54 protein-coding genes, 1 pseudogene and 1 other annotated feature (2 of these 56 running past the window's edge) are annotated in these 57,671 nt (G+C 31.0%); of the genes and pseudogenes, 50 read left to right on the plus strand and 5 right to left on the minus strand.

Annotated features, from left to right (window positions below):
• The 16 genes and pseudogenes from dxs to scpB form a co-directional block, all read left to right on the plus strand.
• Positions 1–1,088, plus strand: partial view of a 1-deoxy-D-xylulose-5-phosphate synthase gene (gene dxs, locus EQM05_RS07240; protein ID WP_164917233.1) — the 3' portion only. It extends 775 nt beyond the left edge of the window; the window shows 1,088 of its 1,863 coding nt (coding positions 776–1,863); its start codon lies beyond the left edge, outside the window; its stop codon occupies positions 1,086–1,088.
• Positions 1,089–1,106: 18 nt separating this feature from the next.
• Positions 1,107–1,925, plus strand: a complete 819-nt coding sequence (locus tag EQM05_RS07245) for a TlyA family RNA methyltransferase (protein WP_128749410.1) — start codon at positions 1,107–1,109, stop codon at positions 1,923–1,925.
• A gap of 2 nt (positions 1,926–1,927) precedes the next feature.
• Positions 1,928–2,791, plus strand: coding sequence for an NAD(+)/NADH kinase (locus EQM05_RS07250; protein WP_128749411.1), 864 nt, complete (start codon positions 1,928–1,930; stop codon positions 2,789–2,791).
• Positions 2,781–3,233: an arginine repressor gene (locus EQM05_RS07255; RefSeq protein ID WP_128749412.1), complete on the plus strand. Its 453-nt coding sequence runs from the start codon at positions 2,781–2,783 to the stop codon at positions 3,231–3,233. Before EQM05_RS07250 ends, EQM05_RS07255 begins: the two co-directional genes overlap by 11 nt.
• 13 nt (positions 3,234–3,246) lie before the next feature.
• Positions 3,247–4,953 carry a DNA repair protein RecN gene (gene recN, locus EQM05_RS07260; RefSeq protein WP_128749413.1) on the plus strand — a complete coding sequence of 569 codons (1,707 nt, stop codon included), beginning with the start codon at positions 3,247–3,249 and terminating at the stop codon, positions 4,951–4,953.
• 228 nt (positions 4,954–5,181) lie between these two features.
• Positions 5,182–6,384 (plus strand): SpoIVB peptidase, encoded by a 1,203-nt coding sequence (gene spoIVB, locus EQM05_RS07265; RefSeq protein ID WP_128749414.1) that lies wholly within the window; start codon positions 5,182–5,184, stop codon positions 6,382–6,384.
• A gap of 162 nt (positions 6,385–6,546) precedes the next feature.
• The gene (gene spo0A / locus EQM05_RS07270) at positions 6,547–7,359 is read left to right on the plus strand and encodes a sporulation transcription factor Spo0A (protein WP_128749415.1); all 813 of its coding nucleotides are present in this window, start codon (positions 6,547–6,549) and stop codon (positions 7,357–7,359) included.
• Positions 7,360–7,518: 159 nt separating this feature from the next.
• Entirely contained in the window at positions 7,519–8,040 is a 522-nt protein-coding gene (locus EQM05_RS07275; protein ID WP_128749416.1) for an NUDIX hydrolase, read from the plus strand.
• A 66-nt stretch (positions 8,041–8,106) separates the two neighbouring features.
• Positions 8,107–8,733: a stage II sporulation protein M gene (gene spoIIM, locus EQM05_RS07280; protein ID WP_128749417.1), complete on the plus strand. Its 627-nt coding sequence runs from the start codon at positions 8,107–8,109 to the stop codon at positions 8,731–8,733.
• Between the two features lie 283 nt (positions 8,734–9,016).
• Positions 9,017–9,894: pseudogene (gene xerD, locus EQM05_RS07285) on the plus strand (site-specific tyrosine recombinase XerD).
• 91 nt (positions 9,895–9,985) lie between these two features.
• Positions 9,986–10,804 carry a purine-nucleoside phosphorylase gene (locus tag EQM05_RS07290; RefSeq protein ID WP_128749418.1) on the plus strand — a complete coding sequence of 273 codons (819 nt, stop codon included), beginning with the start codon at positions 9,986–9,988 and terminating at the stop codon, positions 10,802–10,804.
• A gap of 22 nt (positions 10,805–10,826) precedes the next feature.
• On the plus strand, positions 10,827–11,645 hold the full coding sequence (locus EQM05_RS07295) for a purine-nucleoside phosphorylase (protein ID WP_128749419.1): 819 nt from the start codon (positions 10,827–10,829) through the stop codon (positions 11,643–11,645).
• Between the two features lie 16 nt (positions 11,646–11,661).
• Complete coding sequence (locus tag EQM05_RS07300) at positions 11,662–12,966, plus strand: pyrimidine-nucleoside phosphorylase (RefSeq protein ID WP_128749420.1); 1,305 nt, start codon at positions 11,662–11,664, stop codon at positions 12,964–12,966.
• Between the two features lie 128 nt (positions 12,967–13,094).
• The gene (locus EQM05_RS07305) at positions 13,095–14,279 is read left to right on the plus strand and encodes a D-alanyl-D-alanine carboxypeptidase family protein (protein WP_128749421.1); all 1,185 of its coding nucleotides are present in this window, start codon (positions 13,095–13,097) and stop codon (positions 14,277–14,279) included.
• An 84-nt stretch (positions 14,280–14,363) separates the two neighbouring features.
• Entirely contained in the window at positions 14,364–15,125 is a 762-nt protein-coding gene (locus EQM05_RS07310) for a segregation/condensation protein A (protein WP_128749422.1), read from the plus strand.
• The gene (gene scpB / locus EQM05_RS07315; RefSeq protein ID WP_128749423.1) at positions 15,112–15,696 is read left to right on the plus strand and encodes an SMC-Scp complex subunit ScpB; all 585 of its coding nucleotides are present in this window, start codon (positions 15,112–15,114) and stop codon (positions 15,694–15,696) included. Before EQM05_RS07310 ends, scpB begins: the two co-directional genes overlap by 14 nt.
• Here the strand turns inward: scpB and ytfJ are convergent.
• Positions 15,693–16,160, minus strand: a complete 468-nt coding sequence (gene ytfJ / locus EQM05_RS07320; protein WP_128749424.1) for a GerW family sporulation protein — start codon at positions 16,158–16,160, stop codon at positions 15,693–15,695. The genes scpB and ytfJ overlap by 4 nt on opposite strands.
• A 32-nt stretch (positions 16,161–16,192) precedes the next feature.
• Positions 16,193–16,705: a DUF2953 domain-containing protein gene (locus EQM05_RS07325; protein WP_164917234.1), complete on the minus strand. Its 513-nt coding sequence runs from the start codon at positions 16,703–16,705 to the stop codon at positions 16,193–16,195.
• 167 nt (positions 16,706–16,872) lie between these two features.
• Between EQM05_RS07325 and EQM05_RS07330 the strand changes: the two genes are divergently transcribed.
• The 3 genes from EQM05_RS07330 (at position 16,873) to EQM05_RS07340 (ending at position 20,386) form a co-directional block, all read left to right on the plus strand.
• A complete protein-coding gene (locus tag EQM05_RS07330) occupies positions 16,873–17,991 on the plus strand; it encodes a D-alanyl-D-alanine carboxypeptidase family protein (protein ID WP_128749426.1) in 1,119 nt (372 codons plus the stop codon).
• Between the two features lie 112 nt (positions 17,992–18,103).
• Entirely contained in the window at positions 18,104–19,090 is a 987-nt protein-coding gene (locus EQM05_RS07335; RefSeq protein WP_128749427.1) for a sulfide/dihydroorotate dehydrogenase-like FAD/NAD-binding protein, read from the plus strand.
• A gap of 18 nt (positions 19,091–19,108) precedes the next feature.
• On the plus strand, positions 19,109–20,386 hold the full coding sequence (locus EQM05_RS07340) for an FAD-dependent oxidoreductase (RefSeq protein ID WP_128749428.1): 1,278 nt from the start codon (positions 19,109–19,111) through the stop codon (positions 20,384–20,386).
• An 81-nt stretch (positions 20,387–20,467) separates the two neighbouring features.
• Here the strand turns inward: EQM05_RS07340 and EQM05_RS07345 are convergent, their stop codons facing one another.
• A complete protein-coding gene (locus EQM05_RS07345; RefSeq protein ID WP_128749429.1) occupies positions 20,468–20,689 on the minus strand; it encodes a hypothetical protein in 222 nt (73 codons plus the stop codon).
• 313 nt (positions 20,690–21,002) lie between these two features.
• Between EQM05_RS07345 and EQM05_RS07350 the strand changes: the two genes are divergently transcribed.
• On the plus strand, positions 21,003–21,236 hold the full coding sequence (locus EQM05_RS07350) for a hypothetical protein (RefSeq protein ID WP_128749430.1): 234 nt from the start codon (positions 21,003–21,005) through the stop codon (positions 21,234–21,236).
• A gap of 62 nt (positions 21,237–21,298) precedes the next feature.
• Here EQM05_RS07350 and EQM05_RS07355 read toward each other — a convergent pair whose 3' ends face one another.
• On the minus strand, positions 21,299–22,480 hold the full coding sequence (locus tag EQM05_RS07355) for a CapA family protein (protein WP_128749431.1): 1,182 nt from the start codon (positions 22,478–22,480) through the stop codon (positions 21,299–21,301).
• Positions 22,481–22,810: 330 nt separating this feature from the next.
• Here EQM05_RS07355 and EQM05_RS07360 point away from each other — a divergent pair, with 330 nt between their 5' ends.
• From EQM05_RS07360 to EQM05_RS07385, 6 genes are all read left to right on the plus strand, one after another.
• Positions 22,811–25,213 (plus strand): VIT and VWA domain-containing protein, encoded by a 2,403-nt coding sequence (locus EQM05_RS07360; protein ID WP_128749432.1) that lies wholly within the window; start codon positions 22,811–22,813, stop codon positions 25,211–25,213.
• Between the two features lie 184 nt (positions 25,214–25,397).
• Positions 25,398–27,320, plus strand: a complete 1,923-nt coding sequence (locus EQM05_RS07365; protein ID WP_128749433.1) for a PrkA family serine protein kinase — start codon at positions 25,398–25,400, stop codon at positions 27,318–27,320.
• Positions 27,321–27,324: 4 nt separating this feature from the next.
• Positions 27,325–28,533 (plus strand): sporulation protein YhbH, encoded by a 1,209-nt coding sequence (yhbH, locus tag EQM05_RS07370; protein ID WP_128749434.1) that lies wholly within the window; start codon positions 27,325–27,327, stop codon positions 28,531–28,533.
• A gap of 53 nt (positions 28,534–28,586) precedes the next feature.
• Positions 28,587–29,963, plus strand: coding sequence for a SpoVR family protein (locus EQM05_RS07375; RefSeq protein WP_128749435.1), 1,377 nt, complete (start codon positions 28,587–28,589; stop codon positions 29,961–29,963).
• A gap of 188 nt (positions 29,964–30,151) precedes the next feature.
• Complete coding sequence (locus tag EQM05_RS07380; RefSeq protein WP_128749436.1) at positions 30,152–31,024, plus strand: DegV family protein; 873 nt, start codon at positions 30,152–30,154, stop codon at positions 31,022–31,024.
• A gap of 66 nt (positions 31,025–31,090) precedes the next feature.
• Positions 31,091–32,473, plus strand: a complete 1,383-nt coding sequence (locus EQM05_RS07385; protein ID WP_128749437.1) for a sigma 54-interacting transcriptional regulator — start codon at positions 31,091–31,093, stop codon at positions 32,471–32,473.
• A 24-nt stretch (positions 32,474–32,497) separates the two neighbouring features.
• Here the strand turns inward: EQM05_RS07385 and EQM05_RS15735 are convergent, their stop codons facing one another.
• Positions 32,498–33,880 (minus strand): transposase, encoded by a 1,383-nt coding sequence (locus EQM05_RS15735; RefSeq protein WP_164917153.1) that lies wholly within the window; start codon positions 33,878–33,880, stop codon positions 32,498–32,500.
• A gap of 132 nt (positions 33,881–34,012) precedes the next feature.
• Between EQM05_RS15735 and EQM05_RS07395 the strand changes: the two genes are divergently transcribed.
• The 24 genes from EQM05_RS07395 to aroE all read left to right on the plus strand — a co-directional run.
• The gene (locus EQM05_RS07395) at positions 34,013–34,576 is read left to right on the plus strand and encodes a sigma 54-interacting transcriptional regulator (protein ID WP_128749438.1); all 564 of its coding nucleotides are present in this window, start codon (positions 34,013–34,015) and stop codon (positions 34,574–34,576) included.
• A 162-nt stretch (positions 34,577–34,738) separates the two neighbouring features.
• Positions 34,739–35,905: an iron-containing alcohol dehydrogenase gene (locus EQM05_RS07400; protein ID WP_128749439.1), complete on the plus strand. Its 1,167-nt coding sequence runs from the start codon at positions 34,739–34,741 to the stop codon at positions 35,903–35,905.
• 180 nt (positions 35,906–36,085) lie between these two features.
• Complete coding sequence (locus tag EQM05_RS07405; RefSeq protein ID WP_128749440.1) at positions 36,086–36,979, plus strand: sulfide/dihydroorotate dehydrogenase-like FAD/NAD-binding protein; 894 nt, start codon at positions 36,086–36,088, stop codon at positions 36,977–36,979.
• On the plus strand, positions 36,979–38,364 hold the full coding sequence (gene gltA / locus EQM05_RS07410) for an NADPH-dependent glutamate synthase (RefSeq protein WP_128749441.1): 1,386 nt from the start codon (positions 36,979–36,981) through the stop codon (positions 38,362–38,364). The genes EQM05_RS07405 and gltA overlap by 1 nt, the downstream gene beginning before the upstream one ends.
• 184 nt (positions 38,365–38,548) lie before the next feature.
• Positions 38,549–38,983 (plus strand): Rrf2 family transcriptional regulator, encoded by a 435-nt coding sequence (locus EQM05_RS07415; RefSeq protein ID WP_128749442.1) that lies wholly within the window; start codon positions 38,549–38,551, stop codon positions 38,981–38,983.
• Between the two features lie 3 nt (positions 38,984–38,986).
• Positions 38,987–40,195 carry a cysteine desulfurase NifS gene (gene nifS, locus EQM05_RS07420; RefSeq protein WP_164917235.1) on the plus strand — a complete coding sequence of 403 codons (1,209 nt, stop codon included), beginning with the start codon at positions 38,987–38,989 and terminating at the stop codon, positions 40,193–40,195.
• Between the two features lie 41 nt (positions 40,196–40,236).
• Positions 40,237–40,671 (plus strand): Fe-S cluster assembly scaffold protein NifU, encoded by a 435-nt coding sequence (nifU, locus tag EQM05_RS07425; protein WP_164917236.1) that lies wholly within the window; start codon positions 40,237–40,239, stop codon positions 40,669–40,671.
• A gap of 147 nt (positions 40,672–40,818) precedes the next feature.
• Positions 40,819–41,343, plus strand: a complete 525-nt coding sequence (locus EQM05_RS07430; protein WP_128749444.1) for a PRC-barrel domain-containing protein — start codon at positions 40,819–40,821, stop codon at positions 41,341–41,343.
• Positions 41,318–42,340, plus strand: coding sequence for an AI-2E family transporter (locus EQM05_RS07435; protein WP_128749445.1), 1,023 nt, complete (start codon positions 41,318–41,320; stop codon positions 42,338–42,340). Before EQM05_RS07430 ends, EQM05_RS07435 begins: the two co-directional genes overlap by 26 nt.
• A 71-nt stretch (positions 42,341–42,411) precedes the next feature.
• Positions 42,412–42,585 (plus strand) — a binding site (T-box leader).
• Positions 42,586–42,630: 45 nt separating this feature from the next.
• Positions 42,631–45,270, plus strand: a complete 2,640-nt coding sequence (alaS, locus tag EQM05_RS07440; protein ID WP_128749446.1) for an alanine--tRNA ligase — start codon at positions 42,631–42,633, stop codon at positions 45,268–45,270.
• Between the two features lie 109 nt (positions 45,271–45,379).
• Positions 45,380–45,631, plus strand: coding sequence for an IreB family regulatory phosphoprotein (locus tag EQM05_RS07445; RefSeq protein ID WP_128749447.1), 252 nt, complete (start codon positions 45,380–45,382; stop codon positions 45,629–45,631).
• Positions 45,632–45,696: 65 nt separating this feature from the next.
• Positions 45,697–46,110, plus strand: coding sequence for a Holliday junction resolvase RuvX (gene ruvX, locus EQM05_RS07450; protein ID WP_128749448.1), 414 nt, complete (start codon positions 45,697–45,699; stop codon positions 46,108–46,110).
• Positions 46,111–46,131: 21 nt separating this feature from the next.
• Positions 46,132–46,395, plus strand: coding sequence for a DUF1292 domain-containing protein (locus EQM05_RS07455; RefSeq protein WP_128749449.1), 264 nt, complete (start codon positions 46,132–46,134; stop codon positions 46,393–46,395).
• A 35-nt stretch (positions 46,396–46,430) separates the two neighbouring features.
• On the plus strand, positions 46,431–46,892 hold the full coding sequence (locus EQM05_RS07460) for a Fur family transcriptional regulator (RefSeq protein WP_128749450.1): 462 nt from the start codon (positions 46,431–46,433) through the stop codon (positions 46,890–46,892).
• A gap of 45 nt (positions 46,893–46,937) precedes the next feature.
• Positions 46,938–48,605, plus strand: coding sequence for a ribonuclease J (locus tag EQM05_RS07465; protein WP_128749451.1), 1,668 nt, complete (start codon positions 46,938–46,940; stop codon positions 48,603–48,605).
• Between the two features lie 65 nt (positions 48,606–48,670).
• Complete coding sequence (locus EQM05_RS07470; protein WP_128749452.1) at positions 48,671–49,021, plus strand: YlbF family regulator; 351 nt, start codon at positions 48,671–48,673, stop codon at positions 49,019–49,021.
• Between the two features lie 127 nt (positions 49,022–49,148).
• On the plus strand, positions 49,149–50,975 hold the full coding sequence (gene typA, locus EQM05_RS07475) for a translational GTPase TypA (RefSeq protein ID WP_128749453.1): 1,827 nt from the start codon (positions 49,149–49,151) through the stop codon (positions 50,973–50,975).
• A 10-nt stretch (positions 50,976–50,985) separates the two neighbouring features.
• The gene (gene mltG, locus EQM05_RS07480) at positions 50,986–52,020 is read left to right on the plus strand and encodes an endolytic transglycosylase MltG (protein WP_128749454.1); all 1,035 of its coding nucleotides are present in this window, start codon (positions 50,986–50,988) and stop codon (positions 52,018–52,020) included.
• A 27-nt stretch (positions 52,021–52,047) separates the two neighbouring features.
• A complete protein-coding gene (locus tag EQM05_RS07485) occupies positions 52,048–52,704 on the plus strand; it encodes an O-methyltransferase (RefSeq protein ID WP_128749455.1) in 657 nt (218 codons plus the stop codon).
• On the plus strand, positions 52,697–53,908 hold the full coding sequence (locus EQM05_RS07490) for a U32 family peptidase (protein ID WP_128749456.1): 1,212 nt from the start codon (positions 52,697–52,699) through the stop codon (positions 53,906–53,908). Before EQM05_RS07485 ends, EQM05_RS07490 begins: the two co-directional genes overlap by 8 nt.
• A gap of 41 nt (positions 53,909–53,949) precedes the next feature.
• Positions 53,950–54,576 carry a uridine kinase gene (udk, locus tag EQM05_RS07495; protein WP_128749457.1) on the plus strand — a complete coding sequence of 209 codons (627 nt, stop codon included), beginning with the start codon at positions 53,950–53,952 and terminating at the stop codon, positions 54,574–54,576.
• A 69-nt stretch (positions 54,577–54,645) separates the two neighbouring features.
• The gene (locus tag EQM05_RS07500) at positions 54,646–56,298 is read left to right on the plus strand and encodes a penicillin-binding transpeptidase domain-containing protein (RefSeq protein ID WP_243108146.1); all 1,653 of its coding nucleotides are present in this window, start codon (positions 54,646–54,648) and stop codon (positions 56,296–56,298) included.
• 80 nt (positions 56,299–56,378) lie between these two features.
• Positions 56,379–57,080: an RNA polymerase sporulation sigma factor SigK gene (gene sigK / locus EQM05_RS07505; RefSeq protein WP_128749459.1), complete on the plus strand. Its 702-nt coding sequence runs from the start codon at positions 56,379–56,381 to the stop codon at positions 57,078–57,080.
• Between the two features lie 127 nt (positions 57,081–57,207).
• Positions 57,208–57,671 carry the 5' portion of a shikimate dehydrogenase gene (gene aroE, locus EQM05_RS07510; RefSeq protein ID WP_128749460.1) on the plus strand. It continues 322 nt past the right edge of the window, so 464 of the gene's 786 nt are visible here — the first part of the coding sequence; the start codon lies at positions 57,208–57,210; the stop codon falls past the right edge of the window.

Genomic DNA, 57,671 nt, shown 5'->3' on the forward strand with positions numbered 1-57,671 from the left:
ATGTAAGCAAAGTTCTTCAGCTGGCAAAGGATATTAAGGGACCAGTTATCATACATGTGATAACTAAGAAGGGAAAAGGATATGAGTTTGCTGAAAAGAATCCAGGAAAATTTCACGGTATTGGACCATTTAACTGTGACAGCGGCGAAATATCCGGAAAATCTGGCAAAAGCTATTCATCTGCATTTGGGGATACTATTATTAAATTAGCTGAAGAGGATAATAGAATTGTTGCAATTACAGCTGCTATGAAGGACGGCACTGGTTTAACAAAGTTTGCTGAAAGATTTCCAAAAAGATTTTTTGATGTGGGGATAGCTGAACAGCATGCAGTTACCATGGCTGCTGGTATGTCCTGCGCAGGTTTAAAGCCAATATTTGCAGTGTATTCTACATTTTTACAAAGAGCATATGACCAGGTAATTCATGATATATGCATTCAGAATCTTCCTGTTATTTTTGCTATAGACAGGGCTGGTATTGTTGGAAATGATGGAGAAACCCATCAGGGAATATTTGATTTGTCATATTTATCACAAATGCCTAATATGACAATAATGTGCCCAAAGTGTACTGAGGAATTACAATATATGTTTAAATGGGCTGTTAATTTTAATGGACCTGTTGCCATAAGATATCCAAGAGGCGGTGACAATGATAAAGTATTACTTTCACCTATTAAAAATTATAAATTAGGTAAATGGGAAGTACTTTTAAAGTCGGGAAACATTGCACTTATTGCTACTGGGAAAATGGTTCAGACTGCAGTCTTAGTCAGGGAAAAGTTAAAGGATTCAGGTATTAATATTTCTGTAATAAATGCAGTATTTGTAAAACCAATTGATGCAGATTTACTAAAGACACTTGTGGATAAAGATTATACTATTATCACTGTGGAGGATAACGTTACTCATGGAGGCTTTGGTTCAATGGTACTGGAGTTTGTAAATTCCCTGCATAAGAACACCAAAGTTTATAATTTAGGATTCAAAGATGAATTTGTTACTCATGGCAATGTAAATATATTATATAAGCTATACGGATTAGATGTAGATGGAATTATTAAAAGTATTCTAAACACATTATAAAATATTAAGGAGCAGAAAATGTCAGATAAAAAAGAAAGAATTGATGTACTACTTGTTAATAAGGGGATTTTTCAATCAAGGGAAAGAGCAAGGGCCAGTATTATGGCAGGTGAAATTTTTGTAGATGATATAAGAGTTGATAAATGCGGTGAAAAGATAAAAGAAAATTCAAAAATTGAATTTAGGGGAACTGAACTGCCATATGTGAGCAGGGGCGGTTTAAAACTTGAAAAAGCTGTAAATAATTTTAATATTAATTTAAAAAATAAAATATGTATTGATATTGGTGCGTCAACTGGAGGATTTACAGACTGTATGCTGCAAAATAATGCAAAAAAAGTATTTTCCATTGATGTTGGATATGGACAATTTGCATGGAAACTTAGAATAGATCCAAGGGTTGTTTGTATGGAGAGAACAAATATAAGATATGTTACACCTGACAAGCTGGGTGAACTAGCTCAGTTTGCCAGCATAGACGTTTCGTTTATTTCTTTAGAAAAGGTAATCCCTGCAGCAGTAAACCTGCTTGACCAAACTGGAGAAATTATGGCATTAATAAAACCTCAATTCGAAGCTGGAAGAGAAAAGGTGGGTAAAAAGGGTGTTGTTAGGGAAAAATCTACCCATATTGAAGTCATAGAAAAAATAGCAGTATTTATTGAAAAATCCAGTTTAAAAATTAAAGCCATTGATTATTCTCCAATTAAGGGACCTGAAGGTAATATTGAATACTTAATTTATTTTACCAAGGATAAAAACTTTAAAGAAAAATTTACTATGGAACAAATAGAAGAATTAGTAGAAAAATCACATAAAAATTTAAATGGAGAGTAGTTATGAAAAATATTGGAATCAATGTAAATACTTCTAAAGAAGATTATGAAGATAAACTAAACTACATTATGAGTAATATTTACAATATAGACAATGAAGTAAAAATAGTTGTATTTAAAGATACTTTAGGATTAGATAACATTAAAGATAAAAAACTTGATGCTATGATCGTACTTGGCGGGGATGGAACAATTCTAAGTACTGCCAGGGCTATCTCTAAATTTCAGGTTCCTATATTAGGAATAAATATTGGACATTTAGGCTTTCTTGCACAGGTTGAAATAAGCCATTGTCTTCCTGCACTGCAGGCACTGCTTAGAAATGAATATGAGATTGAAGAAAGATCTCTCCTTCAATGTACATATGAAGAAGATGGTATTAAAAAATTACTTCCTGCACTAAATGATATTGTTTTATCTAAGGGAACTTTGGCAAGAATAGTAAAATATAACATATATATTGACAATAAATTTTATACCACATTTGTAGCAGATGGTGTAATTATATCAACACCAACAGGATCTACAGCATACTCATTATCTGCAGGTGGACCAATAATGTATCCAACTCTTTCCTTATTTTCTATTACACCTATTTGTCCACATTCAGTAGGCATGAGAACACTTATTATTGACAGCAAAAGTACAGTTAAAGTACAAGTGGTCAGAAGTTATGAAAGCGTTTTTTTAACATTAGATGGACAGGAATTTATGGAAATGGGCCATAACAACTTTATTACAGTAAGTTCATATCCCTATAAATGTAAATTAATCAGGTTTAATGATTATGATTATTTTGATGTTCTTAGGAAAAAGATTACAACGAGAACTAAAGAATGCGGGGGTGACCTAGAAAATGAAAGTTAACAGACATGCAAAAATTCTGGAAATAATAAATTCAAAGGCCATAGAAACCCAGGAAGAATTAGCGGAAGAATTGAAAAACAGCGGAATAGATGTGACCCAGGCCACGGTGTCTAGGGATATTAAAGAATTAAAATTAACTAAAGTATTAAATGATGATGGAAAATATAAATATGCAGCTATAACTCAAAAGGATAATTTTATGTCAAATAAATTCATAGCATTATTTGCTCAAACAGTAACTCATGTAGAAAATGTAGATAATTTTATTGTTATCAAGACATTATCAGGTTCTGCTCCAGCAGCCGCTGAGGCAATTGACTCATTTAACCTTGATGGCATAGTTGGAACTCTTGCAGGCGATAATACTATATTTGTTCTTACAAGGAACAGAGAAAAAGTTATAGAAATAACTCAAAGAATGAAAAAGCTGTTAAAGGAATAGGAGGTAGTTTTTTATGCTGCTTCAGTTAAATATAAAGAACTTTGCATTAATAGAAAATTTAAGTATTTCCTTTGAAAAGGGGTTAAATATCCTCACTGGAGAAACTGGAGCTGGTAAGTCAATTCTTATTGATGCAATTAGCTTTGTACTGGGAAGCAAGTTTAATAAGGATTTAATCAGAACTGGTGAGTCAAAGACTTTTGTAGAAGCAATATTTTCTATAGAAAATCCCAAAACATATGAAATGCTGAAACAAAATGATATTGAATATGATGATGTGATTATTATAAGCAGAGAAACATTTCAAAGCGGAAAGAGTATAGCAAAGATTAATGGAAAAGCATTGCTTTTATCTAATTTAAAGGAAATCAGCACAACATTACTTGATATACATGGACAGCATGAAAATCAAAATCTGCTGGATCCGTCAAATCATATAATTTACTTAGATAATTATGGTGGTAAGGATATTGAACAGCTAATTGAACAATTTAAAAAGGGATACGATGAACTAAAGGAAATTGATTCTAAAATTGAAAGTTTATCCGGCAATCAGGGAGAAAGAGAAAAACTTACAGATTTTTTAAATTATCAAATTAAAGAAATAGAAGATGCAAAGCTGAAAGAAGGAGAGGACGATGAACTTGATGAGAAATATAAGCTGTTATATAATTCTGAAAAAATAAGTCAGGTTCTTTCTTCTGCATATGAAACTTTATACAATGGAAATGAAAATATGACATCTATATTTGACAGACTGGGAATTGTTATAAGAGATTTAAAAAATATTAGTGAAAATTTAAGCAGTATAAATGATATAGTAAAATCCCTTGAAGAGGCTTATTATATCATTGAAGAGAAAACCGAAGAAATTAGAAACATAAGGGATAATGTACATTATGATGAAAATGAAATGGAATATATAAATAGCAGAATATTTGCTATCAGTACTTTAAAAAGGAAGTATGGAAGTACAATTACGGAAATACTAAAATATAAAAATAAACTTTTAGAACAATACACACAGCTTAATAATTCAGGTGAAATTATTAAGGAGTTAGAAAATAAAAGAAAAGTAATTCTAAATGAACTCAATGATATTGGAACACATATTCATCAAATAAGAGAAAACACATCTAAAAAACTGGAAAAAAATATAAAAGAAGAATTAAATCAAATAGGGCTTGAGAAAAGCATTATTAAAATTAATGTGGAACTGGAAGAACAAATTAATTCTAATGGATTGGACAAAGTACAGTTTTTAATTTCCACAAATCCGGGAGAACCATTAAAGCCTCTTGAAAAAGTAGTTTCAGGCGGTGAATTATCAAGAATAATGCTAGCTATTAAGACTGTTTTTGCAGATCGCGATAAAATTCCATCTATTATATTTGATGAAGTGGATACTGGAGTAAGTGGAAGAATAGCACAAAGCGTTGCTGAAAAAATGTTTGTAATTTCAACTTCACATCAGGTTTTTTGTGTAACACATCTGCCGCAGATTGCATGCATGTCTGATGCTCACTATGTAGTTCAAAAGAATGTTCTTAAGGACAAAACATTTACCGAAGTTAAAAAAATAGATAGGAATGAAAAAAAGTTAGAAATTGCCAAAATGATTGGAGGCAGTGAGGTTACAAAGATAACCATGGAACATGCAGATGAGCTGATAAAAATGGCAGATGAAAAAAAGAAAATTCTTAACAAAAAAACTGTTTAAAAAAAATATTTTTGCAAAAAATAAAGTAGTAATAGGTTAAATAGAAATTTACTTTCTATTTATGCTTATGACTGCTTTTTTTATGGTTATTTTAATAATAATTTTACTTTTATGATAATAAAGTTTATGACCTCAAACTTTAACTCAAATTCAAACTATATAATAGGATAACTATAACTAATTGCGGGCAACTTAAAACTACAACAATAAATAAATAGGAGGGTTAATATGAACAATAAGCATAAAAAAATTTTACTTTCAATAATAAGTCCTATCCTATTGTTTTCTATGGTTGCCCTATATAATATTGAAAATATACCAGCAACTATTTTTATAAGAGAAGGAAATGAAATTAAAAGCAATTGTTTTATTAATTTAAAACAAAGCACCATAAGTGGTATTTCAGGAAAAAAATTTGATATAAGCTTTTTAGGAATAATTCCAGTAAAATCTGTATCCGTAAAGGCTGTTGACAATAGAATATCTGTTTATCCCGGCGGAGTACCTGTAGGAGTAAAGCTTAATACAAAAGGAGCTTTAGTTGTTGGATTATGCGATATAGAATCAAACAATGGAAAAGTAAGCAGTCCCGGAGCTGTCAGCGGCATACAAATTGGAGACAGCATAATAAAGGTAAACGGGCAGGAAATTAACTCGGCAGAGGATGTATCCAGGGAAATAAATGCAAATAGTACAAAAGGTGCAAAAGTAGAAATATTAAGAAAAGGAACAATAATAACAAAGGAAATAACACCTGTAAAAAGTTTGAAGGATAATAGCTACAAAATAGGATTATGGGTAAGAGATTCAACTGCCGGGGTGGGAACTCTGACCTTTTACGATAGAAATTCAGGAATGTTTGCAGCACTTGGTCATCCAATAACAGACGTTGATACAGGAACTATACTAAGTGTAAATAATGGAGAAATTGTAAAGTCATCCATTTTAAGCGTAAGAAAAGGTGAAAAAGGCAGTCCAGGTGAATTAAAGGGTATATTTGTAGATGAAGATAATTCTTTAGGGAAAATATATAAGAACACACAATGCGGAGTTTTTGGAAAAAGTAATGGAAAGATAATAAACAGAAAGTTTAACAAACCAATGGAAATTGCATTACGAAATGAAATAAAAACAGGACCGGCTCAAATAATAACCACTATAAATGGCGAGGAATCGGAAATGTATGACATTGTCATAGAAAAACTATTAACTCAGGAAGAACCAGGCCCTAAAAGCATGATAATAAGAGTTACAGATCCTAAATTATTAGAGAAGACCGGCGGCATTGTTCAGGGAATGAGTGGAAGTCCAATAATACAAAATAATAAGATAGTGGGAGCTGTTACTCATGTTCTGATAAATAAACCTGACACAGGCTATGGAATTTATATAGAATGGATGCTTAAGGATTCAAATACCATTAAAAATTAGGATATATATAAACCATAAAAATTAGTGTATAATTTAGATAGCAGTAATGCTATCTATTATTTTGTTTAAAATTTTTTTGGCGAAAGAAGGAATTAATTAATTTTTGTCGAATACATTAATTGTTAAGATATGGGAATTAAATAATAAAGGAGAGAAATTTATATGGATGAAACAAAAATAAGGGTAGTTATTGCAGATGATAATAAAGAATTTTGTAACATCTTAAATGATTATCTTTTAAGTCAAAGAGATATTGTGGTAACTGGAATTGCTAAGGATGGTCTGGAGGCTTTAAAGTTAATTGAAGAAAAAAAGCCTGATTTAGTGGTATTAGATATTATTATGCCCCATTTAGACGGACTTGGAGTTTTGGAAAGGTTGAATGTTATGAACATGGATCCTATGCCAAGAGTAATAGTTTTGTCAGCTGTTGGCCAGGATAAAATTACCCAAAGGGCAATAAGCTTAGGTGCAGATTATTATGTAGTTAAACCTTTTGATATGGATGTATTCACAAAAAGAATCAGACAGATGTTTAATAATACAATATCAAATAGTGATTCTAAAAAAACCATTTCTATTGTGGATTCTTCAGAAATCAAAATTAATAGACCAGAGCCCAATGATTTAGAGGGAGAAATTACAAATATAATTCATGAAATCGGAGTTCCTGCCCATATCAAAGGTTATATGTATTTAAGAGAAGCAATAACAATGGTTGTAAATGATATAGAATTATTGTCAGCAGTGACAAAGGAATTATATCCTTCAATTGCTAAAAAGTATAATACTACAGCAAGCAGAGTGGAAAGAGCTATTAGGCATGCCATTGAAGTAGCCTGGTCCAGAGGACAGGTAGATACTATAAATAAAATATTTGGATATACAATTCATAACGATAAAGGTAAACCAACAAATTCTGAATTTATTGCAATGGTGGCAGATAAATTAAGACTGAAAAACAAGGTGAGCTAATAAATATGCTTGATATTACCATACAAATGTGCTTATAATAAATGTATAAATTGAGTTAAATTATAAAATTGACAATTGAACTAATTCAATTGTCAATTTTAATCTATGTTGTATGTTTTTTGCAAGATATATATTATTATATAGTAAAGGAGGTATATAATGGATTTTACTGAAAAAACAATAGATGAAAAAAACATATATAAAGGAAAAATTATTAATGTTAATTTAAGAACTGTAGAGCTGCCAAATGGGAAGATATCAAAGCGTGAAATAGTAAATCATCCAGGAGGAGTGGCAATTCTTGCATTTAAAAATGATAATACCATATTAATGGTAGAACAATTTAGAAATCCTATTCAAAAAAAATTACTTGAACTGCCTGCTGGTAAATTAGAACCTGGAGAAGATACAAAGGTGTGCGGCTTAAGGGAACTGGAAGAGGAAACCGGATATAAGGCAGATAAATTCGAATATATGGGGAAAATAGTAACATCACCAGGATTCTGTGACGAATATATATATATTTACAAAGCTGAAGATTTATATAAGGGCACTACAGGTTTAGGTGATGAAGATGAATTTATTAATGTTCATGAATTAAATATAGAAAAAGCAAAAGAAATGATTAAAAATGGAGAAATAATTGATGGCAAGACCATCAGTGCTTTTGCAATGATATAAAATTAAGGAATATTACCGTCCTTGTAATCATAATATTAAAAAGATGATTACGAGGGGGTAAATATTATGAAGGACAATGTTATATATTCAAGGATAAATGAACATATTCAGGAAAATTTCTGGATGTATGTAGTAAGTATATTCTGCCTTTGTACCGGGGTTGTGCTGGGAATATATAGTGTTAAGTATATGGGTTCAATAGATAAAAATGATTTAGTAAGTTATATAAATGGTTTTACTTCTTCATTTAAAGATAATGGGATACAGTATAAAGCAATTTTTTTCCAAACGTTAAAAAATAATCTGCCATTTATTGCAGCAATGTGGTTTCTGGGACTCACAATGGTTGGCCTTCCAGTAATAATTATATTGGATCTGATAAAGGGATTTACATTGGGCTTTACAATAAGTTTTATGATAAACAGCATAGGTTTTAATGGAATATGGGTTTCTCTTGTTGGAATTATACCTCAAAATATAATTTATATCCCCTGCATTTTATTTACTTCTGTTGTAGCAATGCAGTTTTCTTTAGAATTATTAAAGGACAGAGGAACAAAAAAATGGACATCTAATATAGGAATGAGGATTTCAGGCTATTCCATAACTTTTATTATAGCTTCCTTATTTATGATTTTAGGATTTTTTATAGAATCATATGTTACACCAAATTTAATTAAACTGCTATTTTAATTCCAGGTGAAAAAATGAAAGAATGCACTAATTTTTTTTATACAATTAAGATAATTATTGAATGTTTTTTTATTTTAATCACATTTGGTGTTTTTTTACCTAAAATAATTGATTACTTTCTATACATTATAATGATATCCAAAGGTCCTGGCCCAAATAGTATTTTAGTATATAGTTTAATTGATAAGAATAGATATTTTTTATTTAATTATTTTAGAGTATTTCAAATACTTCTAAGTTATTTTGTATAATAATAAATGCTGGGTAAATTAAGGAGAAAAAAATGGGAGAGTATATTGATGAGTATATTGATTTTTTAAAAGAGAAAAAAATGAGTGATAACACAGTAGATGCTTATTCCAGGGATTTAAAAAGATTTTCAAATTTTCTAATTGAAAGAAATGAAAATATATTAAAAATCAATGTTATTACTTTAATGGCCTTTACTCAGGAGCTTAAAAAGAAGGGAAAGGCTAACTCCTCTATTGCCCGAAATATTGTTTCTATAAGAAACTTCTATAAATATTTAATAAGAAAAAATATTATACATGAAGAACCAACTATAAACTATGAAATGCCTAAAATTCAGCATAATATACCTGAAATTTTAACTGTAGGAGAAGTGGACAGGCTTTTAAGCTCTCCTGATCTTATTAATAATAAAGGCATAAGGGATAAAGCTATGCTTGAGTTAATGTATGCTGCCGGGCTTAAAGTTAACGAGCTTCTAAGTTTAACTATATTTGATGTGAACTTAAAATTATCATATATTAAATGTGTTGGTACAAAGAAAAGGAGAGGATTATTCCAATTGGCTCTTATGCCGTCAAATATATAAATAAATATCTGGCAGTAAGAAATGAAATAAACATCTACAATCTGGATTTGTTATTTTTAAATTTACATGGAACAAAAATGACAAGACAGGGATTTTGGAAAACTATTAAATATTATGCTAAAAAATCGGGAATAAATAAAACCATAAACTCATATACACTAAGACATTCATTTGCTGTACACCTTTTGGAAAATGGAGCAGATATAAAATCAGTTCAGGAAATGCTTGGACATAATGATTTAGGTTCTACTCAGATATATTCAACAATAGTGAAAAAAAGTAAAATAGCTGAAGTTTATAAAAAAGCACATCCAAGGGCATGAAAAAACACCATATAAATTAAGTTTACATATTTTTTATATTTAAATAAAATAAATTTATAGCATTATATCAAAAAGACGAGGAGTGGATTAAATGAATTTAAAAAAAATTAATGAAAGTTCCCAGTATGTAAAATCAAAAATCAAAAATAATCCTGAAATAGGAATAATACTTGGCTCTGGATTAGGAGATTTAGCAGACTATGTTATAAATCCTACTTATGTAAATTATAGTGAAATTCCTAATATGCCTGTTTCAACAGTAAAAGGCCATGTAGGAAGATTTGTATTTGGAGAAATGCAGGGTAAAAATGTGGTAATGATGCAGGGAAGAGTTCACTATTATGAGGGAAATTCAATGGAGGATGTAGTGCTTCCAGTACATATAATGAAGAAACTGGGCATTAAAACTTTAATTGTTACTAATGCAGCTGGTGGAGTAAATACAACATTTGTACCTGGAGATTTAATGATTATAAAAGATCATATTAATTTTGCATTTAACAACCCTTTAATAGGCAGAAATGAAGAAGAGATAGGACCTAGATTCCCGGATATGTCAGAAGCATATTCAAAACAGCTTATAGATATAGCGGAAAATTGTGCTTTAAGCTTAAATATAAAAGTTGTGGAAGGCACATACATTATGATGACTGGACCATGTTATGAAACTCCTGCAGAAGTCAGAATGGCAAGATTATTAGGAGGGGATGCTGTAGGAATGTCTACTGTTCCTGAAGTAATTGCTGCTAATCACTGCGGCATTAAAGTTTTAGGAATATCATGTATCACAAATATGGCAGCAGGAATATTGAATCAGCCATTAGTTCACACAGAGGTTATAGAAACTTCAAATAAGGTAAAAGATAAGTTTACAAAACTAGTAAATAAAATCATAAGTGAAATTAATTAATTATAAATATATGGAGGTCACTATGGATTTATTAGATAAAATAAAGCAAAGTAAGGAATATATATTAAGTGTAGACAACAGGAATGTGGATGCAGCTATTATACTGGGCACAGGACTTGGAAGTATAGTTAATGATATTGAAAATAAAATAACAATAAAATACAAGGATATACCGAATTTTCCTGTATCAACAGTTAAAGGTCATGCTGGAGAACTGATATTAGGTGACTTAAATGGAAAGAGAGTTCTTGTCCTAAATGGCAGATTTCATTACTATGAAGGTTATAAAATGGAAAAGGTTACTTTTGCTGTAAGAGTGATTAAGAGTTTAGGCATAAACAATTTAATTGTTTCCAATGCTGCTGGCGGTATGAATCCTAAATTTTCAGCTGGGGATTTAATGATTATTACAGACCATTTAAATTTAATTGGTACAAATCCTTTAATAGGAAAAAACTATGAAGAATTAGGACCAAGATTTCCGGATATGTCTAATGCTTATGACAAATCATTAGTAGAACTTGCAGAGAAATCTGCAGATAAATTAAATATTGAAATTAAAAAGGGTGTATATGCTTCAGTATCTGGACCAAACTATGAAACACCTGCAGAGCTTAGAATGCTGAGGTTAATTGGAGGGGATGCAGTTGGCATGTCTACGGTACCTGAAGTAATCGTTGCTAACCATATGAGTATGAAAGTACTAGGAATATCATGTATAACAGATATGGCAATTGCTGATAATCTGGAACCATTAGATCATAAGAAGGTTATGGAAACAGCTAATAAAGCAATGGATAAATTTGTTGCATTAGTTAAAGAAATTATAGGACAGATGTAAACAGGGGGACTTTATCATGAGAATGTATGATATTATAATGAAAAAAAGAAATGGATTAGAGTTGTCAACTGAAGAAATTAATTTTTTTATTGAAAACTATACAAAGGGAAACATTCCTGATTATCAGGCATCTGCATTAACCATGGCTATATATTTTAAAAAAATGAATAGAAGGGAAACTGCAGATTTAACTATGGCTATGGTTAAATCAGGCGATGTTTTGGATCTGTCAAAAATTGAAGGAATAAAAGTTGACAAGCACAGCACGGGAGGAGTTGGAGATACTACAACATTAGTACTTGGACCAATGGTAGCAGCTTTAGGAATACCCGTTGCAAAGATGTCAGGAAGAGGACTTGGACATACTGGAGGAACAATAGATAAATTAGAATCTTTTAAAGGATTTTCAGTGGAAATGACTGAAGATAAATTTATTGAAAATGTAAATAATATTAAGCTGGCAGTTGCAGGACAAACAGGTGATCTGGCTCCCGCAGATAAAAAGCTATATGCACTAAGGGATGTAACTGCCACGGTAGATAATGTTTCTTTAATAGCTTCCAGCATAATGAGTAAAAAAATTGCCGCAGGAGCAGACTGCATTGTACTGGATGTAAAAGTTGGAGATGGAGCTTTTATGAAAACTCCAGAGGCAGCAAGAGAATTAGCTGATGAAATGGTGAGTATAGGAAAAAGCGTAGGAAGAAATACTATTGCTGTAATTTCAGATATGGATCAGCCCCTTGGATTTGCCATAGGAAATGCTTTAGAGGTAAAGGAAGCAATTAATACCTTAAAAGGCAAGGGACCTAAGGATTTACTTGAACTATGCCTTACTTTAGGAAGCAATATGGTAGTGTTGGCAAAGAAAGCAGGAAATATTGAAGAAGCAAGAGAAATGCTTTTAGATGTTATAGAAAACGGAAAGGCTTTGAAGAAACTAAAAGAATTTGTAGCTGCTCAGGGAGGAGATACAAGCTGTATAGAAAACACAGAGCTGCTTCCTAAGGCAAAATATGTTATTCCCGTAGTATGCCTTAAAGATGGACTTATATCAAAAATCCATGCTCAAAATATAGGACTTATAGCAATGGAGCTTGGAGCAGGAAGAGCAACAAAGGACAGTAAAATAGACCTGGCAGTAGGCATGGTCTTAAATAAAAAAAGAGGAGATAAAGTTTCTAAAGGTGATATATTAGCTTATGTATATGCTAATGATAAGGATAAAGGAAACAAGGCAGTAAATGACATAAATGCAAATTATGAAGTAACTGATTCATATAAAGAAGATAAAAAACTTATATATGATGTGATAAGATAAATATAAATCCCCATAAATACTTAATCAAAAGTATTTATGGGGATTTTTGCATCCTTATTTGGAAAATAATAATAGCCATAAATTAATGAAATGTTGGGGAAAATAAACTCAAGGAAAGGAGTGTAATGATGAATAAGTTAATTAAAAAAATTATTTCAGTTAGCTGTTTAACATTATTTTTAACGCCATTGATTTGCACCAATAATTTTGCAGGAGCAGAAGGAGAAAACAGCGGAATAAATGTAGATGCAAAATCCGCAATACTTATGGAACCTGTAAGCGGTAAAATAATTTATGAAAAAGGCTCTCATGAAAAATTAGCTCCAGCATCTGTTACAAAAATAATGACTATGCTTTTGACTATGGAAGCTATAGATAGCGGAAAGATAAAACTCTCAGATAAAGTTACAGCAAGTGAAAATGCAAAGAAAATGGGTGGGAGTACTATGCTTTTAGATACTGGAGAAGTTCGTACAGTGGAGGAACTTTTAAAGGGTATAGCAATAGCATCTGGAAATGATGCTGCAGTAGCCATGGCTGAATACCTTGCAGGATCTGAAGAAAGTTTTGTGGTTAAAATGAATGAAAGAGCTGCCAGTCTTGGAATGAAAGATACAACTTTTAAAAACTGCACAGGGCTTCCTATTCAGGGACATTTAACAAGTGCATATGATATAACATTAATGAGCAGAGAATTATTAAAACATCCTAAAATTCTTAAATATTCAGGAACATATATGGAAACTATATCCGAAGGAAGAAAAACACCAATAGGACTAGTGAATCATAATAAACTTGTTAGGTTTTTTAAAGGCTGTGATGGGCTTAAGACAGGGTTCACAGAAGAAGCCAAGTATTGTATTTCATCAACAGCAGTAAGGGATAATGTTAGAATGCTTGCAGTAATTATGGGAGCTCCAACATATAAAGTGAGAAACAGGGATGCAAGTATGCTGATGAATTATGGATTTTCTAAATATGAAGCTAAAAATGTAATTAAAAAGGATTCAACATTGGATAAAATACAGTTAACTGGGAAAAGTGAAAAGTTTATTTATGCCAAGGCTTGTGATGATTTAAATATAGTAGTTGAAAAGGGCAGGGATAATAAAATAACTCAAAAATATATTATACTTGAGCCAAAGACTAAAAAAGGATACAAAAAAAATGATGTGGTTGGATATTGCGAAGTTTATGTTGATGGAGAATTAAGGGGAAAAGCTGATATTTATACTGACAGAGATTTTAAAAATGGCGGTGTTTTTGATTATTTGAAAAACAATTTCAAAAATGCTTTTGATAAAGCAATATAATTATTTGCGGTGGCATTTATAATTTAAGTATGATAATCTTAAATTATAAATGCTTTTTTTAATATTTATATAGGAGAGATCTTTATGTCATTAAATATAAAAATACATAATTTTGAAGGCCCTTTTGATTTATTACTTCACTTAATAAAGAAAAATGAAATGGATATTTATAATATAAGTATATATGAAATAACAGATCAATATTTACAATATTTAAGGTCAATGAGGGATCTTGACCTTGAAATAACTTCAGAATTTATAGTTATTGCAGCAACGCTTATTGAAATTAAATCAAAAACTCTTCTTCCAAAGGCGAAAAATGATGAGAGTGCTGCGGATCTTGAAGGTAATGATCCAAGAAAAGAGCTTGTTCAAAAACTTCTGGAATATAAAAAGTATAAGGCAGTATCAGTTTATTTTAAGGAGAAGATGGAAGAAAACGGAGTAACCTTCAGTAAAAAACCTGAAATAATTGTGGAAAATAAAAAAGAAAACAAATTAGAGGATATTCTAAAAAATGTAACCATATTGAAATTATATTATGTTTACAATGATTTAATGAATAAATATAAAAATAGGATGAATGATAATATTAACATAGATAAAGGAATAGCAATTGACAGATATAAAATTGAAGATAAGATGATTTTCATTCAGGACAGAATAAGGACATCAAAAAACACAAGCTTTTCCAGGATAGTCAGCGGCTGTGAATCAAAAATAGAAGTAATTGTTTCATTTTTAGCACTGCTGGAATTAATAAAGTTAAAGGCTGCAAAGGTGACACAGGACAGCAGCTTTAGTGAAATTTATATAGAGGGAGCCGACATAAATGAAGAACACTAATATTAATCAAATTAAAATTGAAGAACCACCAAATAAGGATATTTATTTCTCTATTATTGAATCTTTATTATTTGCAAGCGGTGAGCCCCTTAAAATTGAATATATATCAAATATAATTGAATGCAGTATTCCTTTTACAAAAGATTTGCTGGATTGCATGATTAAAGAATATTCACGTGAGGATAGGGGAATAAAATTAATTAATGTTAATGATACATATCAGCTTGTAACCAAACCTAAGAATTCAGAGTATGTACAAAAGCTTTTAAAAACAAATGTGAGACAATCCTTGTCGCAGGCAGCATTAGAAACATTATCTATAATTGCATACAAGCAGCCTATAACTAGAATTGAAATTGATGAGATCAGAGGGGTAAAAAGTGATAGGGCAGTTCTCACACTGGCAGAGAAAAATTTAATAAAGGAAACGGGAAGATTAGATGTACCTGGAAGACCAATTCTTTATTCAACAACAGATGAATTCTTAAAGTTTTTCGGGCTGGAAAATTTAAATCAAATGCCTCAGCTGGAGACTCTAATAGATAAATATAGTGAAGATGAGGAAAGTTAATCCTCATCTTCATCAATGGCAACTGTGTCTTCACCAAAAGAAGACTTGTTTTCTTTCCCTTGATTATTTTTTTTGCAGGTATTTTTACCATCTTTATTAAAAAATCCTTTCAACATATCAATAACCTGAGGTATACTGTCTACAATCCTATCATAAGTATTGTCCTGATCAACAGATAATACCCTTACTGCATCTTGCTTGATTACTAAAAATGCCACAGGTTTCACACTGACACCTGCTCCGCTTCCACCTCCAAAAGGATATTTCAGATTTCCATTGTTAACTTTTCCATTAAATTCACTTCCACCAGATGCAAACCCAAATGATACCTTAGATAGTGGAATAATTATTGTACCATCTTTGGATTCTACTGGATCTCCAACAATGGTATTAACATCAACCATTTCTTTAATGTTTTCCATAGTTGATTTCATAAGATTTTCTATAGGATGACTGTTTTCCATTTTTATACCCTCCAATATTAAATATTTTAAAATTAATCAATATCAGCTTTTTTTATGCTAAAGTGCACTGATAGGATTAAAATGATTATACAAATAACATTTACTATATTTAATAGAAATATACTATTTATTTCTAAATTAAAAAAAGATTTATTAAAATGAGGCTTAACACTGAAATTATACCTTTTTACATTTAAAAAAATGGATAAAAATTTATATATCCATGGATAGGTATTGTAAATCATTCCATAAAATAAACCTGTAAAAGCAGCATCTTCAAAGCCGTAATCCATGTTTATTGAAAAGTAGTTATATGGTTTCATGGGATTTTTATCAAACTTATGTAATAATTCAATTATTGAGGTTTTCCTAAAGGTTTTCTTCTTTTTTATGGTTTCAGCATTATATTTTTTTATATTTTTGCTTATATCTATCCTGAAACTATATATAAATAAATAAAATTTTTTATTAATAAGTTTAAATTTAATTTTAATTGGGAAAGGTACCAGTAATAAAAAAGCTAGAAAAATGAAAAATAATTTCATAAGTATATTTCCTCCAAAGAACATGGATTTGCATAATTGCCATTTCATAGTATTACCAATTAACTAAAAAATATAATAATGGAGAAAAATATCAGTATTAATTATAGAATTATTGCAAAAAATAATACATGGATAAAAATTTTAATTGAAAGAGGGTAATTTTACGAATGAAAATAAAAAGAGCCTCAGTCTTTATATTTACAATGATTTTTATAATAGCTGGTTTCCATACTGTAAATGCTGATGATTTAAATAATGATAAAGTTCCATATATTAATGCCAAATGTGCCATTGCTATGGATAGTACAACTAAAATACCTTTATTAGAAAAGAATTCCCGTATCACTGTGCCTATTGCAAGTACCACTAAGATAATGACTATTTTAGTAGCACTGAAATATGGAGATTTAGATAAATTAATTGAAATATCGGATAAAGCATCTGGTATAAAAGGGTCCACAGTAGGTTACAGGAAAGGAGAACGTATATCTTTAAAAGAATTACTATATGGGTTAATGCTGAGATCTGGCAATGATGCAGCTATAGCTATTTCAGAGGGAATGTGCGGCAGTGTGGATGAATTTGTAAACTTAATGAATGAATATGCTGTTTCCCTTGGACTTTCAAATACTCATTTTGAGTCTCCACATGGATTAGACAGCTTAAATCATTATTCCACTGCATATGATCTGGCATACCTTACATGTATTGCAAAGCAATATGATTTATTTAATGATATAGTTTCATCTAAAGATGTAGAGGCATCAGAGCATGCATTTACAAGAAGCTATCATAACATAAATAAAATACTATGGCAGCTTCAGGGAGCCAATGGAGTAAAAACCGGATTTACAGGAGGAGCTGGAAGGTGCCTTGTAACTTCTGTAGATGTAAAAGGTCACGACGTAGTTATAGTAGTTTTGAACAGTACTCCACGCTGGAAGGAAACCACAAAAATTTATGATTATGTAATGAAAAACTATGAATATAAAAAAGTTATTGCAAAAGATCAGAAAATGGGGGAGATATTTACATCAAGGGGTGTTATTAAACTGCAGTCTCAAAGTGATATAGTTTTACCTGTAAAAGACTGTGATAATTTAAGAGTTGAAATAAAAAAGCCTCTAAAAATAGATACAACAGTAAATAAGGGTGATAACATAGGTAAAGTTAATGTTTACTGCAATGAAAAATTATTAATTAATTCTCCTCTAATAGCATCTAATACTGTTAAAGTTCATGAACTCAATCCATTTAAATGGCTTAAACAAAAAGTAAATAATTAAGATACTGCTTAAATAGCAGTATTTTTTTGTAACAAAATTTAATTGTTAAGATATTTTAATAGTAGGGAAATTTACTAGGTTTTTAAAGTCACTAATGTTTTGGAGGTAAAACATGAACTATGAAATTAGAGATTGCATTGATGCAGGCACAGAATATTGTCCATGTCATTTAGCTGAGAGCGGGGACTGCATATTATGTTCTCAATTATGCGGTAAAAGCTTCTGCGATTGTGTTAATTGGAAAGGAGTCTGCATCTATCAGGAGTATTTCTGGAATGGCTGCAAGGCAAAGGGTGAAAGAAAGAGCTTTTTATGCAGGATAATCAAAAAAGAAATCATAAATGATTCCTATTTTATGTTTCATATCAGCGTAACACATAAAATGGCTCAGGATTTAGTACATCCGGGAAGTTATGTATTTCTAAGAAAGGAAGATACAGTAGCTTTTTATGATACACCTATTTCTGTTATGGATGTAGATTTGGAAGAAAATATAATTAAGGTTGTCATAGAAAGCAAAGGAATAAAGACAAAAGAGCTTTTAACTTTAAACGAAAATGATAAGGTGTTATTAAGAGGCCCATACTGGAATGGGGTATTGGGACTAAAAAGTATATACAAATGCAGGGACAGTAATGTACTGCTTATTGCAATAGGAATAGGCCAGGCTCCATTAATTCCTGTAATGAAAAAGCTGTATTCTAATGGAAATAATATTTTTGTTATTTTGGATACAGTTAACTATAATGATACTTTTATTCAAGAATATTTAAATATGTGCAGTGCAAAAGTAATGAAGGTACCTGTATTAAAGAAAGGACAACTAACAGAAGAATTTAAAAAATTAGTAAAAGAAAATATCATTAAAGAAAATATTAAACTTATTCATGTAGATGCTCAAGACATAATTATTTATGAACTTTTAGAAAATGTAAAAAATGATGAGGTTAAGTTAACCTGCTGCAATAATGCCAAAATGTGCTGTGGAGAGGGCATATGCGGAACCTGCAGCGTTAGATATAAGGGTCATGTTGTTAAAAGATTATGTAAACTCCAGACAGAACCTGAATATATTTTTAAAGATAGAAGATTAATATAAAATGGGAGGATATTTTTAATGAAGGTTATTGTAATAGGTGGAGGATGGGCAGGATGCTCCGCAGCTTTATCGGCTAAAAAAGCCGGTGCACAGGTAAGTATTTATGAAAAGACTGATATGCTTCTGGGGCTTGGAAACGTGGGAGGCATAATGAGAAATAATGGGAGATATACAGCTGCTGAGGAACTTTTAGCCTTAGGTGGAGGAGATTTAATAAATATAACTGATGCTAACAGCACACATAAGAATATCAATTTTCCAGCCCATGAACATGCATGGCTTTATAATGTAAATAGAATTGAGCCTGAAGTAAGAAAATACATTAAAAGTAAGGGTATAGAAGTTAACTTTATAAAAAGGGTTATTGATGTAAAAAAGGAAAAAAACAAGATACTTGGTATTTATCTTTCTGATGGAACTTACATTGAAGGTGATGTGTTTATAGAAACCACAGGTTCTACAGGACCCATGGGAAACTGCCTGAAGTATGGAAATGGATGCTCTATGTGCGTTTTAAGATGTCCCTCTTTTGGTCCAAGAATAAGCCTGAGTGCCAGAGCAGGAGTAGATGATCTGCAGGGAGAAAGAGAAGATGATGTTTTTGGAGCTATGAGTGGATCCTGTAAGCTGGCAAAGGAAACATTATCTAAGGAAATAGTTCAGGAATTAGAGGAAAAAGGTGTTGTTGTAATTAAGGTCCCTGCAGAGGATGTTAATTTAGATAAGCTTAAACAAAAAGTATGTCAGCAGTATGCTTTAAAGGAATACGCAGAAAATATAATTCTTCTTGATACCGGCCATGCAAAGCTTATGACATCATATTACCCTTTGGAAAAGTTAAGAAAGATTCCTGGACTTGAATATGTAAAATATGTAGATCCATATGCAGGAGGAAAAGGCAATTCAATAAGATATCTGTCTGTTGCACCAAGAACTAACGATATGAAGGTTACAGGTCTTGACAATATGTTCTGTGCAGGAGAAAAGGCAGGACTCTTTGTTGGGCATACAGAAGCTATGTGTACAGGTGCACTTGCAGGTCACAATGCAGTGAGAAGTTGTCTTGGAATGCCTCTTTTGATTCTGCCAAAAGCTACAGCTATAGGAGATATTATAAGCTATGCTAATTATATGATGATGACTAAGGAAGGCAGGAGAAACAGATATACCTTTGCAGGTGCTGAGTATTTTAAGAGGATGAAGAGAAATGGTTTATATTCTATTGATAATGAGGAGATAAAAAACAGAATAGCAAAGTTAAATTTGACAAATATAATGTCAGAACAGCTTGTTTAAATGTGAAAAGAGGGAACACTATATTAAAATAGGGTTCCCTCCTTACTTTATTTTTATAATTTGTTAAATTTTATGCTATTCTTAGTCTATGTCATCTTCCTCTTCTAATTCTCCAACTACTACATCACGCCTTGTCTCCTTACCAGTAGCTTTGTCAGTAATTATAGTATTAAATCTTATGCAGCCTTCATTTTCATCAAGATAAGACTTCACATTAATATCACCCTGGTCTACAGTAATTCCCTGGAGAAGCTTTTCAGGATGGTCAAATGTCAGTGGCTCATGAAAAACTCTTTCATCCATATTTATCACCTCACAATGTTATTTTTAGCAATAATACAGCTTTTTAAACATAATACTTTTTACAATGAGAGGATAAACATGCTAAAAACAATTCTTAAGCATATTTATCAAAGTTTTGAGAAAGATAATAATAACTTTGGAGAAGGTATGTTCAATTTGCAAATTTTTTTATATTTTAGTATACTAACTTAGATAGAGACTTTTTACATTTATATAATATGTTTTTTGAAAGGTATATATATTTAAATCACATTATATAATTTAAAATTAAGTAAACATTTGTGACAAAAATATTAACGAAAGGATGTTTAATATGATTGATAGAAATACAATAAAAATTAAAACAGTTAAATTTAAGGAGAATACTGAAGCAGAAATAGGTGTTAAAATGGCCCTTACTCCGGGAAAGGAATATGAGCTCATAAGTTCAAAGATTATTACCCAGACATATTCAACCCCTGCCTGCAGCAATGTTTTAATTTACAAAATAAAGGATGATAATGGAGAAGTTAATGAATTCCCAAGTTTTGTATTTTACAAGGATTAAATAATACATAATATGTAAAGCACTGTTTTAAAATAAACAGTGCTTTAGTGTTCATATTTGTGCTATTGGAATGAATCAGTAATTTTAAATTCATTATTTGGATAATAATCATTTATCCTTTTTAAAACTCTATTTTTAGAAGCTCCTGTTAAAGGAGTGGGGCAGTAATCATTAATATAATTTACAGATGAAATGCTGAAAGGTACAGCTCTTACTTCATATTTAATAATATTTCCTGAATCAGCAGTATACTTTATCTGAAATATAAATGTATCTTTATCAGAAGGGTTAACATTTCCTCCAAAACAGAAATTCCCAAGGCTGTAACAAATATATTTATTTTTATACTTTTCAATGCCTTCAATTACATGGGGATGATGACCTATAACTAAATCTGCGCCTTCATCAATAGCAAAGTGACCAAGCTCCTTTTGGGTTGAATTTGGGAAATTGCTGTTTTCCACACCCCAATGGAAACTTACTATTACAATACAATTATTATTTTTTAAATTTTCAATATCCTTTTTCATTTTATTCCTAATCTCTGCACTGCTGTTCCAGCCTGTGTAGCCAAGAAATCCAAATTTAACACCTTTTATCTCTTTAATCCATGCATTTCCTTCACCAAAGTAATTGACATTTTGATTTTTTAATGCTTTTAAAGTATCACTAAGACCTTTATCAAGATAGTCATATATATGATTGTTTGAAATATTAACAGCTTCTATAGAGCCAAGGGGTAAAGCTGAAGCAAAGCTTGCAGGTGCCTTGAATCTGAATTGTTTATTAGCAGGAGTATCGGAGTCAGTGAATGTGGTTTCAAGATTTACAATTGTAATATCATCTTCTTTAAAATATGGCAGTGCATTTTTGAAAAGATAAGAAAGACCATTATTATTATTCATTACAACTGCAGGCAGTGACGAGCTTTTATCAAATGATAAGTCTGTTCCTATAGTACAGTCTCCAGCAGCGCTGAGTAGAATTTCAACTGGCTCTGACTTCTTTTCTTTAGGAGGAATTTTATCAGTAACTGGTTTTTTTACATTTGATGAAGTCTCATTATTAGGTAAATTATAATTTGTGTTGTTTTTCTTTGAAATACTTAATGCTTTATTATATGAATAGATTAATGTTAATGTAAAAACAGCTATAAGAATGAAAGAAGCAGATAATATTTTCATATAATTTTTCCTGTTTGCTCTATTTCGAGACATTCTAGTATTCATTTTTCCAGAACCCATTAGATTTACCTCCAAATACCCAACGTTACGGATTTATTGGACTGTGTAAGTCATTATATTTTTACTTTTTATTAAATGCTGATAAAATAATTATATTATTTTAAAAGGCAAACTACAAGTTAAAGTAAAATATTACCTGGGAAATATAACTAATATTAATATTATTTAAGGAAATATTTATAAATATATGATAAAATCAAGTTATATAATGGATAATATTAGTACTATTTATTCATTCATTTATTTATAGTATTGTTATATTTATAGAAATAATGGAATACTAATTTATGAATAGTAATTAATTTTATCATTTTAAAGGAGGTAGGTTATGTGTTAAATTATGGCATAAGAGATATTAAGGGATTAGAGGATAACATTGTTTTAAAAGATGTAAAAGTTAATGCTAATATTTGTGGAGAATTTGGAGAAATTACAATAAATCAAGTTTATGAAAATTTAGGGAACAGCTTTGTTGACGGTACATATATTTTCCCAATACCTGAAACTGCAGTGATTTCCGGACTGGAGGTGGATTTTGGGGGCAGAACATTAAAAACATTAATTGATGAAAAAGACAAGGCGCTTAAAGTATATAATAATGCTAAGGAAACAGGAGAAAGAACATTTACCTTAGATGAGATAGCACCGCATTTATACCAGATATCAATAGGAAAAATAATTCCTGGTGAAAAAATCAATATAAAGCTGTCATATATTGATGAACTTAAATATAATGATAAAACATTTAAATTAAATATTCCTGCCATAAGGGAGCCAAGGGATATTGAAGGAGTAAAGGTTAAAAAAGTTGTAAATAAGGCTTTAAGAAGATCAATAAACAAAAGTGTAAATTATAACTTTAAGTTAAATATTATAGTTGAATCACTATGCAGACTTGATTTTGATTCCCCTTCACATTATATAAATGTTGAACGGGAAGGAGATAATGTAGCAAAAATAACACTTGATGAAGAATTTGAATATTATGATGAAGACTTTATACTTTTGCTTAAAGAAAAAGAAGATGAAGAAGCCAGCGGCATGATTTACGAATATAAAGAAAACAATGAAAAGAAGAGTATTATATACCTAAGACTTGTACCAAAATTAGATGCTATTGAAGATGATAAAAATGAACAATACATTTTTTTAATAGATATCTCTGAAACCATGAAGGGTGAAAAGTTGGAGCAGGCAAAAGATGCACTGCAGCTATGTATTAGAAATTTAAGTCAGGGAGATACTTTTGATATTGTGGCTATGGGAGATACTTTAAAATATTTCTGCGAAGAAGGAGTTGCTGAGTTTAATTCTGATACATTAAGAAGTGCTTCCAGGTGGATTGATGAATTGACTACGGAAAGTGATGCAGATATTTTTGGGGCAATTAAATACAGCCTTGAAAACGAAGGTGAGGGAAATACCATTCTTATTTTCACCGATGATGAAATAGATGAAGAAGAAGAATTGCTGGAATATGTAAGAAATAATTTAAACAATAATAGGATATTCTGCTTTGGAATTGATTCTTCTGTTAACAGTTACTTTTTAAATAAACTTGCACATGAAAGTTATGGTAAGGCTGAATTCATTTTCAGCGGTGAAAGAATTGAACCTAAAGTATTGAGGCAGTTTACCAGAATTGAAAATCCCGAAATTGATGATATAAAAATTAATTGGGGAGATTTAAAAGTTGATGAAACTTATCCAAGAACCATAGACTATATATATGACAGGGAGCCTTTTTCTATTTTTGCCAGAGCAGATGGAGAAGTTCAGGGAGAGATAATTATTACTGGTGTGGTAGGAGATAAACCTTATTTGAAAAAGGTAGATCTGGATAACTTTAATACAGAAGATAATGCAAATCTGATTCAAAAGGTATGGGCAAGAAAAAGAATTAAATCCTTAGAAATGAATATGATTTCTGAAAGAGGAGAAATCAAGGAATCCATGAGAAAAAAGGTTGTTGAGATTTCTAAAAAGTATAATATTCTAAGCTTAGAAACTTCATTTATATTAATTGAAGAAAGAGAAGAAAAAGTTTTAGGAATAGGACTTAAAAATATTATTCCATTAAAAGTAAATGAGAAGAATCTTTCTAATGATATAATTGAAAATATTAAGGATGCTGATTTAAATGAGCCATCATTTTTATATAAAACACATAAAAAATCTAATAATAAATATAAAGATGATACAGATTATCTGGATAAAAAATATCCAAGAGATAAGATATTAAGAATAATGGCTAAAAATCAGTTTGCAGATGGGTCATTTGTGGATAATGAAGATTTAAGCACTAAGGATAAAGTAGAAACAACAGCCATGAGCATTATTGCATTTACATGTGGTGATGAAGATATTACTATTTATGTAAATCAGTTAAATAAATCCATAGAATTTTTATTGAATTGTCTCAGCAGCAATAATGATGATTATGACAGCAGACTGAATAACTTAGTTATGCTTTCATTGGAGATTTCACTGGATAAGGAGATAATTAAATTAAAAAATAAAAATAATGTTATAGATGCTGTAAATAATCTATATGCTGAATTATATCCGGATGCTGTGGAGAACTGGATGGATAAACCTATATCCAGAAATCATATTATATCCCTTTTTAATCTTTCTCATGATGGAAAATCCATTGAAGAAGACATCATAATCAATAAAGAAAATTCATCAATTTATAGTTTGGCAAAGCTGGGAGTTCTGGAAACATTGTAAATAAAAAATGAGGATATATATCCTCATTTTTTATTTTGGATTATTATATATGATAAAATTCTAAATTATCAAATACTTAATAATAAATTATAAGAGTCCTATATGTTCTAAAGTTTTATATGGACAAATAAAATACTATAAAGACAAATAAAATGTGATTGTATCAATTTTATGGAGGGTATATATGGATTTTAAGGGCCTAATAGAGAAGGATAGGGAAAAAAGAAAGTCTGATAAATTCGAAATAACTTTCTTGGAATACTTAGATATGTTAAAAAATGATAAAGACATCTGTATGCTTGCACATCAGAGAATATACGAAATAATAATGAATAAAGGTGTGGATATACAAAATCCAGAAGAAAACCCACGTATAAGAAAAATATATGGAAATGAAACTATAAAAAAATATAATTTTTTTAAGGAAGACTTTTTTGGAATAGATATGACTCTAATGAAAATAGTTAATTTCTTTTATTCTGCTTCAATGAAGGGAGAAGAGTCAAGGCAGATTTTGTATCTGGTAGGGCCAGTTGGATCTGGAAAATCATCTATTGTTGAATCAATTAAAAAAGCACTTGAAAACAGCAGTGAGATTTATGCCTTAAAAGGCTGTCCAATGCATGAGGAGCCAATGCATCTTATTCCAAAGCATCTGAGAAAAACATTTGAGGAAGCTTTAGGGGTTCAAATTGAAGGAGACCTGTGTCCTGTATGCAGGAGCAGATTAAAAACAGAATATAATGGAGAATTTGAAAAGTTTCCAATTATTAAGACTGATTTTTCAATCAGATCACGAAAGGGAATTGGGGTTGTACCCCCAGTTGATCCAAATAACCAGGATGCTTCAGTATTAGTAGGATCTGTAGACATTTCTAAAATGGATTTATATTCAGAGGATGATCCAAGGATATTATCTTTAAATGGTGCATTTAATGTTGGAAATAGGGGAATTGTAGAGTTTATTGAGGTTTTTAAGAATGATGTAGAATATCTTCATACAATTATTACAGCTACTCAGGAAAAATCCATACCATCACCAGGCAAGGGATCCATGATATATTTTGATGGCGTTATAATTGCCCATTCTAATGAAGCTGAATGGAACAAGTTTAAAGCTGATCATACCAATGAGGCAATATTAGATAGAATTGTTAAGGTTGAGGTTCCATATTGCCTTGAGTTAAATGAAGAAACCAAAATATATGAAAAGATATTAAAGAAAAGTAATTATAAATCCCATATTGCGCCTCATACTATTGAAATTGCAGCTATGTTTGCTATACTCAGCAGACTTTCACCATCAAATAAGGTAGATCTGTTTACTAAGCTGAAGATCTATAATGGTGAGGACATTGTAGAAAAAGGAACTACTAAAAAAATTGATATTACTGAACTTAGGGAAGAAGCAGGGGTAAGAGAGGGCATGGAAGGAATATCTACCAGATTCATAATAAAAGCAATAGATAATGCCTTATCAGAATCAAGTTTTAATTGTATTAATCCATTAAGTGTAATGGAAAGCTTAATAAAATCCGTTAAAAATATGGATATTCAGGATGATGTAAAGAAAAAATATATTGCCCTTTTGCAGGATACAATTAGAAAGGAATACAATAAAATACTTGAAAAGGAAATAACAAAGGCATTTATTATAAGCTTTAGAGAACAGGCTGAAAGCCTCTTTAATAATTATTTAGATCATGCAGAAGCATTTGTAAATCTAACTAAAATAAAGGATACATCCACAGGTGAGCAGTTAGAGCCTGATGAAAAGTTTATGAGATCCATAGAAGAACAGATAGGAATTTCAGAAGGTTCTTCCAAAGGATTTAGAAGTGATGTAACATCTTATATGTTTTATCTGGTAAGAAAAGGCGGAAGAATAGATTATACTTCCTATGAACCTTTAAAAGAAGCAATTGAAAAAAAGCTTACTGCTTCAGTTAGGGAAATGTCAAGAATTATAACAAAATCAAAGGTTAGAGATAAAGAACAAAGCAAAAAGTATGATTTAATGGTTGAAGAGATGAAAAAGGCCGGGTATTGTGATCACTGCTGTGATGTTATTTTAAAATATGCTGCAAATAACCTTTGGAAGGATTGATCTTATGGCAGTTTTTAGAGAATTTAATCCTATTAACCATGACAGGACAGCTGAAGATAAAAGAAGACACAGACAGCTGGTTGAAGATTCAATTAAAAAAAATATTGTTGACATACTATCTGAAGAAAGCATAATTGGACAGACAAAAGATAAAAAGATAAAGATACCAATAAGAGGTTTAAAAGAATATGAATTTGTTTATGGAAAAAACAAAACTGGTGTAGGCAGCGGCAGCGGAGATGAAAAGAGAGGAGATATTTATAATATTGGAAATGATGGCAGCAGTGAAAAGGGTAATAATGGTGCAGGAAATGAAGAAGGGGAAGACATTTATGAAACAGAAATAACTATTGAAGAAATATTTGAATATTTTTTTGACGATTTAAATTTACCTAATCTAAATAAAAAGAATTTTTCTGATATCATAAGTGAAGGCTCAAAGAAGAAAATGGGATTTAAAAACAAAGGAATCAGGCCTAGACTAGCTAAAAAGAGAACGGTAATTGAGAAGCTGAAAAGAAAACAGGGATATAAGAGAGCTTTAAGAGAAGATGGCTTAAAGGAAAATATTTATGGATACAGTGTGGAAAAAGGAAAAATAATCGAAAGATTTCCATTTAAAGAGGAAGATTTAAAATATTACAAAATTAAGCCTAAAGTAAGAAAGGAATATAACGCTGTAATTTTTTGTATTATGGATACTTCAGCTTCAATGGATCAAAACAAAAAGTATCTGGCAAGGTCATTTTTCTTTATGCTCTGTCAATTTGTAAAAATGAAATATAATAATGTGGAAGTAGTTTTTATTGCCCATTCAACTGTGGCTAAAACTGTTTCAGAAAATGAGTTTTTTCACAAAGTTGAATCTGGAGGAACATATATTTCCAGTGGATACAATAAAGCAATAGAAATAATAAATGAAAAATATAATCCTCATATATGGAATATTTATTCTTTTCACGTAAGTGACGGGGATAATTGGAGTGAAAATAATGACAAGGCAGTTAATGCAGCCATAGAACTATGTAAACTCTGCAATCTATTTGGATATGCTGAAATAATGACATATGGATATACCAGCACAATTAAAAAAAGATATATAGATGAAATTAAAATGGATAATTTTGTTCCAGTAACAATGCAGAAAAAAGAAGATATGTGGAGTGCTTTAAGGGAAATGTTAAGGAATGAAATAAAATCCTCATACAATTAAATAATTGCTGAACTGTTTATAAAGTAAATGTATAAAACAGGGTAGGTGTTGAGATGGATTATACTATTTTTGATTTAGAAAAATGGGATAATGAAATAGAAGAAGTAGCAAAAGATCAGAGACTGGATTACTACCCGCAGGAGTTTGAGATAATAAATTATAATGACATGCTGGCTTATGAAGTTTATGTTGGAATGCCTACAAGATACCCCCATTGGAGTTTTGGAAAGGCCTATGAAAAACTCAAAACACTATATAGCTACAATCTTACGGGGCTGCCATATGAAATGGTAATAAACTCAAATCCATGTATAGCATATTTGATGAAGGACAATACCTTATTATTGCAAATACTAACTATTGCTCATGTTTATGGCCATAATGATTTTTTTAAAAATAACAGGTTATTTTCATTAGGAACTGATGCAAAATATACTTTGGAAGATTTTAAAAATCACGCTGACAGAATAAGAGAATATATTAATGATCCAAGTATAGGATATTTAGAAGTCGAAAAGATTTTAAATGCCGCCCATGCTCTTAGATATCAGACTAAAAGGGCAGCAGGCATAAAAAGGATTTCTTATGAGGAAGAAAAAAAGAGAATTTTAGAGGATTATAAAAATCAGGGCAATTATAACAATTTAATATATAAAAATGAAAATAAGCCTTTGCCAGATTTAAATAAAATACCCTTGAAACCCGAGGATGATATTTTATATTTTATTATTAAATATGGAGAATTAACTGAATGGCAGAAAAATATTGTGGAAATTGTAAGAGACGAAACTGAATATTTCATTCCTCAGATAGAAACTAAAATTATGAATGAAGGATGGGCAAGTTACTGGCATTTTACCATTTTAAATAAATTGGAACTTAAGCAGGGATTACATTTAGAATTTATTAAGCGTCATAATGATGTAATAGCACCATTAGAGGGAAGTATAAATCCTTATTACTTAGGTTTTGAAATTTACAAAGATGTTGAAATGAAATATGGCAGGGAAAAATTATTTGAAGTCAGACAGATGGAAAGGGATGAATCCTTTTTAAGAAAATATTTATCAAAAGAATTATGTGAAAGACTTAACTTATTTCAGTATACAATTAAAGAAAATCAGCTTACTGTAGATGAAATAGCTGATGAAGAAGGATGGAGAATGATTAGAAATACATTAAGTAATAATTGCGGAATGGGAAGTATACCAAATATCAGAGTAATTGACATGTGTAAATCTAATAAAACTTTAACACTTCAGCATTTATTCGATGGAAGAGAACTTAAGATAAATTATGCTATAGAAACATTAAAATATATAGTGGATCTCTGGGGGCACAAAGTCATACTAAAGACAAAATTAGATAAAAAGGATACTGAAATAGTTTGTGACGAGAATAAAAAAATCTCTTATACTAACAGGCTGTAATTTTAATTAATTGTAAATATTTTTACTTTTAAAAGGACTTATCTATATACTTATAGAATATATTAGTTGTAGAATTTTCTATTATATATTATAATAGAAAAAATTCATGGAATTATATATAGGTTGCTATATGCTTTGAAATCTATGTATATTTTTACAAAGTATATAGATAAAGGGGAGATTTTATTATGAAGCCGGTAATATTAGTGGATGCCAGCTGCGATATGCCGCTGGAATTTATTGAAAAAAATCATATTCCACATTTAGGATTAATATGTCATATTGATGACAAGGAATATGAAGACGATTTTGGAAAAACATTCACATACGATGAGTTTTATGGTGAATTACGTAAGGGGAAAATGCCTACAACTTCACAAATAAACTCTTTCAGATTTGAAGAGAAATTCAGGGAGTATGCAAAACAGGGAATTCCAGTAATATATCTTGCCATGTCGTCAGCTCTCAGCGGTACATATAATTCCGCTGTGATGGCAAGAGAAACAATTTTAGGTGAGTATAAAGATGCTGATATAACAGTAATAGATACAAAGGGGTCATCTATTGGAGAAGGGCTTTTAGTTTATTATGCCTATGATATGCTTAATAAAGGATATAGTAAAGATTCCATAATTACCTGGGTTAAGGAAAACATGTTAAAAATGAATTATTGGTTTGCAGTTTCAGATCTTGATCATTTAAAGAGAGGTGGAAGAATATCTTCTTCTGCTGCAGTGGTTGGGTCAATTCTTAATATTAATCCAATATTATGCATTTCAAGTGATGGAAGTTTAGCACAGGTAACAAATATTAGAGGAAGGAGAAAGGCCATAAAATACTTAACAGATAAATTTAAGGCAGAAGTAACTGAACCTCAGAACACAATTGTTGCTATAAGTCATGGAGACTGTATTGAAGAAGCTGAATATTTAAAAAATATAATGGAAGAAGAATTTCATGTTAAGAAAGTTATTGTTAATAAACTTGGACTAATAATGGGATCACATTGTGGTCAGGGAATGCTGTCTTTATGCTTTTTAGGAAATGAAAACAGAAAATAATAAAAATCCAGCTTGGCTGGATTTTTTTATGAAGAAGTTAAAATTGTTATTTTTAACGGAGGTACTATGGAACAATATATAAACAGGGTTAAGCATAGCTGGAAGAGTTTTATTGAAAAAGGCGAAACTCCAGTGAATATAAAGGAAGAAATTCTTAATTCATGGATTAGATGCAGAGAGAAAAAATTAAATTATGAGCAAGGCAGAATTGAAGTTATATCTCCTGATAAAATAGCCAAAATAAGAAGAGAAAATGCTGAACTTATTAGTATATCCAGACCTATAATGAAAAGTCTGCAGAAAATTGTAGTTGGGTCTGAATTCATAATTGCTTTAACTGATAAGCAGGGACATATTATGGAGCTTATAGGTGATGAAAATATAGAGGGAAATGCCGAAAAACTAAATTTCAATCTCGGTGCTAACTGGTCAGAGGAATATGCCGGTACAAATGCCATTGGAACTTCCTTATTTTTAAATGAGCCCATTCAAATAATAGGCCCGGAACACTATTGCAGAAACAGGCATATATTAACCTGCTCAGCATGTATTATACACAATGATAAAGGTGAAATAATAGGGTGCTTAAATATGTCCGGTCATTATAGTAAGGCACACCCGCACACATTAGGTATGGTTGTTTCAGCTGTATACTCAATACAGAAGCAGATGGCATTAATTAAGTCCAGTAAGCTTTTAAATCTCACATTTAATTCTATTTCTGACGGAATGATAATTACTGATGAAAATTTAAAAATAAAAAATGCCAACAAAATGGCTGAAAAAATATTAAACCTAAGCAGAAGTGAAATATTTAAGCTGAATATATGTAATACTTTAAAGGATAACGATTTTGGCAATAAAGTTATGTATGGTGAACAGGAATATCATAACTTTGACTGTTCTTTTTATGTTAAGAATAGAAGAGTAAGATGCAGCATGAATGCATCACCAATTCTGATTGGTAATATAGCTAAGGGAATAGTTATAACATTTAAAGAAGAAGGATATGTTCATAAAGTAGTTAACAAAATCGCAGGATATTCTGCATCCTATACATTTGATGATATAATTACAAATAACAGCAATGTAAAAAAGACCATAGAACTTGCCAAAAGAGCTTCACAAAGTGAATGCAATATATTATTAGAGGCCCCAAGCGGCACTGGGAAAGAAGTGTTTGCTCAGGCAATTCATAATTATTCTTCCAGATCCAATGGGCCATTTGTTGCTATAAATTGTGCTTCTCTGCCAAGGGAATTAGTTGAAAGTGAGTTATTTGGATATGAAAAGGGAGCTTTTACTGGGGCTTTAAGTGAAGGAAATCCTGGGAAATTTGAATTAGCTAATGGGGGAAGCATATTTTTAGATGAAATTGGAGAGCTGCCTTTGGACATGCAGTCCAAGCTTTTAAGAGTTTTGGATAATAAGAGTATCTTCAATTCGTAATTTGGGCGTAGCCCTCCAACCCTGCTATACTAAAGCCAAGGTTGGATCAAGAAGTTTCCTTACCTCTGCGGAGCAGCCAGCATACAATTGAATAAATTCAATAAAGGAAAATACGCCAAAATATTGACCAGAATATATTATAACTGACTTTTGCTTATCTTCTTTATAATTCTTAATAATTACAGGGAGGGACTTGCCTGAATACTTATTTCCCTCCTCCATGTTTTTGAATAGTTGAAAATACATGTAGCCAATGAGTGTCATAACTATATGAAAAGTTATAAAATTATATTTTGTACTCTTAAAATCTTCTAATTTCCAAAAGTCTTTTATTTGTCTATAGTCTTCTTCAATTTCTGGTCTTAGTTCATAAGTATTTATTATTTGTTTTGCAGTTTTATTTGTGTCTGTGGTTAAAAATACATAGTATTCATTATCTTTTTTATCATGAACGACACAGGCGCACAAGTCAACATCTTTATCCGGTGTATTACTTTGCCACATCATACCTAGATCCTTAACCAGGTGTATTTCTTGAGTTTTCCTTTTCCTGTTAGGGTGTTTTTGCCACTTGTCTTCGGAGATTGCTATTTTTACAGCTTCTTGGTATATTGTCATGTTCTTTTTTGCAGGTACATATGTATCCACTTGCTTTTCAACCTTCAAAAAATTAATAACATCACGAGAAATAAATCCCCTGTCATTTATGAGAATATCTCCACCTTTTAAACATTTACTTTTTAAAATCATATTTCTACAAAGTTCTAAATCATGAGGCTTTATAGAATCAAAAACTATCTCTTCTATAATTCCCGAATCATCCATAAGACCTCTTAATGTTCCCATTTTATAACCACGAATCACTTTTCCATCATCTTTTATAGTTTCAGAATTTTCATAATTTACATTATCTAAATTCACATGTATTTTAGTGCAATCAAGAATATGTATAGATGGAGCTATGTTAAGAGATGGCATAACTACATTTTGGACATAATTGTTATAAGACTCTATAAATTCCTCAGCATCATATTTTTGAATTAAATTTCTCATAACGCCTTCGGCGAATAACCCTTCTTCAAGGTTTTTATTGGTATCCCACATATTCCATCCTAGTTCAGATAATAACTCACCATCAGTCACAGCAAAGGCGACATCTGTCAGGCTGGTTTTAAGTTTCATCTTTGCTGTAATTGCTAACGCAATAAGTATATGAAATGGAATATGCTTATTTTGTTTTCTTTTATCTTTAAAACTTTCAGCCAATTTATCTATAAGTCCTATATTTTTCATTTTTAATACTATTGTATCTATAAGATTAGGGAAACTTACGTCAGCAGCATCAATCCTACCTTCTTTTATAGCTTCCAACACCTTATCTTTATCGTTTTTGCTTAATTGTAACATACAAACTATCTCCTTTTAATTATCATTAGTCTATATATATAATTCTATAAAAGATCTTAAAATCATTTTTAAAAGCTAAATATTATAGTACTTATTTTTAGAAATTTTCATATTACTTATTGAAGTAAGAGTATAACAAGAATAGGCGGAACCTATGAAAAAAAATTAAATGTGAGAATAATTGCTGCTACAAATAGGAATCTTACTGATGAAATTGAAAAAAGAAATTTTAGAAGTGATTTATATTATAGATTAAATGTAATGAATATAAAATTACTGCCTTTGAAGGACAGAAAAGATGACATTGAAGCCCTGGCTAATTATTTTATCTACAAACTTAATTTGAAAAACCCTAATAATTACAAGTCATTAAGTTTAGAGTATATTGAATATTTAAAGAATTATGATTGGCCGGGAAACATCAGGGAACTGAGAAACGTTGTAGAAAGAGCTTACTATCTATGTGAAAAAAGTACTATTGAAAAGGATGAATTTAATGAAAGCAATCTGATTAAACATAATTCTAATGATGGTAAAAGTAACCTTTTAACAATGGATGACATTGAAAAAAACAGCATTATAAAAACACTTAACTGCTGCAATGGGAATATATTGGAAGCCTGTGAAAAACTAAACATCAGCAGGGCTACAATTTACAGAAAAATCAAGAAATATAATATTAAAGTCTCAAAGTGAGATGTTAATATTATATCAATCTCACTTTGAGACTGTCAAATGTTTCACAATGAGAATTTTAATTTTATTAATATTGAATTTACAGAGGTTGCATATTGGCATAATAATTGCTGCATAATATGGTATAAGTAATTAATTTTTATTACATAAGGAGGATTATATATGTCAAGATTTACATTACCAAGAGATATTTATTTTGGAGAAAATAGCTTGGAACATTTAAAAGAACTTAAGGGAAAGAAAGCTGTTGTTGTAGTAGGCGGCGGTTCAATGAGAAGATTTGGATTTTTGGATAAAGTTGAAAAATACCTTAAGGAAGCTGGATTAGAAGTAAAATTAATTGAAGGAGTAGAACCTGATCCTTCTGTTGAAACTGTTATGAATGGTGCAAAAGTAATGAGAGAATTTGGACCTGACTGGATTGTATCAATAGGTGGAGGATCTCCAATAGATGCTGCAAAAGCTATGTGGATATTCTATGAATACCCAGACTTTACATTTGAAAAAGCTGTTATTCCATTTGGAATTCCAGAATTAAGAAAAAAGGCCAGATTTGTAGCAATTCCATCAACAAGCGGAACAGCTACAGAAGTAACTTCCTTCTCAGTAATTACAGATTATAAAGCAAAAATAAAATATCCTTTAGCTGATTTTAATTTAACTCCTGATATAGCAATAATTGATCCTGCATTGGCTCAGACAATGCCTGCAAAATTAACTGCATATACAGGTATGGATGCTCTTACACATGCTATTGAAGCATATGTAGCCGGATTAAGGTCAGACTTCAGTGATCCTCTTGCAATGCATGCAATTGAAATGATTAAAGAAGAATTAATTAAATCATATGAAGGGGATAAGGAAGCAAGAAGCAAAATGCATATTGCTCAGTGTCTGGCTGGAATGGCATTTTCAAATGCTTTACTTGGTATAACACACAGTATGGCACATAAGACTGGTGCTGTATTCCATATTCCTCATGGCTGTGCTAATGCTATCTATCTACCATATGTAATTGACTTTAACAAAAAAGCATGCGGTGAAAGATATGCTGAAATAGCTAGAAGATTAGGATTAAGCGGAAATACTACAGATGAACTGGTTGATTCATTAACTTCAATGATTAAGGAAATGAATAAAAATATGAATATCCCAAGTACTCTTAAAGAGTATGGAATATCAGAAGAAGATTTCAAAGCAAATCTTGATTTTATTTCTAAGCATGCTTTAGAAGATGCTTGTACTGGAGCAAATCCAAGAAAAATAAATTTCGAAGAAATGAAAAAGTTATTTACAGCAATATATTATGGACAAAAAGTTAACTTTTAGTAAAACTATATAACAAGGAAAACTCTCTTAAAGTGTAAGAGAGTTTTCTGCTATATTATGAAGTAATTGGAATATATTATATAGTGATTTTAATTTTTCAATATAATATTATTGTTGTATAATTAATATAAATGTGCTAGATTAAATTTAGGTAAATATATATTTTGGGGAGGTCAGCAAATGTATAAAATTTTAAAAAAGGAAATTGTAGCACCAAACATTTTTCTTATGGATATAGAGGCACCAAGAGTAGCAAAAAGTGCAAAGCCTGGTCAGTTTATAATTTTAAGAATTGATGAAAAAGGTGAAAGAATACCTTTAACAATTTGTGATTTTGATGAAAAGAAGGGTTCTGTTACAATCGTTGTACAGGCAGTTGGAAATTCCACAACAGAAATGCTTAACTTAAATCAGGGTGACTCTTTAGCAGATTTTGTTGGACCTTTAGGAACACCTTCAGAGTTTGTTCATGAAGATTTAGAAACTCTGAAAGCTAAAAAAATAATGTTTGTTGCTGGTGGAGTTGGAGCAGCACCAGTGTATCCTCAGGTTAGATGGCTTAGACAAAGAGGAGTAAACGTAGAAGTTATTATTGGCGGAAAAAGTAAAGATTATTTACTGCTGGTAGATGAAATGAAAGCTCTTGGAGCAGTAGTACATATTGCCACTGATGACGGTTCAGCTGGATATAAAGGACTTGTTACAGGCCTTTTAAAAGAACTTATAGATGCTGGCAATAACTATAGTGAGGTAATAGCTATAGGCCCAATGATAATGATGAAATTTGTAGCTAAGCTTACAAAAGAATATAATATTAAAACAATAGTAAGTTTAAATACATTGATGGTTGATGGTACTGGTATGTGTGGAGCATGCAGAGTAACAGTAGGCGGAAAAACCAAGTTTACATGTGTTGATGGCCCAGAGTTTGATGCACATCTTGTAGACTTTGATGAGGCTATGAGAAGAGCAGCTTTATATAAGAGCGAAGAGGGAAGAGCACTCCATAAAGCTGAAGAGAAAAAAGAAGATTATGTATGCAAATGCAAAACTGAAACAGGAAGTGATAAATAATGGATAGAATGAAAAGAACACCAATAAGTGAACAGGATCCAAAGGTTAGAGCTAAAAATTTTGATGAGGTATGTCTTGGATATACAGAAGATGAAGCAGTACAGGAAGCTTCCAGATGCTTAAACTGTAAGAAGCCTATGTGTGTAACACAGTGCCCTGTAACTATTCATATTCCAGAATTTATCCAGCACGTAAAAAATAGAGAATTTGAAGAAGCAGCTAGAGTTATAGCACAATCATCATCACTTCCTGCAGTTTGCGGCAGAGTCTGCCCTCAGGAAAGTCAATGTGAGGAAAAATGTGTTCTTGGCATTAAAGGAGAAGCAGTAGCAATAGGTAAACTGGAAAGATTTGTGGCAGACTGGTCAAGAGAAAACAATATAGATTTAAGTGAAAAGCTGCCAGCTAATAATAAAAAGGTTGCAGTAATTGGTTCAGGTCCAGCAGGGCTTACCTGTGCCGGTGATTTAGCTAAACTTGGCTATGATGTAACAATATTTGAAGCACTTCATAAGGCAGGCGGAGTTTTAGTATATGGTATACCTGAATTCAGACTTCCTAAGGATACAGTAGTTGCACATGAAATAGAAAATGTTAAAAAACTTGGAGTTAAGATTGAAACAAATGTAGTAATTGGAAGAACAGTAACAATTGATGAATTAGTTGAGCAGGAAAAATTTGATGCTGTATTTATAGGGTCGGGTGCAGGACTGCCAAAGTTCATGGGTATACCTGGGGAAAACTTAAATGGAGTATTTTCTGCCAATGAGTTTTTAACAAGAAATAACCTAATGAAGGCTTTTAAGGATGATTATGATACACCAATAAAAGTTGGAGCAAAGGTTGCTGTTGTAGGTGGTGGAAACGTGGCCATGGATTCTGCAAGAACTGCACTTAGACTTGGAGCAGAGGTCCATATTGTATATAGAAGAAGTGAGGCTGAGTTACCTGCCAGAGCTGAAGAAGTACATCATGCAAAGGAAGAGGGCATAATTTTTGATCTTTTAGTTAACCCTGTTGAAATTCTTGGAAATGAGAAGGGCTGGGTTAATGGAATGAAATGTGTGAGAATGGAACTTGGAGAGCCTGATGCTTCAGGAAGAAGAAAACCAATTGAAATTCCAGGATCTGAATTTGTAATTGATGTTGATACAGTAATAATGTCTCTTGGAACATCACCAAACCCATTAATTGCAAAAACTACAAAGGGTCTTGAGATGAATAAACGCAAATGTCTTGTTGCTGAAGAAGAAACCGGCGCAACCACTAGAACAGGAATATATGCTGGCGGAGATGCTGTTACCGGCGCTGCAACAGTTATACTTGCAATGGGAGCAGGCAAAAAAGCTGCAAAGGCTATTGATGAATATTTAAATAATAAATAAAAAAGTAATGAGCCTGCTGATTATATGGCAGGCTCATTTTTATCCCAATTATATGTACAGTAAATTATTATTTATAATTTACATATTAATTGTTGACAATTTTACTCTCCTTTGTTATTATTAATCTGAAATCAGAGTAAATCACTCAACAATGTCTGAATTATTTTTATGAGGAAGTGATAAAATGAAGTTATCTACTAAAGGAAGATATGGAGTAAAAGCCATGGTAGAATTGGCTATTCATTATGGAGAACAACCACTTTCTATAAAAAGTATATCAGAAAAGCAAAAAATTTCTGAGTATTATCTTGAACAGCTGTTTTCACCTTTGAGAAAGGCAAAATTAATTAAAAGTATCAGGGGAGCTCAGGGTGGATATTATTTAAGCAGACCTCCTGAAGAAATAACAGTGGCACAAATTATGAATGTGCTTGAAGGACCTATAGAAATTTCTGAGTGCCTTGAAGATAAGAGCTGCTCAAATATAGGATCCTGTGCCACCAGATTATTATGGGCAAGGCTTAAGGACAGCATGGATAAAGTAATGGAATCAACTACTCTTCACGATATGGTTGAAGACTATAAAAATATGAATTCTGATAAAATTAAAGGAGTGTAGATTATGGATAGAAAAGTATATATGGACTATGCAGCCACAACATTTACAAGGCCAGAAGTATTAAAGGAGATGATGCCTTATTTTACTGAAGAATTTGGTAACCCATCTTCATTATATTCATTTTCAGATAACACTAAAAAGGCAGTAAATTTGAGCAGAGAAAGAGTTGCAAAAGCAATTAATGCAGAAAAAAATGAGATATTTTTTACTGCAGGTGGTTCAGAATCAGATAACTGGGCACTTAAAGGTATAGCTTATGCACATATGAATAAAGGGAAGCATATAATTACTACTTCAATTGAACACCATGCTATAATCAATACATCAAAATTTTTGGAAAGACAGGGATTTCAGGTTACATATCTGCCAGTGGACAAATATGGTATGGTAAGTGTAGAAGATGTAGAAAAAGCAATAAGACCTGATACAATTTTAGTTTCTATTATGTTTGCAAATAATGAAGTGGGCACTATACAGCCAATTAAGGAAATTGGAAAGCTATGCAGGGAACATAAGATTTTATTTCATACAGATGCAGTTCAAGCAGTTGCTCATGTTCCAATAGATGTTAAAGATATGAATATTGATCTTCTTTCTATGTCAGGTCATAAGTTTTATGGGCCAAAAGGAATTGGAGCACTTTACATAAGAAAAGGAATTAAAATTGAAAGTCTCATTCATGGAGGCGGCCAGGAGAGAGGCAAAAGAGCCAGTACTGAAAATATACCAGGAATAGTAGGCATTGGAAAAGCTATTGAACTGGCTACAAATGAAATGAAAAGTGAGAGTAAAAGATTAACTGCCTTGAGAGATAAATTAGTAAGTGGAATAATAGAGAGAATTCCATATACAAAAATAAATGGAACCAGGGACCAAAGCAAAAGATTACCTGGAAATGCTAACTTCAGCTTTATTGGCATAGAAGGTGAAACATTATTACTTGATTTGGATTTTGCTGGAATATATGCATCTACTGGAAGTGCATGCGCATCAGCATCTTTGGACCCTTCCCATGTACTTTTAGCTATGGGATTAAAACATGAGGTAGCTCATGGATCTTTAAGGCTTACTTTGGGGGCAAAGAGTACTGAAGAAGATGTGGATTATATTTTAGAAGTACTGCCGGGTTTAGTTAAGAGAAGAAGAGAAATGTCTCCACTTTGGGAAGACTTTTTAAAGCTTTCTGATAAAGATAAATCATTTGCAGAATAAAACTTTTATTTTAATATGTTTTATAGGAGGTTGATTGTATTATGATGTATAGTGAAAAAGTTATGGATCACTTTAGAAATCCAAGAAATGTAGGTGAAATTCCTGATGCTAACGGCATAGGTGAAGTTGGAAACCCTAAGTGCGGGGATATTATGAAAATATACATTAAAGTTGAAGATAATATAATTAAAGATGTAAAGTTTAAAACATTTGGATGCGGTTCAGCTATTGCTTCATCAAGTATGGCTACAGAATTAATAAAGGGCAAGAATTTAGAAGATGCATGGGAGCTTACAAATAAAGCTGTGGCTGAAGCTCTAGACGGACTTCCTCCAGTAAAAATGCACTGTTCAGTATTAGCTGAAGAAGCAATTCATAAGGCTATAAATGATTATAGAAAATCTGTAGGATTAGAAGAATGGGCTGTTAAGAATCATTCAGAAACTATTCATGAACATGTTCATGGAGAAAACTAAATATATTTGAATTTATAAATAAAAGAAAACTCATGTTTAAGCATGGGTTTTTTTATTTTTTGAAATTTTTATTTATAATTTAGAAACTGGTTATATTTTATCACAAAACTGGAAAACTATATAAAAAGCAATAGATGGTGATTAATAATGTATAGAGTAAAAGATTTTATTTTAATGGAAGTTTTTAATGTTAATGGTAAAAAAATAGGCTATATTAATGATATCTTAATAGATTTTGATAAGAAAAGGGTTATTGGTTTTAAAGTTTCCTCCAGTGGAATTTTTAGTAATAGTATAAATGTTTTAAATGAGGATATTATCTCATTTAATAATGTGATGATTGTAGATAAATTTAATAAAAACAGATATTTCAGCTTCAGCGAAATAAAAGGATTGGATACTGTTGATAACTGCGGAAATATAATTGGTGTAATTGAAGAGTGTATTTTTAGAAAAAATGATTTTTATATTACTGGACTATTAATTTCCACTGGTTTTTTTAATAATTTTATTAATGGAAAGCTTGCTATTCCTGTTTGTAATACCATACTTGGGGAGGATAATTTACTTAATTACAAACAGTGTGACAAGTTTAATTTAAGGAGCATGCCGCATAAATTGTTCAAAAAAGATGGTGAAATAAAAATTGTTGAAGAACAAGAAACAAATTAAATTAATTTTAATATTTGTATTTTTTATAGCAGTAATATGGATTATATATAAAAGCTTTGTTTTAAAAGAAATAGTGTATTTAATTTTTATATCATTAATTATTGCATATACACTTATGCCCCTTCAAAATAAAATTGTAGAAAAAGGCTTAAATAAGAGGCTTTCAGCACTGATGATTATTGTATTTTTAATATTTCTTTGTGCTGCATTTATTTATATTATTGTTCCTTCAATTTTAAAAGAGGGATTAAATGTAGACAGCGGCATTATAAAAATACAGAAAAATATAGAAATTATTTATGAAAAATTTAAGCCATTAAATAATAATAAAACTATTTACGTTATAATGGATAAAATATATGATAAAATAGATAATTTAATGGCAGAAATCCTAAATAAATTATTTGATGGAGCATTAAATATAGGTCAGGATTTACTCTCAGCAGCTGTTATACCCATAATATCCTATTATTTTATGGCAGACAGTGATATTATTTTTAATAAAGCACTAATAATGTTTCCAATTAAATCAAGAAGAATAATAAAAAATATTTTACAGGATATTGATAAGGTCTTAGGTAAATACATAGTTGGGCAGTTATTATTAAGTGTTATTATTGGAGTTTTTACATTTATTATTTTATTTACATTAAAAGTTGATTTTCCAGTGTTATTATCGATTTTAAATGCTTTCTTTAATATAATTCCATACTTTGGACCAATATTTGGAGCCGTCCCAGCTGTTATAATGGGTTTTATAAAGTCCACAAAAGCAGGAATATATACAATAATTTTTTTGTATCTGCTTCAATTAATAGAAGGAAATATTATATCCCCAAAAGTTACTGGCAACAGCGTAAGCATGCATCCTCTTCTGGTAATTATATTGCTGCTTCTGGGTGGGCAAATTGGAGGATTTATAGGCATGATAATAGCTGTACCTGTAGGAGTGATAGTAAAAATTATATATGAAGATATTAATTATTACTTTTTTTAAATTTACTAAGGAAATAAATATCATATTGACATCATCATAAATATTATCTATAATCTTAGTCATAAATGAATATGCAGGCTATGATTGGAAAAAGTAAATATTTTATTGCAATTCAGAGAAAAAGTGGCTGGTGTAAACTTTTTGAATAAAATATTGAAGCAGGCCATGAGCTTTATTATTAATGAGAGTAAAAACTTTGTTTTTTATAATTAGGGTGGTACCACGGAATAGCTTTCGTCCCTTTGGGATTGATGGCTTTTTTTATTATTAACTGGAAAAGGAGAAATAAAATGAACAAAATGGGATTAAATGAAATCAGGGAATCATATTTAAAATTTTTCGAATCAAAAGGACATCTTAGACTGCCAAGCTTTTCATTAGTACCAAATAATGATAAAAGCTTATTATTAATAAATGCAGGTATGGCACCTTTAAAGCCATATTTTACAGGAATGCAGGAGCCCCCTAGAAGGAGAGTTACCACATGTCAAAAGTGTATTAGGACTGGCGATATTGATAATGTAGGCATCACTTCAAGACATGCTACATTCTTTGAAATGCTGGGAAACTTTTCATTTGGTGATTATTTTAAAAAGGAAATAATACCCTGGGCATGGGAATATATAACTGAGGTTTTAGAGCTTCCTAAGGATAAATTATATGTTACAATTTATACTGATGACGATGAAGCCTTTGAAATATGGACTAAATCTACAGATATAGACCCAAATAGAATTTTTAGGCTTGGAAAAAAAGATAACTTTTGGGAACATGGTTCGGGTCCATGCGGGCCTTGTTCCGAAATTCATTATGATAAAGGTAATGGACAAATTACAACTACTGAGGAATTTATAAAAGCATCTGAAGAAGACAGGACAGTTGAATTTTGGAATCTGGTTTTTACTCAGTATGATAAAGATGATGATGGAAATTATAATAAACTTTCCAATCCAAACATTGATACAGGTATGGGACTTGAAAGAATTGCTACTATAATGCAAGGTGTAGATAGCATTTTTGAAGTTGATACATTAAAGGCAATATTAGGAAAAGTTTCAGAAATAAGCGGAGTAAAATATGGAGAAAATAAAAAATCTGATACTTCACTGAGAATAATAACAGACCATATAAGAAGCATTACTTTTATGATAAGTGATGGTATATTACCTTCTAATGAAGGAAGAGGATATGTTCTGAGAAGGCTTTTAAGAAGAGCTGCAAGACATGGAAAAACACTAGGTATAAAAGAAACATTTTTATACAATTTAACAGATGTGGTAATTGAAAACTCTTATATAAATTATCCTGAATTAAAAGAAAAACAAGCTTACATAAAAAAGGTAATTAAACTTGAAGAGGAAAGATTTAATGAAACAATTGACAGTGGATTCCAAATACTAGGAGAATATATTGAAAAACTTCAAAATAATCATGAAAAAATTCTTCAGGGGGATAAGGCATTTAAATTATATGACACTTATGGGTTCCCATTAGAGCTTACTTTGGAAATACTGAAGGAAAAGGGACTGACAGCTGATGTAGATGGATTTACAAGAGAGATGAAAAACCAAAGGAATATGGCCAGATCTGCCAGATCAGAATCTAACTACATGGGCGTTGAGGATACAATTTTAAATAAAATACCCCTTGAAATAAATACAGAATTTGATGGCTATAATAATAGTAAGCTTCAATCTGCAGTACAATTTATAATAAGTGATAATGAAGTTAAACATCAGCTTCATTCTGGAGAATGTGGAGTTATGCTGGTTGAAACCACACCATTTTATGCTGAAATGGGAGGACAGATTGGAGACACTGGATTAATATATAATGATAATTTTAAGGCAGTGGTAACTGATTGTAAAAATAATATTTCTGGAAAGATAATGCACTTTGTTAATGTAATTGAAGGAAATATAAGTTTAAATGAAAATGTTACATTAGAAGTTAACGAAGAAAGAAGACAAATGATAAGAAAAAACCATAGTGCAACTCATCTGCTGGATGCTGCTTTAAGAGTGGTGCTTGGAGATCATGTTCATCAGGCAGGTTCATATGTTGATAATGAAAAATTAAGGTTTGACTTTAATCATTTTGAAGCTGTTAAAGAAGAAGAATTGCGTAAAATTGAAGAAGTAGTAAATAGAGAAATTGTTAAGGTTCAGCCTGTTAGAACAGAAATAATGTCAATATCCGATGCAAAGAAAAGCGGGGCAATAGCATTATTTGATGATAAATACAAAGACGAAGTGAGAGTTGTTTCTATAGGTGACTTTAGTAAGGAACTTTGCGGAGGAACCCATGCAAAAAATTCAGGAGAAATAGGATTGTTTAAAATTGTCTCTGAAAGCGGTGTAGCTGCAGGTATTAGAAGAATAGAGGCAGTAACAGGTGAAAATGCCATTAAGCTGGTAGAGGATAAAATCAGCCTGCTGAAAGAGGCATCAAATACATTAAGGTGCACAGAAAAGGATATAATTCAAAAGATAAATGTTCTAATTTCAGAAATTAAGGACAAAGATAAAGAAATAGCAGGTTTAAAAAATAAACTTGCCAGCTCATCGGAAGATGATCTTCTTAAAAATATGAAAAATATTAAGGGTATTAAGGTAGTAACAGGTATAGTTAAGGACATAGATGGAGAAGCTTTAAGAGAACTGGCCGATAAACTTAGAAATAAAATAGAAGATGGCGTCATAGTTTTAGGAAGTACTTGTGACAGTAAAGTACAATTCGTAGCAATGGCTTCAAAGGATGCTGTTTCTAAAGGAATCCACTGCGGAAAAATAATAAAAGAAGTGGCTGCTATTGCTGGCGGCGGCGGTGGCGGAAGACCAGATATGGCTCAGGCAGGCGGAAAACTTCCACAAAAAATTCAGGAAGCAGTTAATAAAGCTTACGATATGGTGGAAATCTTAGTAAAATAGTGTACTTTTTATTAATAATGTTTTATAATAAAATTAACAGTTGAGAACGTATATAAACCCTAAATATATGTCATTAGATTAATTTAATCTAAAAAAAGGGGTGAGAAAATTGGGTAATGATAATACAATACAATTTGATTTTTGTAAGGATAAAAAGGATTTAACCAAGGAAATATTAACAGAAGTGTATGATGCATTAATAAAAAAGGGATACAATCCTGTTAATCAGCTGGTAGGATACCTGATTTCCGGAGATCCAACTTATATTACAAATTACAATGGTGCCAGAGCATTGGTTAGAAAGCTTGAACGGGATGAAATACTTGAAGAGGTATTAAAATCATATTTAGGGATTAAATAAATAAAATGCCCTTTTGGGCATTTTATTTTAATATAATTAAAAAACATACATTGGAGTAGAAATTTATGAGAATAATAGGATTAGATGTAGGAGACAGGACAATAGGTGTTGCTGTAAGTGATCCACTTGGATATACAGCACAGGGGATAACTACAATACGCAGAAAGGGAATTGAAAGAGATATAGAAGAAATAAAAAAAATATGTAATGAATATAAGGCTGAATACATAATTTCAGGCTTGCCAAAGAATATGAATGGATCATTAGGATCTCAAAGTGAAAAAGTTATGGAATTTTGCAAAATTGTAGAAGAAAGACTTAGTATAGAAGTTAAGTATTGGGATGAAAGACTAACAACAGTAGCAGCTAACAGAGCTATGCTTGAAGCTGACTTATCAAGAGCTAAGAGAAAAAAGATTGTTGATAAGATTGCTGCTACATATATTTTACAAGGATATCTTGACAGCATAAGCAAATAAATTTAAAAGGTGGATATAATAATGGATAATAATATAGATTCAATCACATTATATGATGAGGAAAACAATGAAGTAGAATTTGATGTAATAACAAAAATGGATATTGAAGATAAAGAATATGTAATCTTAGTGCCAAAGGATGAAGATACAGATGAAGCCGTAGCACTTAGAATAGATAAAGATGCAGAAGGCAATGAAGTCTTAGTTACAATTGATGATGATGACGAATTTGCAGTTGTAACAGAAGCTTATGAAACATTATTTTCTAGTGATGAATTAAATTAATGTTTGTTTAATAATTTTAAAAGAGAGGAGAAGCAATGTCAAAATTATCATCACAACAAATTGAAAATTTAAAAAATAATTTAAAAAACAAAGGTTACAAGCTGACACCGCAGCGCAGGGCCATTGTGGACGTGATTATAAAAAATGAAGGTAGTCATCTGACCACAGAAGAAATATATGATCTTGTAAAAAAGGACTGTCCTGAAATAGGTCTGGCAACTGTGTATAGAACAATACAATTGCTGGAAGTGCTTGGCGCAGTAAGTAAGCTTGATTTAAATGACGGATGCAGCAGATATGAATTGGTTCATGAAGAAGAAAACCATCAGCATCATCATTTGATTTGCACTAGTTGTGGAAAAGTAATAGAGGTTCAAGGTGACCTGCTAGAAGTATTGGAACACAATATAGAGCAAAAGTACAATTTTAAGGTTCTAAACCATAGTGTAAAATTTTTTGGATTATGTAATGAATGCTCTAAAAAAAGTAGTAAATAATGATACGTTTATAGCAATAATCATTGCATAAAGGAGGGAAGATTTGTGAAAAAAGTAAAAGATAATATTAAGATTATTCCTTTAGGAGGAGTAAATGAAATCGGAAAGAACTTAACAGCTATTGAATATAAAAATGATATTGTTGTTATAGACTGCGGACTAAAGTTTCCCGATGAAGAAATGTTAGGAATAGACTTAGTAATTCCTGATGTTACTTATTTAGTAAAAAATATTGAAAGAGTTAAGGGTATTTTTCTTACTCATGGGCATGAGGACCATATTGGGGCCCTTCCATACGTGCTGAAGGAAGTTAATGTACCAGTTTACGGAACAAAGCTTACTTTAGGTATTGTTGAGTCAAAACTAAAGGAACATAACATGCTTGGAACTGTTGATTTAAGATGTGTCAAACCCAAGGACATTATAAAATTGGATAATTTATCCGTGGAATTTATCAGACAAAGTCATAGTATTGCTGATTCTGTAGCAATTGCAATACATACACCATTAGGTGTGGTATTACATACAGGAGACTTTAAAATTGACTATACTCCAATTGATGGATCTGTAGCTGACTTGGCAAGATTTGCAGAGCTTGGCAAAAGAGGAGTATTGTTAATGCTTTGTGACAGCACAAACGTTGAGAGACCTGGCTATACAATGTCAGAAAGTACTGTAGGAGAAACATTTCAAAGAATATTTGCTGATGCAAAAGGCAGGATAATAGTTGCCACTTTCGCATCACATGTTCACAGACTCCAGCAGATTATTACTGCTGCATCCAGATATGGCAGAAAAGTAGCTGTATCTGGCAGAAGTATGGAAAATATAGTGGATGTTGCAACTCACTTAGGATATCTGGATGTAGGAGAAAATATATTAATTAGTATAGATGATATAGGCAAATACCCTGATAATCAGATTGTAATACTGACAACTGGAAGTCAGGGGGAACCAATGTCTGCTTTAACAAGGATGGCTGCTTCAGAACATAAAAAAGTCAGCATAACACCTGGAGATATGGTAATTATTTCAGCTTCACCAATACCTGGTAATGAGAAGCTTGTTTCCAGGGTTATAAATCAGTTATTTAAAAAAGGTGCAGAAGTAATTTATGAATCACTGGCAGATGTTCATGTTTCAGGCCATGCCTGCCAGGAAGAATTAAAGCTTATGCATACACTTGTTAAGCCAAAGTTTTTTATGCCGGTGCACGGTGAATATAGACATTTGAAACAGCATGCTGAACTGGCAGAAAAATTAGGAATGCCAAGCAATAATATTGTTCTTGCTGAAAATGGTGATGTTATAGAAGTAACCAGAGATAGCATTAGGAAAAATGGAACTGTTCCATCCGGACAGGTTTTTGTTGATGGATTAGGTGTTGGAGATGTTGGAAATATTGTATTGAGGGATAGGAAACACCTTTCTCAGGATGGTATATTAACAGTAGTTGTAACTATAGAAAAGGAAACTGGATCTGTAATTGCAGGACCTGATATTATCTCCAGAGGATTTGTATATGTTAGAGAATCTGAGGATTTAATGGAAGGTGCAAGAGAAATTGTTAAGAATTCTTTATTAGATTGCCAGGATAAACATATAACTGAGTGGGCAACCATAAAATCTAATATAAAAGAAGCATTAAGAACTTTCTTATATGAAAAAACTAAGAGAAAACCAATGATTCTTCCAATAATAATGGAAATTTAGAATTGTAAGAATGAAAAACTTTTAAAGTTAATATTTTCTTTTAATGTATAAGGAGGGCAACAATAATGAATATTTATGATAAGGCACATGAACTGGCACATGAATTAAAAAATTATCCTGATGTGGTTGAATTAAGAAAGGCCAGCGAAAAAGTAAAATTAAATGAAACAAATAAAAAAATGCTGGATGATTTTAGAAAAGTTCAAATTCAGGCTTATTCAGAACAAGCACAGAATGGTAAGTTATCCAAAGAACTTGAAGAAAAGCTGCAAAATTTGTATTCTATAGTTTCTATGAATCCAGATGTAAAAGATTATTTACTGGCAGAGCAAAAATTTGGAGTAGTTTGGGAAGATATAATGAAAATTTTAAACGATGCAATTAATATTGATTTAACATTTGAAGAAGTCAAATAATTTATAATTTCTGTTATATTGACTTTTTCATATTATAAGTTTAAAATAAACTTGATAAAATGCAATTGGATACTTTATGTATCCAATTTTTTTGGAGATTTTATACAACAGTTTTGGAGGAGTAAAAATGGATTTATTTGTAAGAAATGATATAAGGAACGTAGCTATAATTGCGCATGTTGATCATGGTAAAACAACTTTGGTAGATGCATTATTAAAACAAAGTCACGTTTTCAGGGAAAATGAAAAAGTTCAGGAAAGAGTAATGGATTCTAATGACCTGGAAAGAGAAAGAGGTATAACAATATTATCTAAAAATACATCTGTTATGCACAACGGAATTAAGATAAATATTGTGGATACTCCGGGACATGCTGATTTTGGGGGAGAAGTTGAACGTGTACTTAAAATGGTAGACAGTGTTCTACTTGTAGTAGATGCTTATGAGGGACCTATGCCTCAGACAAAATTTGTTCTAAAAAAGGCACTGGAATTAAATTTAAAACCAATTGTAGTAATTAATAAACTTGACAGACCAGATGCAAGACCAACGGAAGTACTTGATGAAGTATTTGATTTATTTATTGAATTAGGAGCAGATGATGATCAACTGGATTTCCCTGTAGTTTACTGCTCTGCAAAAACTGGTATTGCCAAGAAAGAATTAGAAGATGAAAGCACCAATATGGATCCTTTATTTGATGCAATAATAAAAAATGTAAAGGCACCAGAAGGGTACTTGGACATGCCGCTTCAGCTTTTAATAACAACTATAGATTCTAATGAGTATGTTGGTAAAATAGGAATTGGGAAAATTGAAAGAGGAACTATAAAGAAAAATCAAAATGTTGCCTTAATAAGAAAAGATGGAAAAATAGACAATGTTAAAATATCTAATCTTTATGTTTTTAATGGATTAAAGAGAGAAGAAACATCAGAAGCAATGCTTGGTGATATAGTTGCAGTTTCAGGAATTTCAGATATTAATATAGGTGAAACTATTGCAGACATAAATAATCCTGAACAATTACCATTTGTGGATATTGATGAGCCAACATTAAGCATGAACTTTATGGTAAATAACTCTCCCTTTGCTGGAAGAGATGGACAATTTGTAACTTCAAGACATTTAAGAGACAGATTAATGAAAGAACTTGAAACTAATGTAAGCTTAAGAGTTGAAGAAACTGAATCACCAGATATGTTTAAGGTAAGCGGAAGAGGAGAACTTCATTTATCAGTTTTAATTGAAACTATGAGAAGAGAAGGATATGAATTTCAGGTATCCAAGCCAACTGTAATATTTAAAGAAGATAAACAAGGCAACTTACTAGAGCCAATTGAATATTTAACTATAGATGTACCAGAAGAATTTATGGGAGTAGTTATGGAAAAGCTAGGACCTAGAAAAGCAGAAATGGTAAATATGACTTCTGCTGTGAATGGGTACACAAGACTTGAATTTACAATACCTGCCAGAGGATTAATTGGATTTAAAAGCGAATTCATGACGGATACAAAAGGTAATGGAATAATGAATCATGTATTTGAAGGCTTTGAAAAATACAAAGGAGACATTCCACAAAGAAGCAGAGGATCTATTGTGGTATTTGAAGATGGTGTTTCTATTACTTATGGATTGTTTAATGCTCAGGACAGAGGAACCTTATTCATTGGACCAGGAGTAGAAGTTTATGAAGGAATGATATGTGGTGAATGTTCAAGGGCAGATGATATTGAAGTTAATGTGTGTAAGAAGAAGCATCTGTCAAATACAAGATCATCAGGAGCAGATGAAGCTTTAAAACTTACTCCTGTGAGAATAATGAGCCTTGAAAACTGCCTGGATTTTGTAGCTTCAGATGAATTAGTGGAGATAACACCAGAAAATATTAGACTTAGGAAGAGAATATTAAACACAGATTTGAGGAAAAAGTCTCAGAGAAGAAAATAGTGAGGTTTTTATGAGTAAAAAGGTATTACTAAAGATATTTAGTGTTTTACTGATAATATTTTTAATAATTGGGCTGACTACTTTCATTTTATTTGAAAAGGTGGTTAGCCATCCTCTTAATAAAAACAAAAATTTTGTTTTATATGTAAATAAAGGGGACAGCTTGTATAATATTGTTGATAAACTGAATAAGCAGGGATCACTGAAAAACAGCTTTCTTACAAAACTTTATATAAAAAACAATTATAAAAACAATACTAATATTAAACCAGGTACATATGAGATATCTTCAAATGTTTCTCTTCAAAAGTTAATTGATGATTTAGAAAAGGGTATATATAATGAAAATGCAGTAAAAGTTACAATACCTGAAGGATATGACATTAAACAAATTGCTCAGCTTTTAGACAAAAACGGCATAGTTAAAAAAGACGATTTTTTAAGTACATGCAAGGATTATAAACTGCCATTTTACATAAAAAGGGATGGGGAAAAGAGATATGCATTGGAAGGATATCTTTTCCCTGATACATATGAATTTGAAAAGAATTCATCCAGTGAAGAAGTTATTAAAATAATGCTAAGCAGATTTGAAGAAGTAATAACTGAAATAAAAAAGAATAATAATAAGGAAATAAATGATAATAATATTGAAAATTTTGTTACAATGGCTTCTATAGTGGAAAAAGAAGCATTACAGGATAGTGACAGGCCTAAAGTTGCTTCTGTTTTCTATAACAGATTAAATAAAAAAATGAAACTTCAATCGGATGCAACAGTACTGTATGCTTTAGATGCTCATAAAGAAGTAGTTCGTACTAATGATTTAAAAGTAAAATCTCCATATAATACTTATTATGTTGAAGGTTTACCTGTTGGACCAATATGTTCACCAGGAAAGGCATCTCTGGAAGCAGCAATAAATCCTGAAAAATCAAATAACATCTATTTTATAATTATTAAAGACGGTCCGCATTTTTTTACTGATAATTACAGCAAATTTTTAGATGTTAAAAAGCAGTATATAGATTCAAAACTTAAATAACAAATATTAGTACTATTGGAGGAAATTATGAGCGGAATAACTTATGATTATATGGAGCAGTATATTAGAAGCCTAATTGAAGAAAGTTCTGGGGAACTTAAGCAGCTGGAGGATTATGCAATAGAAAATTCTGTACCAATAGTTCATAAAGAAGTAAGAAAATTTCTTGAAATTATGATAAATATAAAAAAACCAAAAACTATCCTTGAACTTGGAACAGCAATTGGTTATTCATCCATAATAATGTGTAAGGCATCAGGTGATAATTGCAAAATAGATACCATTGAAAGAGATCTTAATATGGTAAACATATCTAAAGCTAATATAAAGCTGTATGGATATGATGATCGTATCAATGTTTTAAATGGAGAGTGTACTGAAGTATTAAAAAATCTGCATGGGAAATATGATTTAATATTTATGGATGCCGGGAAAGCCCACTACAATGATTTTTTACCAGAATGCTTAAGACTATTACAAGAGGATGGAGTAATTATAGCTGACAATGTTCTTTTTAGAGGAATGATTGCATCCAAGGAGCTTGTTATAAGAAGAAAAATTACTATTGTGAAAAGAATGAGAAAATTTTTAGACCAAGTTTCAAAGTCTAAGGAATTGATGCTATCCGTTATTCCAATGGGTGATGGAATAGCTGTTATTACAAGGAGGAGAAGCTATGAATAAACCTGAAATACTGGCTCCAGCAGGAAATCTAGAGAAATTGAAGACTGCCATTGATTTTGGAGCTGATGCAGTTTATTTAGGGGGAAATAAATTAAATTTAAGAGCTTTTGCAGACAATTTTACTGATGAAGAACTTTCTGAAGGAGTTAATTATGCTCATAGCAGGGGAAAAAAAGTATATGTAACAATTAACGTATTCCCTCATAATGAAGATTTAGTTGGACTGGAAGAATATCTTAAAAATCTATCTGCACTGAATGTAGATGCAATATTGGTTTCAGATCCAGGTATACTAATGACAGCAAAAGAAGTTGTGCCAGAAATGGAGCTTCATTTAAGCACTCAGGCTAATAATGTAAACTGGAAATCTGCACAGTTTTGGTATAAACAAGGAGTTAAAAGAATTGTCTTAGCCAGGGAATTATCACTTGAGGAGATTAAATGCATAAGAGAAAAATTACCCGAGGATTGTGAAATTGAAGCTTTTGTTCATGGTTCCATGTGCATTTCTTATTCTGGAAGATGTCTTCTTTCTAATTATATGACGGGAAGAGATTCAAACAGGGGTGCTTGTGCTCAGCCATGCAGATATAAATATTATTTAATGGAAGAAAAAAGGCCTGGTCAGTACTTCCCCGTAGTAGAAGATGAAAAGGGAACTTATATAATGAATTCAAAGGATTTATGTATGATAGAGCATATTCCTGAATTAGTTAAGTGTGGTATTAATTCACTTAAAATTGAAGGAAGAATGAAAAGTGCATATTATGTGGCATCAGTTGTGAAGGCATATAGGCAGGCTCTTGATTCTTACTTTGATAATCCAGAGGAATATAAGTTTAATGAGAAATGGCTTACAGATTTAAGTAAAGCCAGTCACAGGCAATATCATACAGGCTTTTACTTTGGAGAGAAAAATAAGCAGATATATGAAACCTCATCCTATATCAGAGATTATGATATAGTGGGAATTGTAAAAAGTTTTGATAATGGCGTTGCTACAATCGAGCAGAGAAATAAAATTTTTGAAGGCGATGAAGTAGAGGTACTTAGACCTCAGGGTGATAACTTTACTGTAAGACTTACTAATTTAAAAAATAAAGACCATGAATCTATTCCATCTACACCTGTGGCACAAATGATATATAAGGCAGACAGCGAAAAAACTTTATTGAAAAATGACTTGTTAATCAAGAGCAGATAAATAATTGAAACCATAATGAAGATTTTCAAGGGGGAAAATAAATGGTACGTCCAATTTTAATAGGAATTACAGGAGGGTCAGGTTCAGGAAAGAGTACTATAGCAAATGAAATATGCAGTAAGTTTGATGAAGATTATCTGGCTGTAATTGAGCAGGATTCATATTATAAGGACCAAAGTAATTTGTCCTTGGAAGAAAGAACAAAAACTAACTATGATCATCCTGATGCATTTGATACTCCTTTATTGGTTAAACATCTAAAATCTCTTTTAGAGGGAAATTGTATTGAAAAGCCCATATATGATTTCGAGATACATAATAGAAAAAAAGAAACAATTAAGGTAAAACCAAGGGAAATTATCATTGTTGAAGGAATATTAATTCTTCAGGAAAAAGAAATCAGGGATTTGCTTGATATAAAATTATATGTAGATACAGACCCTGATGTAAGAATTATAAGAAGACTGGTAAGGGATATTAATGAAAGAGGAAGAACAGTTGATACAGTAATAAATCAATATTTAAATGTTGTAAGGCCAATGCATATGCAGTTTATAGAACCTTCAAAACGATATGCAGATATCATAATTCCTGAAGGAGGACATAACAAAGTTGCAATTGACATTATAGTTGCAAAGATAAAACAGATCCTTCAAAGAAATGAATAACTATTGAATAAAACATCTTATTTTAGTCTAGAATCTATAATAATATAGCTGGCTAAATGGGGTGTTTTTTTGTATAAGAGTATAATTAAAAGAAAACTGATATGCATTTTAATAATTTTAGTTTGCCTGCTTGCTTTTCAAATATACAGAATATTTAAATTTCAGTACAGCGAAACAAGCAAATTATCTGTAATTGCAAATTCTCAGTATGAATATACGGAAAATTTGTCAGATATAAATTATAATTTGTTTGATGCTAATGGAAAGCAGCTTTTAAATTACAATACAATATATGACATTGTTATTGTACCAAATCTTTTTAAGGATAATTTTAATGATCCAATGAATGAAAAGTTACTTACTGTAATGTATATATTAAATAATTACAATTCAACTTTAGGAAAATATAAAGATGGTTTTGATTTAAGAGATGATATTGAAAAAAATCAAAGCATTATTTTAAAATACGAAGTAAATGAAGAAACCTACAACGAAATAAAAAAAATCAGCGGATTAAAGGGAATGTACGCCTACAAGCATATTGAGGTAGATAGAAGATATGCATGGAAAATAGAAAATGTAATTACAAATGCTAATACCATTAAAAACGGTAAAACTGTAAATAAGGATGGCAATAGTTTAGAGAATTTAATTCAGCAGAAATTAAAACAAAATAAATTTCCTCAAGTAACTTTTCAAAGAAAAGTTGATGGAGAAATTACAGAAGAACAAAATATTATCCCTGAAAATAATCTTAATATAAGGCTTACAATTAATAAAGATATAGAGGATAAGATTGATGAAGTACTTAAGGATAAAAAGTACTCAGATTATAAAAATATAGGTGTATTATTGGTAGAAAGCAATACTGGGAAAATAATATCCATTAATCAAAAGGATAATACTCAGCCTAATGTAATAATTGGGGCTAGTACTAATCATGGTTTATATCCAGGTTCAATATTTAAAGTCATTGTTGAAGAGGCAGGCCTTGACAAGAAAAGTATAAATCTGGCTAAATCCTATACATGCAATGGCATTTATGAAAAGGATTCCCACAGATTTCATGGTACTTTAACTCCAGGTGAGGCATTATCAGCATCCTGCAATGATATTTTCGGGCAGATAGGTATGGAAGTAGGGGCAAGTAACTTTTATGATAATGCCAATAATCAGGGATTATTTGATAAAGTTCTTGGATTATATGATGAACAAAGCGGTGCCATTGAGGAAAAAGAACCTAAGCTGGAGGATAAATCCATTTATAAAACAGCAATTGGTCAAGGAGTAAGAATTACTCCATTGGAGGCCGTTGCAATTCCAAATACAGTAGTAAACGAAGGAAAATATGTGAAGCCATATATTATTGATGGATATGTTAATAATAATAATGATATGGTTCAGCAATGCAAAACAGAAAACAAGCAGGTAATTGAAAAGGCTACAGCTAATGAATTAAAAGCTCAAATGATAAGTGTGGTAAAAAAGGGAACAGGAACAGAAGCTGCAGTTAAAAATGTTGAGGTAGGTGGAAAAACAGGATCAACTGAGAGAGGGGATACATCAGATGGCTGGTTTACAGGCTTTTTTAAAATTGGAGAAAAATATTACTCCATTGTGGTAATTTGCCCTGAAATAAATAAGAACACTGAAAGTGCTTCTAATACGGCTTCTCCAGTATTCCAGCAAATTGTAGAGACAGTTAGTCCATTATTAAAATAATAATAAAAAGATCATTGTACAGGCACTTTTCTTTGAAAGAAAACATAATATATTAATAAGCACTATTAGGAGGAACACCGGTGTTTACCATGGAATGCTTATTTGATGTATTAAGTAATGTAGTGTTTCTAACGGCATATGTAACAAATAATAGCTCATTTCCTCAGCCCTTAGATGAAAATGAAGAAAAATATTATTTAATAAAATTAAAAGAAGGGGATATTTCAGCTAAAAACATACTTATTGAAAGAAATTTAAGACTTGTTGCACATATTGTTAAAAAGTACTCTTACCCTGGGAAAGATGTAGATGATTTAATATCTATAGGAACTGTGGGTTTGATAAAAGCAATAGATTCTTTTGACAGTTCAAAAGGAACAAGGCTTGCTACCTATGCTGCAAAATGTATTGAAAATGAAATACTCATGCTCATAAGAAATAATAAAAAAACTAAAGGTGAGGTATATCTCCAGGATCCTATCGGAGTTGACAAAGAGGGCAATGAAATTTCTTTAATGGACATTCTGAGCAGTGATGATGATTCTATTATTGAAATAGTGGAAAGTAAAATCCAAACTAAAAGATTATATAATAAAATAGACAGCTGCTTAGCAGATAGAGAAAAAAGTGTAATTGAAATGAGATATGGACTTCAGGATGGAAAGCCTAAAACACAAAGAGAAATTGCTAAACTACTTGGAATATCCAGATCTTATGTTTCAAGGATAGAAAAAAGAGCTCTTAAAAAGCTATATAAGGAAATGAACAACTACAGTAAATAAAGGACTAAGAATTAGGAATTTGTATAACAATCCCTAATTCTTAATCTTTTTCATGCATACTAAAAACATGACTATTAAAGAGGAATTGTGAAAATAGCGAAGAATAAATATTATAGGGAGTGATTTTATGGAACATGTAGGACTGCTTGGAAAAAACATATCTTATTCAAGATCTCCGGAAATACATAATAAATATTATTATGAACATGGAATTCAATTAGATTATAAAATATTTGATGTAAATTATGATAACATATCAAATTTTGTTAAAAATCTACGAATAAATAAAATAGTAGGATTTAATGTCACTATTCCATATAAAACGGAAATTATTAAGTATTTAGATGATATTGATTCATCTGCAGATATTATAGGTGCTGTTAACACTGTTTTGGTGACAAATGAAAAATTAATAGGATATAACACAGACTATTATGGATTTATTAAGAGTCTTGAGATTTCTGGATTCAATGTAAACAGCAAAACAGCATTGATTATTGGAAATGGTGGAAGTGCCAGATGTATTTTTACAGCACTTAAAGATTTAAATATAAAAAGTATCCATGTTATTGCAAGGGATACTTTAAAATC

The sequence above is a fragment of the Clostridium sp. JN-9 genome (assembly GCF_004103695.1).
Taxonomy (GTDB): Bacteria; Bacillota; Clostridia; order Clostridiales; family Clostridiaceae; genus JN-9.

Bases quoted from the DNA above. Each gene is read 5' to 3' on its own strand.
- alaS (WP_128749446.1), top strand. From the start codon at position 42,631: ATGAACAAAATGGGATTAAATGAAATCAGGGAATCATATTTAAAATTT.
- nifS (WP_164917235.1), top strand. From the start codon at position 38,987: ATGGATAGAAAAGTATATATGGACTATGCAGCCACAACATTTACAAGG.
- EQM05_RS07430 (WP_128749444.1), top strand. From the start codon at position 40,819: ATGTATAGAGTAAAAGATTTTATTTTAATGGAAGTTTTTAATGTTAAT.
- EQM05_RS07350 (WP_128749430.1), top strand. From the start codon at position 21,003: ATGATTGATAGAAATACAATAAAAATTAAAACAGTTAAATTTAAGGAG.
- EQM05_RS07485 (WP_128749455.1), top strand. From the start codon at position 52,048: ATGAGCGGAATAACTTATGATTATATGGAGCAGTATATTAGAAGCCTA.
- EQM05_RS07325 (WP_164917234.1), bottom strand. From the start codon at position 16,705: ATGAAATTATTTTTCATTTTTCTAGCTTTTTTATTACTGGTACCTTTC.
- EQM05_RS07470 (WP_128749452.1), top strand. From the start codon at position 48,671: ATGAATATTTATGATAAGGCACATGAACTGGCACATGAATTAAAAAAT.
- EQM05_RS07305 (WP_128749421.1), top strand. From the start codon at position 13,095: ATGAATAAGTTAATTAAAAAAATTATTTCAGTTAGCTGTTTAACATTA.
- EQM05_RS07355 (WP_128749431.1), bottom strand. From the start codon at position 22,480: ATGGGTTCTGGAAAAATGAATACTAGAATGTCTCGAAATAGAGCAAAC.
- EQM05_RS07275 (WP_128749416.1), top strand. From the start codon at position 7,519: ATGGATTTTACTGAAAAAACAATAGATGAAAAAAACATATATAAAGGA.
- ytfJ (WP_128749424.1), bottom strand. From the start codon at position 16,160: ATGGAAAACAGTCATCCTATAGAAAATCTTATGAAATCAACTATGGAA.
- EQM05_RS07385 (WP_128749437.1), top strand. From the start codon at position 31,091: ATGGAACAATATATAAACAGGGTTAAGCATAGCTGGAAGAGTTTTATT.
- EQM05_RS07340 (WP_128749428.1), top strand. From the start codon at position 19,109: ATGAAGGTTATTGTAATAGGTGGAGGATGGGCAGGATGCTCCGCAGCT.
- EQM05_RS07405 (WP_128749440.1), top strand. From the start codon at position 36,086: ATGTATAAAATTTTAAAAAAGGAAATTGTAGCACCAAACATTTTTCTT.
- EQM05_RS07365 (WP_128749433.1), top strand. From the start codon at position 25,398: ATGGATTTTAAGGGCCTAATAGAGAAGGATAGGGAAAAAAGAAAGTCT.
- EQM05_RS07455 (WP_128749449.1), top strand. From the start codon at position 46,132: ATGGATAATAATATAGATTCAATCACATTATATGATGAGGAAAACAAT.
- spoIVB (WP_128749414.1), top strand. From the start codon at position 5,182: ATGAACAATAAGCATAAAAAAATTTTACTTTCAATAATAAGTCCTATC.
- gltA (WP_128749441.1), top strand. From the start codon at position 36,979: ATGGATAGAATGAAAAGAACACCAATAAGTGAACAGGATCCAAAGGTT.
- EQM05_RS07245 (WP_128749410.1), top strand. From the start codon at position 1,107: ATGTCAGATAAAAAAGAAAGAATTGATGTACTACTTGTTAATAAGGGG.
- EQM05_RS07460 (WP_128749450.1), top strand. From the start codon at position 46,431: ATGTCAAAATTATCATCACAACAAATTGAAAATTTAAAAAATAATTTA.
- yhbH (WP_128749434.1), top strand. From the start codon at position 27,325: ATGGCAGTTTTTAGAGAATTTAATCCTATTAACCATGACAGGACAGCT.
- EQM05_RS07300 (WP_128749420.1), top strand. From the start codon at position 11,662: ATGAGAATGTATGATATTATAATGAAAAAAAGAAATGGATTAGAGTTG.
- EQM05_RS07290 (WP_128749418.1), top strand. From the start codon at position 9,986: ATGAATTTAAAAAAAATTAATGAAAGTTCCCAGTATGTAAAATCAAAA.
- EQM05_RS07250 (WP_128749411.1), top strand. From the start codon at position 1,928: ATGAAAAATATTGGAATCAATGTAAATACTTCTAAAGAAGATTATGAA.
- recN (WP_128749413.1), top strand. From the start codon at position 3,247: ATGCTGCTTCAGTTAAATATAAAGAACTTTGCATTAATAGAAAATTTA.
- spoIIM (WP_128749417.1), top strand. From the start codon at position 8,107: ATGAAGGACAATGTTATATATTCAAGGATAAATGAACATATTCAGGAA.
- nifU (WP_164917236.1), top strand. From the start codon at position 40,237: ATGATGTATAGTGAAAAAGTTATGGATCACTTTAGAAATCCAAGAAAT.
- EQM05_RS07415 (WP_128749442.1), top strand. From the start codon at position 38,549: ATGAAGTTATCTACTAAAGGAAGATATGGAGTAAAAGCCATGGTAGAA.
- ruvX (WP_128749448.1), top strand. From the start codon at position 45,697: ATGAGAATAATAGGATTAGATGTAGGAGACAGGACAATAGGTGTTGCT.
- EQM05_RS07345 (WP_128749429.1), bottom strand. From the start codon at position 20,689: ATGGATGAAAGAGTTTTTCATGAGCCACTGACATTTGACCATCCTGAA.
- udk (WP_128749457.1), top strand. From the start codon at position 53,950: ATGGTACGTCCAATTTTAATAGGAATTACAGGAGGGTCAGGTTCAGGA.
- EQM05_RS07380 (WP_128749436.1), top strand. From the start codon at position 30,152: ATGAAGCCGGTAATATTAGTGGATGCCAGCTGCGATATGCCGCTGGAA.
- EQM05_RS07400 (WP_128749439.1), top strand. From the start codon at position 34,739: ATGTCAAGATTTACATTACCAAGAGATATTTATTTTGGAGAAAATAGC.
- EQM05_RS07330 (WP_128749426.1), top strand. From the start codon at position 16,873: ATGAAAATAAAAAGAGCCTCAGTCTTTATATTTACAATGATTTTTATA.
- EQM05_RS07375 (WP_128749435.1), top strand. From the start codon at position 28,587: ATGGATTATACTATTTTTGATTTAGAAAAATGGGATAATGAAATAGAA.
- EQM05_RS07255 (WP_128749412.1), top strand. From the start codon at position 2,781: ATGAAAGTTAACAGACATGCAAAAATTCTGGAAATAATAAATTCAAAG.
- EQM05_RS15735 (WP_164917153.1), bottom strand. From the start codon at position 33,880: ATGTTACAATTAAGCAAAAACGATAAAGATAAGGTGTTGGAAGCTATA.
- EQM05_RS07310 (WP_128749422.1), top strand. From the start codon at position 14,364: ATGTCATTAAATATAAAAATACATAATTTTGAAGGCCCTTTTGATTTA.
- scpB (WP_128749423.1), top strand. From the start codon at position 15,112: ATGAAGAACACTAATATTAATCAAATTAAAATTGAAGAACCACCAAAT.
- spo0A (WP_128749415.1), top strand. From the start codon at position 6,547: ATGGATGAAACAAAAATAAGGGTAGTTATTGCAGATGATAATAAAGAA.
- EQM05_RS07335 (WP_128749427.1), top strand. From the start codon at position 18,104: ATGAACTATGAAATTAGAGATTGCATTGATGCAGGCACAGAATATTGT.
- typA (WP_128749453.1), top strand. From the start codon at position 49,149: ATGGATTTATTTGTAAGAAATGATATAAGGAACGTAGCTATAATTGCG.
- mltG (WP_128749454.1), top strand. From the start codon at position 50,986: ATGAGTAAAAAGGTATTACTAAAGATATTTAGTGTTTTACTGATAATA.
- EQM05_RS07295 (WP_128749419.1), top strand. From the start codon at position 10,827: ATGGATTTATTAGATAAAATAAAGCAAAGTAAGGAATATATATTAAGT.
- EQM05_RS07490 (WP_128749456.1), top strand. From the start codon at position 52,697: ATGAATAAACCTGAAATACTGGCTCCAGCAGGAAATCTAGAGAAATTG.